Below are 52,992 nucleotides of genomic sequence, written 5' to 3' on the forward strand. Positions count from 1 at the left end.
GGCTCACCATGAGGTTCGCGCAGCGCCGCATCGCCATGCAGAGCCACGCGCTCGCCGGCAAGGTCCTGACCCTGACCGGGCGGCTGTCGCTGTATCGCGTCAACCATGTGATCCGGCCGGAGTTCTACGAGCTGGTCGAGGAGGACCATCTCGAACACTGGCTGTGGGGTCGTTTCCGCTTCCTGTCGGGGGACGACAAGACCACCTGGTATTACATGCTGCGCGTCGGCGCGAAGATGATGTACGTGCCCGACACGATCGCCTACACCGTCGAGCATATCGAAGGCTCGGGCTACGAGCGCATGGTGCAGAACCTGCGCCGCTGGTCGGGCAACATGCTCCGCAACGGCGCGCGCGCCATCGCGCTGGGTCCTCGCCGCACCGGCTTCTTCATCTGGTGGTGCATCGTCGACCAGCGCATTGCGATGTGGACCACGCTGGTGAGCCCGATCCTCGGCGTGATGGGCGCCCTGCTGGTCTCGCCGGCCTTCCTCGTCACCTACTTCATCTGGATCGCGGTCACGCGGCTCTGGCAGGCGGTGGTGCTGTTCGGCTACTCGCGCGAGGTCCACCTCGTCTATCCGCTGCTGCTCTATGTGAACCAGGTCGTGAATGCCGCGGTGAAAGTCTATTGCCTGTTCCGCCTGTCCAAGCAGCGCTGGACCAACCGCGGCGACCAGAAGGCGGGTTTCGGCGGCGGCCTGGCCGACCAGATACGCAACGGCGTTGCGTTCTACCTGACGGCCGTCGCCATGTCGGTCCTCGTGCTTGCCATCGTGAGCTATGCGGGCGTCCTGCGCCTGCCGAGCCTCTATACGCTGCACGAGTTCAAGCTGGCGGTGCTGCCATGACCCGTTACATCGTCATTGTCCTGCTGGTGCTTGCCGCCTGGCCGGTACACGCCCGGTCCCCGGCCGAGGATGCCTGCCGCCCGCCGCCGGGCCAGCTCGATCCGGCGCCGATCGTCGCCGTGGAAGGGCCCGCCCACAAGGGAACCGACCGCCGGATCGAACCCTTCTCCCTCCTGCAGATGGAGGCCGCTGCCGCGTGGCGCGGCCGTCGCGACGAGGAGGCCGCCGGCCGCGCCGTCGAGGCCCTGCTGCGCTGGGCGCGCGCCGGTGCGCTCTCCGAGATCGTCGACGCGGGGCCTGCCTCGAGCAATACCAACTCGATCTATTCCCTGCGTCGCGCGCTGATCGCCATCCTCGGCGCGTGGATGGACCTGCGCCACGCGCCCGCCGGAAGGGCTCATGCGGAGGAGGTCGAGCGCTGGCTTTCCCATCTCGTCGCCCTCCAGGACGTGACGACCGGTGGGAAGAAGAGTCGCGCCAAGGGCGAAGCCATGAGCAACCACAACAATCATGCCCTGCTGCGCGCCACCGTCGCGGCCCAGTGGGCGGGACTGACCGGCCGGCGCGAGCTGGCCGACGTCGCAGAGAGCGACGCCCGGGCGGCCATCGCCGTGATGGGCGCCGATGGCAGCCTGCCGCTGGAGATGAAGCGCGGGCCGCGGGCGCTGTGGTACCAACGCCACGCGATCGCCTCACTGGTCTATATTGGCGAGTTGCTGCGGCCCTTCGGCCGGGACGTGTGGCAGCCCCGTGCCGACGGCGCCGACCTGCATCGCGCCATCGCCTTTCTGCTCGATGCCATCGACGATCCCGGGCGGCTCGCGGCTTTCACCGGCGCTGACGATGGCCGGCAGGACATGGGATTCCTCGTGCCGCGCGGCAACGGCCGCCACTACATGGCCTGGGCCGAACTCTATCGCGCCCGCTTCCCGGATCGCGACGAGTCGACGCGCCTTCTCGCGCTGCTGCCCGCGCGCGGCGAGCGCGGCTGGCCGCTGCTCGACGACTATGTCGGGGGCAATGCCACCTGCCGTGTCCTCACCGAGGCCCCCGGCGCGTTCCCTGGAAGGGCCGGGACCGACGCGAAGGTCTCGCGGAAGTGAGGGCGGTGCAGCCTGTCATGCATAATGGTCCTTCGCGGAGTTCCTGAGCGGTCGGAGTGCTTCGAACACTTGATAGGCCACAGGGCGATCGGGTATTGCCACTCCCTCATCTGCACGCAGCCGTTCGGTAAGAAGTAGGTCCATTGCGATCACATAGAACTCCAGAGGCCGCATCTCCGAAACGGAAGCCCGAGCCTGCAGTCGAGTACGACGGCACCGAAACACTTTCCGGGATCGAGCGCGTACCGTCGAGGGACAAGACGAGCGCAACGTCTGGCGGAGCGAATTCGCGCGTGGGGAGCGCGCGCCAGAGGGCGAAGCGAGTGGCAAACCCTCTGACTGTCCGACCCTACCAGGTGACGACGATACCTGGTCGTGGCCTCGGGCTGACCGCTTGCTCCCAAATAGAACCGCGCACCAAGATCGACGACTGCTTCACCTGGGAGCTGCCGAAACGAGACATCAAGCACGTCACCGAGACAGTCCTGAACGGCAACTACTTTGACCACCCTCGCTTCTCCCAACGCGGTCTTGTCGCGATCGGTCATATCTCCCTGATCAATCACGATCCGGAGCCGAACTGTGAATGGCGGATGGTCCAGGTCCACGACCGCTGGATGATTGAGGCCTGGTCGATCCGCGGCCTCTCCAGCGGCGAGGAGCTGACCTTCGATTACGGCTACGACCCCACCGCCAGGGATTAGCTCCGGCCGGTCGGTCAGTAGGCGGCCTCCAGCAGCTGCTGCGCCGCGGCAATGCGCTCAGCATCGGATCGGACGCCGGCGTTGGCATTGAAGTTCTTCACCGTCTGCCCTGCGATGAGGGGGATCGCCGATCGCGGGATGTTCATTTCGCTGAGACGAACCGGCATTCCCACGCAGCGGTACAGTCGTTCCAGCTCATCGGCGATGACCAGCCGGGTCGGCCTGTTGCCACGACCGAGGCCGAGCGCTTCGGCGACGACCTGCGCCGCGGCCGCGTCTTCCTCTTGTGACAGCCGGATCTTGGTGGCGTGGATGGTGGAGATCGACTCGCCCTGGCCGACATGCGGGAACTGGACATGCAGGGCGGTGGAGACGGCATAGTCTCCGCCAAAGGAAGAACTGGCCCCCAGACGTGACCCATCGTCTTCGGCACGGTTCTGAAGGAAGGCTGCGATGCAGAGATCGGCACGCGAGGCTGCATCGTCGCGATTCTCGGCAAGGCCGGAATAGGCGCGAAAGGCGAGACGGAACGCCTGAAGGCGATCGCCTTCGACCAGTGGATTGGATTCAGCTGCGGTGATGGCTCCGACAACACTGGAGAAGACCGTGGTGGCGGTCGACCGGTGGGATGACGATGGCGTCGTCATCAGGACTTCGTAATCCAGCAGGATTGCCTGCGGCCGGGTCTTGGGGTCGAAGTACTCCATTCGATGATCCAGATCGGCATTCTTCAGTCCCGTTCCCGCGCGATTCATCGCGCTGGTGGGAGTCGTCGGGATGTTGACGATCGGTAGCTTCGGCGCGGCCAGGCGCGGGCTGTAGGCCGGCTTGTCGGCCGGGTACTGCGTCATGAGCTCGAAGGGATCGCGATCTTCTCCGAGGAAGATGGCGACAGCCCGCGTGGCGACCAGAACGCTTCCGCCCCCGACGGCGATGAGGAGATCGGCCTTGGCCGCGCGAGCGGCATCCCGGGCGGCGCAGACGTTCGGGTAGGGGCAATCCTTCTCGATCTGATCGAAGACGCCGGCGAAGGTCGGTCCCAGAGCCTTTTCGATACGGCGAACGGTGTCGGTTCGCGCGTTGATCGACGGCGAGCAGATGACGAAGGCGCGTTTGGCGCCGGCGCGAGCGGCGACCTCCTTGAGGGAACCCTCGAGGACGTTCGTTCCGCAATACAGACGCCAGCTATGGCCCGAGGCGCGAAAGTTCACTCGATTTCCTCCTGTTTTCGGGATCTTTGTAGACCGATAGCACATTTTGCCGTCGGCCATGGCTGCAGCCCGCTATAGTGGCGGCGTCCGTCGTGTGGGGGAGTGAGGTCCAGTGGCATCGCCGTCGTCCGTCGCCGTCATGAGCGGTCTCGCCCTCGAGGTGGCCGTCAATCGCTGGCTGAAGCCGGCCTTCGAGGCCGCGTCGCCCTATCGCCTGGAGATCGACTGGCGTCCGACCACGGCCCTCATGAAGTCGATCGCCGAAGGGCAGCGCGCCGACGTCATCATCGCCATCGACGGCGCCATGGACAAGCTCTGCGCCGACCGCATCGTGCGTCCCGAGACCCGCGTCTGCCTCGCCGATTCGATCCTGGGCGTCGGCGTCCGCGAGGGCGCGCCGAAGCCCGATGTCTCCACGGTCGAGGCGTTCAAGCGGACGCTGGTGGCTGCGCGGGCGGTGGCCTACTCGCGGGCGGGGGCGAGCGGCATCTACTTCACCGGACTGGTCGAGCGGCTGGGGATTGCCGCGGAGGTCAATGCGCGCGCCGTCACGATCCCGATGGGCTTCACCGGCGAGAAGGTCGCGAGCGGCGAGGCCGACATTGCGATCCAGCAGGTGAGCGAACTGATGTCGGTCCCCGGCGTCGCCGTCGCCGGTCCGTTTCCCCCGGAGGTCCAGACCGTCTCTACCTTCGATGCCGCCATCTTTGCCGATGCCGCGAACGCCGAGGGCGCCGCCGCGTGGATGGCGCTGCTGGCCTCGCCCGGCGCGGCCAAGGCCTACCGCGATGGTGGCCTGGTCTCGCGCCTGCCGCAGTCCTGAAACGCTCTCCTTTCGAAAGACCGGCCGCATGTCGAAGAAGCCCCGAATCGTCCTCCTGCACGGCACGCCCGTCGCCATCGAGCCCATCCAGCGCGCGTTCGCCACGCGGTGGCCCGAGGCCGAGCCCGTCGACCTGCTCGACTCCTCGCTGTCGATCGATCGCGCCAAGGACCACGACCTGACGCCGCGCATGTTCGAACGCTTCGTCGAGCTCGGCGGCTATGCGCATCGCATCGGGGCCGAGGCGATCCTCGTCACCTGCTCGGCGTTCGGGCCGGCGATCGAGCGCATGGCAAAGGAACTGCCGGTGCCCGTGCTGAAGCCCAACGAGGCGATGTTCCGGGAGGCGATCGGCCGGGGACGGCGGATCGGCATGCTCGCGACCTTCGCGCCGTCGGTGCTGACCATGACGGAGGAGTTCGAGCAGTTCGTCGGTGAGGCAGGCGCGCAGGCGACGCTCGAGACGATCGTCGTCGAGGGGGCCATGGACGCGTTGCGCAAGGGCGACGCCGACCGGCACAACGCGCTGATCGCCGCGCGGGCGCCCGAGCTCGCGCACTGCGACGCCATCATGCTCGCGCACTTCTCGACGTCGCGGGCGCTGGCGGCCGTCACCGCCGCGGTCAACACACCCGTGCTCACCGCGCCCGATGCCGCGGTCGACCGCATCCGGGCCGCGCTCGCGGGCTGACCCCGGCATCGCTCGATTAAAAAGGGAGGACATCATGGCAAAGCGAATCGTAGAGAACCCGCAGGCGATGAAGGCGCTGGTCGGTCAGGAGCTGGGGGTCAGCGACTGGCTGGTCATGACGCAGGAGCGCATCAATACGTTCGCCGAAGCCAGCGGCGACCATCAGTGGATCCATGTCGATGTCGAGCGCTGCAAGACCGACATGCCCGATGGGAAGACCATCGCGCACGGTAATCTTACCTTCGCCGTGATCTCCACCTTCGCCCGCGATGTGCTGAAGATCGACAATGTGCGGAACGGCATAAACTACGGCTCGAACAAGGTGCGCTACACCAGCCCCGTGCAGGTCGGTGCCCGCATCCGCGGCCGCCAGAAGCTGCTGGCCGCCGACGACATGCCCAACGGCGGCATTCGCATGACCTACCAGTGGACCGTCGAGATCGAGGGCCAGGAGCGTCCGGCCTGTGTCGCCGAGACCATGAGCATCGCCTACGCGAAGACTTAGGCGCAGACCGCGGGCGCAGCCGATGGTCATATGGCAATCGTGCGATGCGCCGGAGCGCCCTAAAGCTCGTCCGTCGGCGGCGACAGGTTCGGATCAGCGCCATGCAGCTGCAGATGAGCGCGCGCCTGCGGCAGGGTCTGGAGGAAGCGGTCGATACACCGCTGGATGTCATCCAGCACGTGCGGCTCCGCAACAACGATACGCTGCGCGCGCTGGAGCGATTTCAGAAGCAAAGTTGCTGCCGCGATCGGCTTGATCAGTCCCTTGTCGACCTCCACGCCCAGCTCGGTGGGCGGGCGGAGATTGGCAAATGAAGGCAGCTCGTAGGTCATCACCTCGAACTGTAAATCGCGATTGTCTGCCATCCTGTGAAAGACACGCAGCTTCTTATCAAGATCGATCAAGCGCCAGAAGATGGACTGGATCGTCAGAGGCTCCGGGACCTCATTGGCGCCCTCAGTTGCAATAGCGGAAAGGGCTTTCTCAGTGTCGTCGGGCGTGGGCATCGTGTTCACCTCGTGGCGAAAAAAGCACCGGCCCAGTGAACAGTCCACTGATGGAATCTGCGAACTTGGAAGGCGGTTTGGGGAAAACGTCCGCACCTGGGCGTTGCAGCATCCCGGCCAGCAAAGCTGAAGGCGGGTTTCGGGCGAAGGCGAAACGTCAGGCGGAGTGGAACTTCCGGGAAGGAATGACGTTTCCCACGCGGCTCGACGAGCGTCGGCCTCGCGAGGAGAGTCATGACGGGTACGAGATCGATCTCAAGTTCATTCCTTTCGCGTCTGGCCACCGCCGTTCTGTGCCTGGGCCTGGCGTCGTGTGGGTACAACACTATCCCGACGCTCGAGGAGCAGGCGAAAGCGAAGTGGGGCGACGTCCAGAACAACTACCAACGTCGCGCAGACCTGATTCCGAATCTGGTCGCGACGGTTCAAGGCTATGCCAAGCAGGAGAAGGACGTGTTGACCGCCGTGGTCGAGGCCCGTGCAAAGGCCACCCAGACCAGGATCGACGTGTCCCAGCTCACCGATCCGGAAAAGGTGAAGCAATTTCAGGATGCGCAGAATCAGCTTTCTGGCGCCCTGGGCCGGCTGATCGCCATCAGCGAGAATTATCCGGACCTCAAATCGAACCAGAATTTCCTGGCGCTGCAGTCGCAGCTCGAGGGCACGGAGAATCGCATTACCGTCGCGCGTCGCGACTACATCGAGGCGGTGCGGGCCTACAATACGGAGCTCAGGACCTTTCCTGGCATGCTGTGGGCAATGACCGCATTCCGGTCGAACAAGCCGATGGCTGAATTCACCGCCAGCGATACCGCCCAGACGCCACCGACCGTCAAGTTCTGATCGTCGACCATGCGTCCGGGTCGTTCGAGAACAGGCGCGTGGATCGCGGGCCTGGCGCTGTCCCTGTTGTTCGGGTTGGCCGCAGTCGCCGCCAATTTCCCGGCATTGACGGGCAGGGTTGTCGACGAAGCCCGCATCTTGCCGGCGTCCGCTGTCGCAGATCTGGAGTCCAGGCTCGCCGACCTCGAATCGAGGTCGGGTATCCAGCTCGTTGTCGCCACGGTGAGTTCGCTCGACGGCCAGGAAATCGAGCCGTACGCCAACGCACTATTCCGGACCTGGAAGCTCGGCGACAAGACGAGCAACAAGGGTGTGTTGCTTCTGGTGGCGCCCAACCAGAAGCGCGTCCGGATCGAGGTTGGGTACGGCCTCGAGGGAACGCTGACCGATGCGCTATCGAAGGTGATCATCGCCAATGCGATCGCCCCGCGTTTCAAGACGGGCGATTTCGCCGGAGGCATAACGCGCGGCGTCGACGACATCATCATCGTCCTGACGACCGATTCCTCGGAATGGCAGCAGCGTCCCTCGCTGCGTGTCGACAGCGAACCTGCCTCGGCTCCTGTGAACTGGCTCGTCATCGTCGTCATCATCGCGGTGATCGGGTTGATGATCGTGTCGCCGGCCTTCCGGTGGCTGGTGATCGGCATGCTGATGAGCGGGCGGGGCGGCGGGGGGCGGAGGGGGATCTTCCAGGGGCGGCGGCGGATTCTCAGGCCGCGGTGGCTCTTCCGGCGGCGGCGGAGCGTCAGGGAGCTGGTGATGGAATTGAGCGAACAGGACCGCGCGCGCATCTCCTCTGCCATCCACGCCAGCGAGGCTCGTACGACGGGTGAGATCGTCTGCGTACTGGCCAGGACCTCGTCGTCGGATGCAGTCGGCGTGCCTGTGATGCTGGCAGCGGTCATTGCGCTGGCGCTCCCGTGGATGTTGATGAGCTTTACGGCCGCGCCGCTGCAACTGATGTTATCGCTGCAGGTTCTGGCCTTCTTCGGCTTGCTTGCGGTCTTTTGCCTGCCACGTGTGCGCGTGGCGCTTCTGCCTCGAGCGGCGCGCCGCGCCCTCGCCCACCGCGCGGCCATGGAACAGTTCGTGAGTCGCGGCATCGCTCGAACGCGCGAGAGGACCGGCATCCTGATCTTCGTTTCGTTGGCCGAGCGCTACGCTCGCATCATCGCTGACGAGGGCATTGCCAGCCGCGTTCCTCGGGAGGAATGGCAGGGCGCTCTCGATATCTTGAGAGGCCACATGCGGGAGGGCCACATTGCCGATGGCTTCGTCACGGCGATCGATCGGTGCGGTGCCGTCCTGGCGGCTCATTTCCCATTGGTCGAAGGGGAACGGAGCGAGTTGCCAAATCGGATCTATCTGATCTGAAAGGCCACGCTTGGCCGGACGGGCCCGATCTGGACGCGATTTGTGCGAACCATCGTGATTCTCTCCCGCGAGGATTGGCCCGGAAATTGGGCCTTCTCTCCAGGGCTCAGGCCCCGGAGAGAAGGTTCGCAAAATGAATGGCGGACAGGGCGGGATTCGAACCCGCGGTGGCTGTTACACCACGCACGCTTTCCAAGCGTGTGCCTTAAACCGCTCGGCCACCTGTCCGGGAAGCGCGGTCGGCCGCTCTTATAGCGCGGTGGATGGTTTGGGCAACGTCCTTCCCTGCCTGCACCGGCTTGGCTAGGGTCGGGCCGGTACTTGACCGGTACTTGGGGGCGTAATGGTCGTGTTTCGGGCCCTGGGCTGGCTGTTTCTGGCCCTTGCCGTCGCAGTGGTCGTGCACGACCTGCTCACCTGGTGGTCCCAGGGCCGCTATCCTTTTTCGACCTTCGGAAGCCTGTGGGCGCATCTCGACCCGGCCTCCCTCGGCAACACCCAGACATCGGTGCGCCGCCATCTGTCCGGCGTCCTGTGGACGTGGATGATGCGGCCGCTGCTCACCGTGCCGGCGGTTCCGGCCTTCCTGGTGCTGGGCCTCGTCCAACTCTGGATCGGGCGCCGCGATCTCGGGCGCCCGGATGCCGGCGTTCTGATGGGCTCGCGTCCGCGCCGGCGCCGCGGCGGGCTCCTGTAATCATCGGATAGCGATCGCCAGGGTCATTCCGAGTACGATCGAATCACCGACACCATCCTCATCCTGAGGAGCCGTGCGAAGCACGGCGTCTCGAAGGATGGGAACCCGCACCTCGCCTGTTGCCCATCCTTCGAGACGGCCCTTCGGGCCTCCTCAGGATGAGGTGGGGAGGGGGGGTGAACTCGAAGCGAGAAGACCCTACCGGTTGTCCATCTTGAGGGCGGCGATGAAGGCCGATTGCGGGATCTCGACCTCGCCGATCTGCCGCATGCGCTTCTTGCCCTTCTTCTGCTTCTCCAGGAGCTTCTTCTTGCGGCTGATGTCGCCGCCGTAGCACTTGGCCAGCACGTCCTTGCGCATCGGGCTGATGGTCTCGCGCGCGACCACGCGGCCGCCGATCGCGGCCTGGATGGCGATCTTGAAGAGCTGGCGCGGGATCAGGTCCTTCAGCCGCTCGCACAGCGCGCGGCCGCGGCTCTCGGCGGCGTTCTTGTGAACGATCATGCTGAGGGCATCGACCGGCTCGGCGTTCACCAGGATGGCGAGCTTCACCAGGTCGCTCTCCTCGTAGCCGTCCATCTCGTAGTCGAAGCTGGCATAGCCGCGCGTCATCGACTTCAGCCGGTCGTAGAAGTCGAACACGACCTCGTTCAGCGGCAGGCGGTAGACCGCCATGGCGCGCGTGCCGGCATAGGTGAGCTCGAGCTGCTGGCCGCGGCGATCCTGGCAGAGCGTCAGCACGGACCCGAGATGCTCGTCGGGCGTGATGATCGTGGCCTTGATCCACGGCTCCTGCATCGACTCGATCTTCATCGGGTCGGGATAGTCCGCGGGATTGTGCAGCTCCATCGACGTGCCGTCGACCATCGCGACCTTGTAGACGACCGAGGGCGCCGTCGTGACGAGGTCGAGATTGAACTCGCGCTCCAGCCGCTCCTGCACGATCTCGAGATGCAGCAGGCCGAGGAAGCCGCAGCGGAAACCGAAGCCAAGCGCCGCACTGGTCTCGGCCTCGAAGTGGAACGAGGAGTCGTTGAGGCGGAGCTTGGAGAGCGATTCGCGCAGGGTCTCGAACTCGGCGGCGTCGGCGGGGAAGAGGCCGCAGAACACCACCGGCACGCTGGGCTTGAAGCCCGCCAGCATCTCGGTCGCGGGCTTGCGGTCGTCGGTGATCGTGTCGCCGACCTTGCAGTCGGCGATGGTCTTGATGCCGGCGATGATGAAGCCGATCTCGCCGGGGCCGAGCTCGGCCACGTCGGTGGCCTTGGGCGCGAACACGCCGACCTTGTCGAGGTCGTAGGCCGCCGCCGCCGCCATCATGCGGATCTTCAGGCCCCTGCGCAGGACGCCGTCCTGCACGCGCACCAGGGTGACGACGCCGAGGTACGGGTCGTACCAGCTGTCGACCAGCAGGGCCTTCAGCGGCGCGTCTCGATCGCCCTTGGGCGCCGGCAGGCGCTTGACCATGGCTTCGAGCAGGTCGTCGATGCCGAGACCGCTCTTGGCCGAGACCAGCACGGCTTCGGAGGTATCGATGCCGACCACGTCCTCGATCTCGCGGCAGACCCGCTCGGGATCGGCGGAGGGAAGATCGATCTTGTTCAGGACCGGGATGATCTCGTGATTGACCTCGATCGCGTGATACGCGTTCGCCAGCGTCTGCGCCTCGACGCCCTGGCTGGCGTCGACCACCAGCAGCGAGCCCTCGCAGGCGGCCAGCGACCGGCTGACCTCGTAGGCGAAGTCGACGTGGCCGGGCGTGTCCATCAGGTTCAGGACGTAGGTCTTGCCGTCCCGGGCCTTGTAGTTGAGGCGCACGGTCTGCGCCTTGATGGTGATGCCGCGCTCGCGCTCGATGTCCATCGAATCGAGCATCTGGTCGTGGAACTCGCGCTCGCTCACCGCGCCGCAGGCCATCATCAGCCGATCGGCCAGCGTGCTCTTGCCGTGGTCGATATGGGCGATGATCGAGAAGTTTCGGATCAACGACAGGTCGGTCATTTCACTTCCAGCCCAACTCAACTTTGATTGTCATCCCGAGCGCAGCGAGGGACCCTTGGCGGCGCCGCTTAAAGGTCCCTCGCTGCGCTCGGGATGACACCATTCTTGTCCTATCCACGCAGCACGGCACCCGTCGCCTTGGCGACGGCCGCCACGATCTTATCGGAAACCGCCTCGATCTCCGCATCGGTCAGGGTACGCTCGACCGGTTGCAGGGTGACGGCGATGGCCAGCGACTTCTTGCCCTCCGGCACGCCCTTGCCGGCGTAGAGGTCGAAGACGCGGGCGGCGGTGATCATCACCTTGTCGGCGTTGCGCGCGGCGCGCACCAGCTTTTCCGCCTCGACGCCCGCATCGACCAGGAAGGCGAAGTCGCGCTCCAGCGGCTGGAAGGCCGACAGGACGAGCTTCGACCGCGCCTTGGTGGCTTTCGCCTTGGGCAGCGGCGGCGCGTCGAGGAACACCTCGAAGGCGGCGACCGGGCCCTTGAGGTCGGCGGCCGCGACGATCTCGGGATGCAGCTCGCCGAAATAGGCCATCACGCGGTCGCCGAGCTTGAGCGCGCCCGAGCGGCCGGGATGATACCAGTTCGGCGCGCCCGCCTGGGACGACAGCGTGTCCGGCGCGCCGACCGCGGCCAGCACCGCCAGCGCATCGGCCTTGGCGTCGAAGGCGTCGACGGTGCGCGCGGGTCCCGCCCAGTTGCGCGGCACCGCCATGTTGTGGCGGATGCCGGCGGCCACGGTGCGCTGGCCCTGCGGCGTCGCATCCTTGTACTGCGGGCCGACCTCGAACAGCGCCGGATCGGACAGGCCGCGCGCCTCGTTGCGCGACGCCGCATCGATCAGGTTGGGCAGGATCGAGGGCCGCATCGTGTCGAGGGTCGCGTCGATCGAGTTGAGCAGCCGCACGTCCGCACCGCCGCCGCCGAAACGCTCGGCCTTCTTCAGCGGCAGGAAGGACCAGGTCACGGCCTCGTTCATGCCGCGCGCGGCCAGCGCCCGGCGCGCCTGCGGCGTGCGGCGCTGCAGCGGGTCGCGCACCGGCCGCGACATGGTCGACGCCGGCGGCAGCGAGGTGGTCGGGATCCTGTCGAAGCCGAACACCCGCGTCACTTCCTCGACGAGGTCGGCCTCGCCCACGATGTCGGGACGCCACGACGGCACGGAAGCAGTCCACGGGCCGCTGCCCTCGACGCCGAAGCCCAGCTTGCTGAGGATGGACACCGTGTCGGCAGAAGCGACCTCGATGCCGGTCAGCGTCTGCACGCGATCGGTGCGCAGCGTGTAGTTGCGCTGCCACGTCGGCATGACGCCGCTCGACACCAGCTCGCTGCACTCGCCGCCGCACAGGTCGAGGATCAGTCGCGTCGCGACCTCGGCTCCCCACCAGCAGGATTCCGGATCGATGCCGCGCTCGTTGCGGTAGCGCGCGTCCGACAGGATGCCGAGCTTGCGGCCCGAGGCGGCGATGCCGATCGGCTGGAAGTAGGCGGCTTCGAGGAACACTTCCGTCGTGCCTTCCTGCACGCCGGTCTCCTCGCCGCCCATGATGCCGCCGATCCCGTGCACGCCCTTGGCATCGGCGATCACCGAGACCGCCGGGTCGAGCGTGTAGGTCTTGCCGTCGAGCGCCAGGATCTGCTCGTCGTCGCGCGCCTGGCGCATGACGAGGTCGCCGGAGAGCTTGGCTGCGTCGAACACGTGCAGCGGCCGGTTGAGGTCGAAGGTCACGAGATTGGTGATGTCGACCAGGGCCGAGATCGGGCGCAGGCCGATCGCCTTCAGCCGGCGCTGCAGCCAGTCGGGCGAGGGGCCGTTCTTCACGCCGCGGAAATGACGGCCGACCACGATCGGGCAGGGACTGTCCGGCGCGGGCACATAGTCGTGCGTCCACTTGATCGGGCTGGCATAGCTGCCGGCGATCTTGTCGGCCTTGACCGGCTTCAGGGTGCCGAGGCCGGCCGCCGCGAGATCGCGGGCGATGCCGTGCACGCCCAGGCAATCGCCACGGTTGGGCGTCACCTTGATCTCGATCACCGCATCGCCGAGGCCGAGCGCCTCGGCGGCGGACTGGCCGGTCACCGCTTCGGCCGGCAGGTCGATGATGCCGCTATGATCGTCGCCGAGCTGCAGCTCGCGCGAGGAGCAGAGCATGCCGTTGCTCTCCTCGCCGCGGATCTTGCTCGCCTTCAGCGTGATGCCGGTGCCGGGGACGTAGCTGCCGGTCGGGGCGAAGATGCCCTTCATGCCGGTGCGCGCGTTGGGCGCGCCGCACACGACCTGGACGGTCGTGCCGCTGCCGGTGTCGACCTTGCAGACCCGCAGCCGGTCGGCGTTGGGATGCTGCACCGCCTCGACCACGTATCCCACGACGAAGCCCTTCAGGGACTCGGCGGGATCGGTCAGGCTCTCGACCTCGAGGCCGAGCATGGTGAGCGTGTCGCGCACCTGGACCAGCGTGGCGTCGGTCTCGAGATGCTCCTTGAGCCAGGACAGGGTGAATTTCATCGTCCGAGCCCTCCGGTGAGCGAGGGACTCTCCAGGGCCGAGAAGCCGTAGTGGCGCAGCCAGCGCAGGTCGGCGTCGAAGAAGGCCCGCAGGTCGGGAATGCCGTATTTCAGCATGGCGATGCGATCGATGCCCATGCCGAAGGCGAAGCCCTGGTAGACGGCGGGATCGAGGCCGCAATTGGCGATGACGTTGGGATGCACCATGCCCGAGCCCAGGATTTCCAGCCACGAATCGCCCGCGCCGATCTTCAGTTCGCCGTCCTTCCACGAGCAGCCGATGTCGACCTCGGCCGACGGCTCGGTGAAGGGGAAGTAGGAGGGGCGGAAGCGCAGCGGCAGGTCGTCGACCTCGAAGAAGGCGCGGCAGAAATCGACCAGGCAGCCCTTGAGATGGCCCATGTGGGTCGTGCGGTCGATCACCAGGCCCTCGACCTGGTGGAACATCGGCGTGTGGGTGGCGTCGCTGTCGATGCGGTAGGTGCGGCCCGGCACGATGATGCGCAGCGAGCCGCCGTCGGCTAGGCGCTTCTGCACGTCCTTGCTCAGCATGGTGCGCGCCTGCACCGGCGAGGTGTGCGTGCGCAGCACCATCGGCGTGCCGTCGGCCCGCGGCGGCAGGTAGAACGTGTCCTGCATCTGGCGCGCGGGGTGGTCGGGCGGGATGTTGAGGGCGGTGAAGTTGTGCCAGTCGTCCTCGATGTCGGGACCGTCGGCCCAGGTGAATCCCATCTCGCCGAAGATCGCGCCGATCTCGTCCATCACCTGGCCGATCGGGTGCAGCGTGCCCTGTCCCTCGGGCCGCGCCGGCAGGGTGACGTCGATCTTCTCGGCGACCAGCCGGGCTTCGAGGGCCGAGGCGCTGAGCGAGCCCTTGCGCGCCTCGAGCGCGGCCTCGATCTCACCCTTGAGCTGGTTCACCCGCGCGCCGAATTCCTTGCGCTGCTCGGGCGCGAGCCCGCCCAGCGTCTTCATCAGGCCGGTGACGCTGCCCTTCTTGCCGAGCGCCGCCACGCGGGCGGCTTCCAGCGCGCCGAGATCGGCGGCGGCCTGGACGGCGTCGAGCGCCTCGCTGCGAATCGTCGAAAGATCGTCCATCTTTCCCACTCTCGAAACCGAACACGAAAAAAGGGAGCCTGTGGTCCAGGCTCCCTCTTTGCGATGTCTGCCAGCCGCGCGTGACGCGCGGAAGACTACTTGAGGGCGGCCTGGGCCTGGTCGACCAAAGCCTTGAACGCTGCCGGCTCCCGGGTCGCGAGATCGGCCATGACCTTGCGGTCCATCTCGATCCCGGCCTTGAGGATGCCGTTCATGAACTGCGAATAGGTCATGCCATGCTCGCGGGTCGCAGCGTTGATGCGCTGGATCCAGAGGCCCCGGAACGCGCGCTTCTTGTTGCGGCGATCGCGATAGGCGTACTGAAGGCCCTTTTCGACCTTCTCGATGGCGACGCGGAACGCCGCATTGGAGCGGCCGCGATAGCCCTTGGCGAGCTTCAGGACCTTCTTGTGACGAGCGTGTGCAGCCACGCCCCGCTTTACGCGTGCCATGGTCTACCTCTCGTACGGGAAGAAGTTGCGCTTGAGGATGCGGGTATCCGGATCGGACACGATCGCCATACCGGTCGCCTGACGGAGGAAGCGGTTGCCCCGCTTGCTCATGCCGTGGCGCTTGCCCACGACCCCATGCTTTGCCTTGCCGGACGCGGTGAAGCGAAAACGCTTCTTGGCCGCGCTTTTGGTCTTCATCTTGGGCATTTTTGTTCCTTTTCAAAGGGTTAGCGCTTGCGCGCCGGTCCCGATCCCCTGTGTGAACAGACGACCGGAAAGTCCTTACGAAGCAGCCGAGGCAATGCCCTTATTGGCCAAGCCGCTTGAAGGAACGGGGCTTATACAGATGCGGCCCGATACGTGCAAGCATGCCGGAACGGGGCCGAAGGGCCATTTGACGGGGATTTTCGCATGAAACTGGCAGGCAAGGTGGCATTGGTGACGGGTGCCCAGCAGGGCATCGGGGCGGCGATCGCACGGGCGCTGGCGGGCGCGGGGGCCGACGTGGCCGTGAGCTGGCTCGACGACCGGCCCGGCGCCGAGGCGGTGGCGCGCGACATCGCCCAGGCCGGCCGGAAGGCCCATCTGTTGAGAACCGACGTCTCGAAGGTGGCCGAGATCGAGGCGATGGTCGCCGAAACGGTGCAGGTGCTGGGGCCTCCCGACATCCTGGTGAACAATGCCGGCGTCTATCCCCGGGTGCCCCTGCTCGAGATGCAGGAGAGCGACTGGGACTACCTCATGGACATCAACCTGAAGGCCGGCTGCTTCGCCACCATCGCCGTCGCCAGGGCGTTGATCGCCGCCGGACGGACGGGCGGCTCGATCATCAACCTGTCCTCGCAGGCGATCCGCGGCGCCGTGCGCGGCGTCCACTACTGCGCCAGCAAGGGCGGCGTGGTCTCGATGACGCGGGCGATGGCCCTCGAACTGGCGCCGCACGGCATCCGCGTCAACGCGGTCGCCCCCGGCACGACGGACACCGCCCAGCCGCGCTACGGCAACACCGACGCCGAACTCGTCGAGATGGCGCGCGCCAACATCCCGCTGGGAGGCAAGCTGCTGTCGCCCGAGCAGATCGCCCGCACCGCCGTCTTCCTCGCCTCCGACGATTCGGATGCCACGACGGGGCAGGTGCTCCACGTCAACGGTGGCTCGTATATGCCTTAGCAGGGGCCGTCTGAGGGGCCTTTGATCTCATGCCCAGACTAACAGGGCGCCTGCTTCTTCCCTGTCTCGATGAAGGCGGTGAAGCAGGCGCCGAACTTGCGGGAGAAGGTTGAGTCGGCGGCGTTGTGGCCGTTGAAGCCCTCGGGTGCGTCGATGATGTCGGCGTCCACGCCGCTCTTGGCGAAGATCGAGCGGGCGTCGTCCATGCGGCCGCCGACGTCATAGGCATCGCCCGCGAAGTTCACCACGACGAGGCGCGGCCCGCGCTTGATGCCTTCGAGCACGCGCTGCCACTCCGAGCGCGCGCGTGTCGGGTCGCGCATCTTCTCGACCGTTCCGTGATGGGCTGCGGCGATGGAAATGACGCCGTCGGCCGCGGCGCCACGCTGCAGCGCCGCCAGCGACACCCAGGCGCCCGCCGACTGACCAGCGAGGATGACGCGCCGGTAACCCATCGCCTTCGCTTTGGCGACGGCGTCGGCCAGAGCGGTGGCGTCGCTCGCCCAGTCGGTGATCCACTCGCGATCGAACCGGTAGAGATCGTAGCCCCGGCGCGTGAACTGGCCGACCCAGGCCTGCGGAGCGCTCTCGGTCGAGTTCCGGCCGGCCATGTAGCCGTGGCTCCAGACCAGCAGTCCGGCGGCGAGTTGCGGGCCGCGCATCGACCAGTAAGGCTGCGGCCGCAGCCGCCCGATATCGATTGCGCCGACGGAACGGGCCGGCACCAGCTCGCGCCACTCGTGTCCGGCCACCGTGTAGTTGTTGACGATGTGGAGTTTGCACTCCTGCTTGGTGCGCTCCAGGCAGCGCTTCAGGGCCGATGCTATGGCGGGCGCCGGGTCCGGGCCGCTGGCGCCGGCCCACCAGCTGGCCCGTCCGTCGGGCGATACGACGAAAGCGCGGTGCGGCCCGAAATTCTGGAAGTCGGACAGGAGGCGCGCGGCCTCGCTGTTCGGTGCCTGTGCGGGAGCGGGCCCCTGCGAAGGCCCGGGTGGGGGCGCCTGCGCGTGGGCAGCTGCGGTCATGCCGAACACAGCCGCAACGAGAAGAGTCCTGATGCGTTGTCTCACGGGTGAAGGCTAGCATTCTCCGCCCCCACGAGGGATCCCGGAACAATGAAGACTGCAGCGTTTGCTCTCCTGGCGGTCCTGGCGGCGGTGCCGGCTCAGGCCCAGCTGCAGGGGCCGCCCGTCTTACAGCCGCCGGCCAATGCGCAAGCCGCGGCGACGCCGATGACCGGGCTCTCCAGTTCCGAGAAGGTGCGTGACACTCCCGGCGTGCAGTATCTGCTGATGAAAACCGTGGTCGCGCAATCGATCGGCGTGCTGAAGACGCGAGCGCTGCCGGTCGAGGCCGGCGGCTACAATCTCTCGAAATACTGCTGGACCCCGGCCAACGTGCTGGGCGAGTGGGGCGAAAGCTCGGGCCTCACCGGCGAGATGGTCGTGCGGGCGCTCGAAACCCTCTCATGGTCGCGCGACCTTGCGCGGTCAGGCTATCCCGAAGCCCAGGTCGCAGAAGCGATTGGCCACTACGAGGCCGCGCTGGTTGCCGCCAACTTCGCCGATGCCGCCCGCGTCCATGCCCTGGAGGCCTTGCGCGCCGAACTCGAAGGGCTGCAGATGCGGACGCCGGGGGCTTCCGGGATCATGGTCCGCGAGCGCTGCAACCGGCAGCCGTCCTCGTTCGGCCTGAACGTCGCCACCGCGCCCGAAGGCGGCCGCGCCCGCTTCATCCCCTACGTGCTGCACCAGTTCTGCCTCGCGCAGCAGATCGAGCCCGGCGATGGGGCGCGATGCGACTACTGGCAGTCCGCGAAGGGCGAGGGGCCGATGTCGTTTGCCGGAGAAACCGTCTACAGCGTGAGCTGGCCGGACAACACGGTGGCCGCGGGGCGCTTCAACCCCGACGAACAGCGTACCGATGGAACGGTGACGCTGCGGCAGCGGCCCCTGAACAAGTAGGGGCCGCCTGTTCGGCGCCGATACGAACGCTTACTTGGCGCTTACTCAGTGCTTACTTGGGCGCCAGCACCATGATCATCTGCCGGCCTTCCATGCGCGGCATCGACTCGATCTTGGTGTGCTCGTCCATCTCGCCGCGCACGCGGTTCAACACCTCCATGCCGAGGTTGGCATGCACCATCTCGCGGCCGCGGAAACGCAGGGTGACCTTCACCTTGTCGCCTTCCTCAATGAACCGCTTCATGGCCCGCATCTTCACTTCGTAGTCATGATCGTCGATGTTCGGGCGCATCTTGATCTCTTTGACCTCGATGACCTTCTGGTGCTTGCGCGCCTCATGGGCCTTCTTCTGGGCCTCGTACTTGTACTTGCCGTAGTCGGAAATCTTGGCGACCGGCGGTACGGCATTGGGCGAGATCTCGATCAGGTCGAGGCTTGCCTCTTCGGCCATCTCGATGGCCTCGCGGGTGCTGACGACGCCGACCATCTCGCCGTTCTCGTCGATCAGTCGGACTTGCGCCGCGCGGATCTCGTTGTTGACGCGCGGACCCTCGCGGGTGGGCGCAGTCTGTTGGGCAGGTCTTGCTATGGCTTCCTTCTCCTCTGTCAAAGCCCCGATTCAGGGGCGGGCATCGAAACCGGACCGCCCTAGAAGGGCGGCCGGGCCTCATTTGAAAGTGTAGTGACGGCGGCCCCGAGTTCAAGGACCTCCTGCTTTTCCGAGCCCAGGCGGCGGATCGCCACCGTGCGGGCTTCCATGTCGCGCCGGCCGACCGCGAGGATCAACGGCACGTGGGCCAGCGAATGCTCGCGGACCTTGTAGTTGATCTTCTCGTTGCGCAGGTCGGTGTCGACCCGCATGCCCGCGGCGCGCAGGGCGGCCGCGACCTCCTCGGCATAGCCATCGGCGTCGTTCACGATCGTGACCACCACCGCTTGTGTCGGCGCCAGCCAGAGCGGGAAGCGGCCGGCATAGTTCTCGATCAGGATTCCGATGATCCGTTCGAAGCTGCCGAATATGGCGCGGTGCAGCATGACGGGGCGCCGGCGCGATCCGTCCTCGGCCACGTAGCTCGCGTCCAGGCGCTCGGGCAGGACGAAATCGACCTGCAGCGTGCCGCACTGCCAGTCGCGGCCGATCGCGTCGCGCAGCACGAACTCCAGCTTGGGCCCGTAGAACGCGCCCTCGCCGGGGTTGAGGATGAGCTCGAGCCCGGCCGCCTTGGATGCTGCCTTGAGGGCCCCCTCGGCCTGGTCCCACACCGCGTCGGACCCGGCGCGAACCGGCGGACGGTCCGAGAACTTCACGAAATACTCCGGGAAGCCCAGGTCCCTGTAGATCGAGCCCAGCAGCTCGCAGAAGCGGATCGTCTCGCTCTCGATCTGCTCCTCGCTGCAGAAGATGTGGGCGTCGTCCTGCGTGAAGTTGCGCACGCGCATGATGCCATGCAGCGCGCCGGACGGCTCGAAGCGATGGCACGAACCGAATTCGGCCATGCGCAGCGGCAGCTCGCGATAGCTGCGAAGCCCCTGGTTGAAGATCTGCACGTGGCAGGGGCAGTTCATCGGCTTCAACGCGAAGATGCGCTTGTCGTCGTCGGCCAGGAACTCGCGCAGGCCTTCTTCGTTCTCGCTGAGATACATGTTCTCGCGGAACTTCTCCCAGTGGCCCGAGGCCTCCCACAGCTTGCGATCGACCAGCTGCGGCGTCTTCACTTCCTGGTAGCCGCCCGCATCGAGCCTGCGGCGTATGTAGCTCTCGAGCGTGCGCCAGAACGTCCAGCCCTTGGGGTGCCAGAACACCATGCCCGCGGCTTCTTCCTGCTGGTGGAAGAGGCCCATCTCGCGGCCGAGGCGGCGATGGTCGCGCTTCTCGGCCTCCTCGATGCGGTGCAGGTAGGCCTTCAGGTCCTTGTCGGAGAAGAAGACCGTTCCGTAGATGCGCTGGAGCTGGGCGTTGTTCCTGTCGCCGCGCCAGTAGGCGCCCGACACCTTCGTCAGCTTGAACGCCTTGCCGAGCTTGCCCGTCGAGGGCAGGTGCGGACCCAGGCACATGTCGAGCCAGTCGCCCTGCCTGTAGACCGAGATCTCCTCGTCCTTCGGCAGCTCGTCGGCCCACTCGGCCTTGAACTTCTCACCGTGCTGGCTGAAGTAATCCTTGATCTGTGCACGATCCCACACCGAGCGCTCGATCGGCAGATCGCGGTCGACGATCTCGGCCATGCGCTGTTCGATCTTCGCGAAGTCCTCGGGCGAGAACGGCTGGTCGCGGACGAAGTCGTAGTAGAAACCATCCTCCGTCGAGGGGCCGAACGTGATCTGCGTGCCGGGGAAGAGCTCCTGCACCGCCTGCGCCAGCACATGCGCCGCGTCGTGGCGCAGCAGCTCCAGCGCATCGGGGTCGCGCGACGTCACGATGCCGATCTTCGCGTCCCGATCGACCACGTGCGCGAGGTCGACCATCTTGCCGTCGACACGCAGGGCGAGGGCCGCCTTGGCGAGGCCGGGCCCGATCGACGCGGCGATCTCGGCGCCGCTGACGGGATTGTCGAAGGACCGGACCGAGCCGTCCGGCAAGGAAACATTGATCATTGAATTCACCAGCTAACGAAATTCCGAACGCAATCCATCCGCCGACTTGAGCAGGTCGGCAGCGGCAGGCCGGGAAGCCGCACGAGTGCGCGCGCCCGGCCGATTCAAGTTCGGACGGTGGTGATAACGGCAGGAGCGGTGAAAAACCGGCATTCCATGAGCCCGGAGATAGTTGCCGGGCAACGCTGAGTCAAGGTCAGCGGTCAGTCAAACGGTGGTAGAGGGCCAGGAGCTGCTGGTTGGACTGCGCCAGGCTGTAGTTGCTGCGCACATGCTCCTGCGCCGTCCGCGCCAGTTCCGCCCGCCGCTCGACCGACAGAGACAAGGCAGCCTGCAGGGCTTCGGCCAGCGCCGCCGGATCGCCGGCCGGGGCCAGCCAGCCGGTGACGCCGTCGGGTCGGATCGTCTCGGCGGCACCGCCGCCGTCCTCGGCAACGACCGGTCGTCCCATCGCCTGGGCTTCGACGAGGGCACGGCTGAAGCCCTGGCGCGCGCCGCCGGTCGACACGACGACATCGGCCAGCATGTAGGCGGCCGGCATGTCGTCGACATAGGGGCCGATCTGGACGCGGCCGTTGAGTTGCGCGGCTTCGATCGCGCGTTCGAGCTCCTTCTCGAAAGGCGTCGCGGCCCCCGTCGAGCCGAGCAGGAGGCAGAACACGTCGTCCCGTTCCAGTCGCCGGATCGCCTCGACCAGGATCTTCTGTCCATTGTCCTCGCCGAAGCGACCGGGACACAGAACGAGATGGCTGCCGTCGGGCACGCGCAGCTCGCCGGCCAGTCGGATCAGCCGGTCGGCGCGCACGATCGCCGGATCGAAGCGATCGAAGTTGATGCCGGGGGTGATGACTTCCAGCCGGTCCTGCAGAGCTGGGAAACGTTCCAGCGCATCGCGCGCGACATGCTGCGAGACGGCGATCACCGCATCGGCGCGCGTTTGACGCGCCTCGACGAAGCGTCCGGCAACATCGGTGGCGAGGAACGGCCGGTGCAGGGTCGCGATCCACTTGACGCCGAGCCGTCGTGCGAGCGCGCGAGCGACCCAACCCGAAGCGGGCGAGCGCGCCTGGATGACGTCGACCTTGGCGTCGCGCAGACCCGAAGCGAGCTTGCCGGGCAGGGTCAACCGTCCCCACAAAGGATGAGACGCGGCCGGAATTTCGATATGGCTCGCGCGCAGCCTCAGCAGGTCGGGGACCATGCTGCCGCCGGGGGAGGCCACGATCGCCGAGCCGCCCGCCGCGATGACCGCCTGCGCCGCCTCGAGCGTGGCGCGGGCCAGGCCGCCACCGGCCAGGGTCGGAACGATCTGAAGCAGGGTGGGCGCGGACACGGGCGTGGCTTTTGGCTACAGGATTGAAGGGAGGCAGCAGGTAACACGGGAGGATCAACGTGGGTAGAGTCGAGCGACTGCAGCGCGACGACGGCAACACCATCGCCTATGCGGTCACGGAAGGGCATGGGCCGACGGTCGTCTTCCTCGGCGGCTTCCGGTCCGACATGACCGGCACCAAGGCGGTGGCGCTCGAAGCCTGGGCCGGGAAGACGGGCCGTGCCTTCCTGCGCTTCGACTATCTCGGCCACGGCCAGTCGTCGGGCCGCTTCGAGGACGGCACGATCGGACGCTGGCTGGACGATTCGCTCGCCGCGATCGACCGGCTGACCACGGGCAAGCTCGTGCTGGTCGGCTCCAGCATGGGTGGCTGGCTGTCGCTGCTGGCGGCGCGCGCACGGCGCGAACGGCTCGCCGGTCTCGTGCTGATCGCCGCCGCGCCCGACTTCACCGAGCGCATGCTGCTGAAGGGCCTTTCGCCCGAGGATCGCGCGACCCTGGAGCGCGACGGCCGGCTCGAACGTCCGTCGCAATATTCGCCCGAGCCCTCGGTCTTCACCTGGAAGCTGATCGAGGAAGGCCGCAACCACCTGCTGCTCGACAAGCCGCTGGCGCTGCCCTGTCCGGTGCGACTGCTGCATGGCCAGAGCGATCCCGACGTGCCGTGGGAATACTCGCTGCAGATCGCCAAGCATCTCGAGGCGCCGGAGGTCATCACCACCTTCATCAAGGGTGGCGACCATCGCCTCAGCACCCAAGCCGACATCGCGCGCCTCATCGCGACGGTCGAGGAGCTGGTGGATTGAAAAACCCCCGTCGTCTCGACCGGAGCGCAAGATTGAATCGAGCTGAGCATCCCCACGCCGACCTCACCCTGAGGAGCGAACGCAGTGAGCGTCTCGTCGCGCGGAGTAACCTCCGCGCTGGGGTGGGCACGCGCACCGCGTCCGTTGCCCATCCTTCGAGACGCGCCGCTGCGCGGCGCTCCTCAGGATGAGGCGAATGGGTCAAGTTGAGACGGAACGACTCTGGTTGGTCGCCGCCGCGATTGCCGTCAGGCCCTCGCGATAGGTCGGATAGCGCAGCGCGATGCCGAGCTCGCGCTTCAGCTTGTCGTTCCGGACCCGGCGGTTCTCCGAATAGAAGGAGCGGGCCATCGGCGACATCGTGGGCGCGGCTTGCTCCCAGGGAATGGCTGGCGGCACCGGTTGTCCCAGCAGCTCGCAGGCATAGGCGATGACGTCGGCATTCGAGGCCGGCAGATCGTCGGCCACGTTCCAGACCTCCGCTCCGCCCTCGCGCGCCGTGGTCTTCATCGCACTGGCGGCGATATCCTCGACATGGATTCGCGAGAAGAACTGGCCGGGTTTGTCGATGCGCTGGGCCATGCCGGCCTTCACGCGGTCGAGGGGGCTGCGGCCGGGACCGTAGATGCCCGGCAGCCGCAGGATATGGAGGGACGCGCCGGTCGCGGAGGCAAGCTCGCCCCAGCCCTGTTCGGCGGCGAGCCGCTGCCGGCTGCGCGGCTGCGTCGGAAGGGCAGGTGTCGTTTCGTCGACCCAGCCTCCCGCGTGATCGCCATAGACGCCGGTGGTCGAGAGGTAGCCCAGCCAGCGCGCCCGGCCGAGCAGCGGTCGGCAGATGCGCAGCGCCGGGTCGCCGGACTCGCCCGGCGCGATCGTGCAGAGGACGTGCGTGGGCTCACCGAAGGCTTCCGCGGAGAGAGCCGTCGAGCCATCGAACCGGTGAGTCTCGATGCCAGCTTCGCGCAGTCTGCGTGCTTTCTCTTCGCTGGTGCAGGTGCCCGCCACCGTCCAGCCTTGCGCCGTCGCAAGCCTGGCGATTTCAAGGCCGCTGAAGCCCAGGCCGAAAATGAAAAGTCGTCTTGTCATCTTGTCAGGAACGCCTCCGCGCGGTTCTTTTCAACCATGTTGTTCAAAGCAAAGTCGCTGTGGCCACTTCTCGGCCTTCTCGCCGCGTCGCCGTCGCTCGCGCAACCCATTCCCGTGATCCCGGCCCCCGTCCAGTCCCTGCCGGGACCGCCCTCGCTGGAAACGCGCCCGGATCACGTCCGCCGATATACCCAGTGCATGCAGCTTGCGCGGATGGAGCCGCTGAAGGCCCTCCCGGCGGCCGAGAAATGGATCACCGAAGGCGGGGGCATGGGCGCCCGCCACTGCGTCGCCGTCGCCATGTTCCAGTCGGGCAAGCATGCCCAGGCCGCGGCCCAGTTCGAGGCCATCGCCCGCGACTTGGGCCAGGACCGGCCGGGGCTGCGCGCCGAACTGTACGCCCAGGCCGGACAGGCCTGGATGGAGGCCGGCGCCGCCGAGAAGGCCGCCGCTGCACAGAGCCGGGCACTGGAACTGAAGACCAACGATCCCGACCTCTGGATCGATCGCGGGCTCTCCTACGCCGCCATGCAATCCTGGCCGCGCGCCATCTCGGACTTCGACCAGGCCATCCGCCTGCGCCAGGACGATTTCGAGGTGCTGGTGCTGCGCGCCGCGGCCTGGCGCAACGCCCGCGATCCCGGCCGCGCGCTGGTCGACGTCAATCGCGCTTTGTCGATCGCGCCGGACCATTCCGAGGCGCTGCTCGAGCGCGGCTTCATCCATCTCGCCCGTGGGTCGCGTGACGCCGCCAACGCCGACTTCAACCGCGTGCTGAAGCTGGTCCCACCGGGATCGCCGGCGGCCCGCCGTGCCGAGGCAGGACTTGCCGGCGGAGCCCCGGCCGCGCCCGCTCAGGCGCCGCCCGCCGGCGGGAAGCGATAGCCTCGCGACAGCCGGTCAGGTAAAATACAGACAAATGAACAAAGCCCTCTCGTCGATCACCCTCCTCGGTGCGCTGATCCTTGCCGCGCCGGCCGTCGCGCAGCCCGCCGCCGCGCCGCAGCCGCCGGCTTCCTATTATCCGGCGCCGCCTCCGGAGCGGGCGCCGGTGACCGAGCGCGGCGCGTCCCCGGCCGATCTTTCTTCCCCGCTCCCGCCGGCACCCCCCAAGGTCGAACGCACGGTCATCGATTCCGACGCCGAGGCGCAGCTGTTCGCGGACGCGCGCAAGATCACCTGGGGCCGCCATTCCAAGATCAAGGGCGCCAAGCCCGGCGAAGTGACGGTGACCCGCCAGGGCAATCTCTGGACCGTGAAGGGGCGCCTCGACAGCGTCGCGCCGGGCACCGAGGGCGACTGGGTTTCGATCGACGGCGTCGTCGAGCGGATCGCGGCGGGCGTCGTCCAGGTTCGCGGCGAGGTCGCCTTCCGGGTCGCCACGGTCGAAAAGGGCACGCCCTGCAAGGTGGCGGGCCTGCTCACCTTCCGCCGCTCGGGCAAGTCGCAGGCCTGGCGCCTGGCCGAGGGCGACAATCCCTGCGACGGCAAGCGCGAGGGCTTCGATCTGGTGATCGACAAGCCGGGCGAGAAGAAGCCCGTCCCGCCGCAACCGAAGCGTACGTGATCGTTCGGCAAGTCGTTGAAAAAGGCCGGAATCCCCGGCGGATAAACGAAACAAACGAAATTAACGAATCAAGTGATTTGGAAAGGGCCGGTTTCGAGTCACTTGCCATCGCGTCTCTGAAAATCCTGCTTTTACAAAGGGTTGGCGCCTGACGGTTCACCCCACCCCCTCATCCTGAGGAGCATCGCGAAGCGATGCGTCTCGAAGGATGGGCAGCTGGCGTGGTGCTCGTTCCCATGCTTCGAGACGCGCTCCATGGGAGCGCTCCTCAGCATGAGGTTGGTGTCGGTGATTCGATCGGGACTCGAAAACCCGCTCAGCGCTGCGTCCTGATGGTCGCGATGGCCCCCCTGGCCAGCGCATCGGCGCGTTCGTTCTCGGGATGGCCGCTATGGCCCTTCACCCAGTGCCACTCGACGTGATGGACGGCACGGGCGGCATCGAGGCGCTGCCAGAGTTCGACGTTCTTCACCGGCTTCTTGTCGGACGTCTTCCAGCCGTTCTTCTTCCAGCCGTGGATCCACTTGGTGACGCCGTCCTTCACATAGACGCTGTCGGTGAAGAGGCGGACCTGGCAGGGCCGCTTCAACGCTTCGAGCCCCTGGATCGCCGCCATCAGTTCCATGCGGTTGTTGGTGGTCGCGCGGTCGCCGCCGGACAGTTCGCGTTCCTTGTCGCCCATGCGCAGGATCGTGCCCCAGCCGCCCGGGCCGGGGTTCCCGCTGCACGCGCCATCGGTGAAGATCTCTACTTTCGGCGTCTCGCTCACAATCCCCCTCTTACAAACCATAGTCCGAGAGAGACGTGACGCCGCGGTGGAAGCGCAGCTTGGCGAGGTATTCCTGCGGGTCCTTGCGCTTCACCAGCGCGTTGGGCGGCGTGTGCACCCAGTCGTAGAGCCGGGTCAGCAGGAAGCGCAGGGCCGCGCCGCGCGCCAGCAGGGGAAGGGCCTGCTTCTCGTCGTCGCCCAGCCGGCGCACGCGCTCGTAACCCTGCAGCAACGCGCGGGCCTTGGTGGCGTTGAAGGAGTTGTCGATCTCGAAGCACCAGGCGTTGAGACAGATTGCGACGTCGTAGGCCAGCAGGTCGTTGCAGGCGAAGTAGAAGTCGATCAGCCCCGAGAGCTTGTCCTGCAGGAAGAAGACGTTGTCGTTGAACAGGTCGGCATGAATCACGCCGGCCGGCAGGGCGCGCGGCCAGTTCTCTTCGAAGAACTCGATCTCGGCGCCGAGCTCGCGGTCGAGCGGCGCATCGATCTCGCGACGGCAGCCTTCCCAGAGCGGACGCCAGCCCGCCACCGACAGGGCGTTGGGCCGCCGGAGCGCGAAGTCCTGGCCGGCGAGGTGCAGGGCGGCCAGCGCCTCGCCGACCGGCGCGCAATGCGCGACCGTGGTGCGTCGGGGCCACATGCCATGAAGGAAACTCGTGATCGCCGCCGGCTTGCCGGCCAGTGTGCGCAGCGCGTTGCCGTCGCGGCCGTGGATCGGCTGCGGGCAGGTAATGCCGCGCGCGGCGAGATGGTCCATCAGGCCGAGGAAGAAGGGCAGGTCCCTGGGATCGACGCGCTTCTCGTAGAGCGTGACGATGAACTGGCCCCTGGTCGTCGTGAGCAGGAAATTCGAGTTCTCGACGCCTTCGGCGATTCCCTTGAAGGAATCGGCCTGGCCGATATCGTATTCGGCCAGAAATGCTTCGAGCTCGGTGTCGCCGACTTCCGTATAGACCGCCACGTCAGGCCACCAGCGCGCGCGGCAGCTTGAACACGACGCTTTCCTCGGTCGTGCGCACTTCCTCGACGGTGACGTCGTAGCGGGCGCGGCAGGCCTCGATCAGCTCGTCGACCAGCAGCTCGGGCGCCGAGGCGCCGGCGGTGATCCCGAGGCGGTGGGAGTCTCCCAGCCAGTCCCAGTCCATGTCGGCGGCGCGCTGAACCAGGCGCGACCGGGCGCAGCCGTAGTTGGCGGCGACTTCGACCAGCCGCATCGAGTTCGAGGAGTTGGGCGCGCCGATCACCACCATCGCATCGCAGCGCTGGGCGATCGCCTTGACCGCGGCCTGGCGGTTGGTCGTGGCGTAGCAGATGTCTTCCATCTTCGGCCCCTGGATCGACGGGAACCGGCGGCGCAGCGCGGAAACGATGCCGTTCGTGTCGTCGACCGACAGGGTCGTCTGGGTGGCATAGGCGAGATTTTCCGGATCGGCGACGACCAGCGTCTCGGCCTGGGCCGCGTCCTCGACCAGCACCACCTTGCCGGGCGGCAGCTGTCCCATCGTGCCGATCACCTCGGGGTGGCCCGCATGGCCGATCAGGATGACGGTGCGGCCCGACTGGGCGTGGCGCTCGGCCTCGCGATGGACCTTCGAGACCAGCGGGCAGGTCGCGTCGACATAGAGCAGGTTGCGGCGGGCCGCCTCGGCCGGCACCGATTTCGGCACGCCATGCGCGGAAAAGACCACGGGCCGGTCGTCGGGTACTTCGTCGAGTTCGTCGACGAAGATCGCGCCCTGCGCCTCGAGGTTTTCGACCACGAAGCGATTGTGCACGATCTCGTGCCGGACATAGACCGGCCGGCCGTAACGCTCCAGCGCACGTTCGACGATCTGGATGGCACGGTCGACGCCGGCGCAGAAGCCGCGCGGGCTGGCGAGCAGGATCGTGAGCGGCTTCTTCGGGGCAATCATCAATTTCGTTCGACGCGATGCCGACCCGTTCGCTTGCGGGCCTGCGGACCATTGCCTAGAGTCCGTGCAGTACGGATCTGGCGCGGCACCGTAACAAAGCCGCCGCAACGGGGAAAGCAACATGACCGAACCGGTTGTCGCGGCCAAGGCGCCATCGAAGGTGGCTCTCGAGGCGGGCAAGGACTATTGGTGGTGCGCCTGCGGCCTGAGCAAGTCCCAGCCCTTCTGCGACGGCAGCCACAAGGGCACCGGCCTCGCCCCGATGAAGTACTCGGTCGAGAAGGCCGGCGACTACTGGCTCTGCGACTGCAAGCACTCCTCCAAGAAACCGCTTTGCGACGGCTCACACAAGACCCTGGCATGACCCTCAAATCGTATCTCTGCGCCGCGCCGGTCGCGCTGGCGCTTCTTCTCTCCGCCTGTGGCGGCAAGTCCGAGGACTCCGCGACGGCCTACTGTCCGGCGCCCTTCACGGTCCAGGACGCGGGGCGGTTGACGCATTTCAGGGAGGGGCCGGGCCGCGATCCGCGCGATGTCGAATATGAAGCGGCATTGGCCGGCGTCGGCGCGACCTGCACGCTGCGGCGCAATCGAATGGACGTGACCCTGATCATGCGCGTCGCTGTCAGCGCCGGCCCCTCGGTCATCCCCGGTCAGACGCGGGTGCCGTACTTCGTGCGCGTTCTCGGCAGTTCGGGTCAGGTCGTCCAGGGCCAGGATTTCACCGCCGATTTCAAACTCTCGAGCGCCAACCCGCGCGGCCAGTCGCAGGAAGAGCTCAACCTCACCCTGCCGTTCAACCAGATTTCCGAGCTCGGCAGCTATCGCATCGCCGTCGGACTCAAACCGACGATGGAAGAGCTCGACTACAACCGGCGGCAGGGCCAGCGCTGATGAGCGCCTATGCCGACAGGCTGGAAGCATTGGCCGCCGCGGCGGCCGATCGCTGTACGACCTGCGGCAAGTGTTTCGAGGCCTGTCCGACGGCCCGCGAGAGCGGCCTCGATGCGGCTGAGGCCGTGCAACGGGTCGGCGAACTCGTCGCCCTGACGCGCCAGGGCGGCGGCGCGGCGCCGCTGCTCGACAAGTGGCTCGGTGCCTGTGACGGCAGTGCGCAATGCAGTGCCGCCTGTCCCGAGGGCATCAACGTCCGCCAGTGGGTCACCATCGCCAAGATGAAATCGCTGCAGGCGGTGCGGCCGGTCCAGGAGGGGGCGGCCAATGCCGCCAGCCGCTTCCGCCACATGGCGCAGGCCGTGCGCCTGCTGGCGAGCATGCAGCTTCCCTCGGAGACGCTGAAGCAGATCCTGGCGCCGGCCGAGCGGCGCACCGCCGACGTGCTGTTTTATACGGGCTGCAACGTGCTGCGCACGCCGCACATCGTGCTGAACGTCATGGACATCCTGGACGCGCTGGAGCTCGACTTCGACGTGGTCGGCGGCACCGCCCATTGCTGCGGTGTCTACCAGTTCCAGGAAGCCGACCTTCCCACTTACGAGCGCATGGGCCATCGCACCTTCCAGCGCTTCGGCCAGTCCGGCGCCTCGAAGGTGCTGACCTGGTGCCCGACCTGCACCAAGAATTTCGACGAGCTGGAGAAGGACGTCGAGGAACCGGCGTTCGACATGGGGCACGTGAGCGAGTTCCTTGCCGCCAATCTCGCTGCGCTCAAGGCGCGCTTCACGGCGGACCAGCCGAAGCGCCGCGTCGTGATCCACGAGCATCAGGGCATCGGCGCCACGGTCGAGAGCATCCGCAACCTGCTGCGCGCCGTGCCCAACCTCGAACTGGTCGAGCTGCCACAGGATTCCGGCTTCTCCTATGCCTGCGGCGGCCAGGCCGCGAAGTTCAAGGCGCGCGAGCAGGCGATCCATCGCGACTTGGTCAGGGACGCAGTCGAGGCCGGCGCCGACACGATCGTCACCATGTACCATTCTTGCCATCGCTCGCTTTCCGGCGCCGAGGCGATCTATCCGTCGCTGAAGGTCGTGAACTTCACCGACGTGCTGGCCGAGGCGCTGGGCCGCGGCGGCCATCCCGACTACTACCAGCTCTACAAGCGCGGCGGCGCGATGGACGAGGCCGTGAAGGCCGCGCGCGGCTTCCTCGAGAACAACGGCGTGCGCATCGACGAGAATGCCGTGAAGTCGCTCACCGCCGACATCTTCAACGAGACCGGCATCGGCGGCCCGCGCGAAGCCTTCGCCGAAGCCTTCACGGCGCTGGCGAAGGAAGCCTGACGCGGCGATGGGCCTTGAGGCGGCGGGGGACTTCCAGCTCGCGGTGCCGTGGTGGCGGCCGGCGGGCGGCCAGTCGGTTCGGATCCGCGGCGGCCGGCCGCTTCGTGGCACTTACGCGCTTTGCGGCGCGAAGAATGCGGTTCTGCCGCTGATGGTCAGTGCCCTGCTGACGCCGCATCTCGTGACCTTGCGCAACGTTCCGGCCACCCTCGACGTCGCTGTGCTGGCGGCACTCCTGCGCCGGCTGGGCGCGGAGCTGCACTGGTCGACGACCGATGCCAGACTGTCGGTCACGATTTGTGCAAGCCGGATTGATCCCCGCGCCATCGATGGTGACCTCGTGGGCCGCATGCGCGCCTCGGTTCTGCTGCTCGGGGCGCTCCTCGCGCGCTGTGGCGAGGCATGCCTGCCGTTGCCGGGCGGCGACGACATCGGGTTGCGCGCCGTCGATTTCCATCTCTCCGGTCTTCGCGCGATGGGCGCCCGCATCGAAGTCGCGGCCGGTGTCATCCACGCCTCCGCGCCGGCCGGCCTCTTAGGGGCGGACATCCTGTTGCCCCAGCCGTCGGTGGGCGCCACGGAAAATCTGATGCTGGCCGCCGTGCTGGCGAATGGGACGACCACCGTCCGCAATGCCGCGCGCGAACCGGAAATCGCCAATATGGCGGCGTGCCTCGTCGGCATGGGTGCGCGGATTTCAGGCCTGGGCAGCCATACGCTCGTGATCGAAGGCGGCCTGCCGCTGGTCGGCGCCGTACATGACGTGATCCCCGACCGGATCGAACTGGGCACACTCGCCTGCGCGGCGGCGGTCACCGATGGCGAGCTCATGTTGCGCGGCGGCAGGCTCGACCTGCTGGGGGCGGCCTTGCCGGCATTGCAGTCGGCGGGGGTGGATCTGCGCGAGGTCGAGGGCGGACTGATCGCGCGCCGCGCACCCGGCGGCCTCATTGGCATCGACATCGAGACTCGGCCTCATCCGGGGTTCGCCACCGACCTGCAGGCACCTGTCATGGCGCTTCTGGCGACGGCGAAGGGCGCCAGCGCCGTCACCGAGACCATTTTCGAGCAGCGCTTCCGCCATGTCGGCGAGCTCGGTCGGATGGGCGCCGATATCGCCGTGCATGGCCGTACGGCGATGGTGCGAGGCGTGCCGCGCTTGAGCGGCGCCGAGGTCACCTGCACCGACATCCGGGCTGCCGCCGCGCTCGTGATCGCGGGTCTGGGGGCGGCCGGAGAAACCATCCTCGGCGGCGTGGCCCATCTCGACCGTGGCTACGAGCGCATGACCGAGAAGCTCGCGGACTGTGGCGCCGATGTCGTGCGTAGCGATCGCTGACGGCTGTCGTTCGCTCGTTTAGCGGAGCGGTGCGTTAAAACTTTGCCGAAGGGCCTCGATCTCGCTTCTCCAGGCTTCGATCGTCTCGGTACTGGGAACGTCCCATTCGTCTTCCGCGGGATATCGATAGGCCACGCCGTAAGGCGTGAGCTTGGTGAGGCTGTTCAGAGCCTTCTTGAGACGATGACTGTCCGGCAACAATCCCACGAGAGCGGCTATGTCGTGCGTCTTGGGGAAGGCCAGACCCGCCTGCACAAGCAAAGCTTTGACCAGCTTTTCCGCTGCTTGCTGGCAATGGTAGGCGGCGCCGCTCAGAGAGGGCATCGGGCCATGGAGATTGTTGACGACCTGTTTCAGGTCGTCATCGACGACCACGAGCCAGCCTGCGACCTCTTCAATGGCCATAGACGAGTCGGCCTTGGCGCGTTGCGCTGTAGCTTAAAGTGCCAACGCGATCACGTTTGCGTTCGAACACGCTGCGACGACAGGGAACGATATCGAGCGGAATGCCCGGATCCCGGGCGACACGAGTTGTTGCCTCCAGGGAACGCGAACTCAGGGGAGCGTCATCCGACACGATCACGAGAAGGTCGTAGTCGCTGTCGGGGCGGGCGTCGCCGCGAGCACGGCTGCCGAACAGGTAAATCGCCTCCGGATTCATCGTCTCCACGATCCGGGCGATCATGCGATCGAGAATGCCGACTTGGTTGGCGTCCATGATTCCAATTTACCAATTGGCGACAGCGTGGTCACGCCTCCCGCACTGTCAGCACCGCCCACGCCGCATCGGCAAAGAACCTCACGTGATCTGACAGGGGGCCTTCGAAGCGGCCGTAGACCTTGTAGGTCGCGGGCTGCATCACGGTGCCGATGGCGGAGGCCGCGGCGAGATCGGGGTCCCGCTGCGGGATCTCGCCGGCCGTCATGGCGCTCACGATGATCTCGCGCACCACGTCGACCGGGTTGGGCGTGCCGTCGGGGACCAGCGCCAGGAACAGGTGCTGGGTGAGCAGGTGGTAGGCGAACAGGGACCAGTCCCGGTCCGCCCATTCGCAGTAGCAGCGGACGATGGCCTCGATCTTTTCCCGCAGGCCCATGACGGGGCGATGCGCCTCCGCCAGCGCCTCGGCGAGCGCGCGGTGATGGCCGAGGAAGATGTCGAGGGCGAGCTGCTCCTTGCTCGGGAAGTAGCGGTAGATCGTGCCTTCGGCGATCGACGCCGCCATGGCGATTTCGCGGGTCGTGGTCTCCGCGACGCCGCGCGCCACGAACAGGGTAAGGGCCGCGCGCTCTACGCGGGCTTTCGTCTCTTCGGCTTTGCCCATGCCCCGCATCCTATGAGGGAGCGCTCACTCGGAAAAGAGGGACTCTCGTTTTCCGTCGACAGCCAGCGCCAGTCGATCACCCAGTCGGGTCGCGCGTCTTGGGTTGCTGAGTCGGTGTGAAGCTCGGAGAATTCGTCGAACGACCGGCGGATGAACATGCCAACCTCCATAAGTGAGTGATCGCTCACAAATTATGTGAGCGATCACTCAATTTCAAGTGGCATGTTCTGTTTTCCCGCGATTTCAGCAGGGTGGGCGGCTTTGTGCGTGGACGCCGAACAGGGCCCTGCCTATGGTCGCACACCCAGACGATCCCTGTGGGAGAGCCCATCCGCGAGGATGGCGCCGAAGGAGCAACCGGCCCCGGAAACTCTCAGGCAAACGGACCGCAGGAGGATGGGTCTCTGGAAAGCGGCGGGCGCCCCATTCGGCGCACGCCCACCGACGAAGTAAGCCGGCCCTCTTCGGAGGCCCCCGGCGAATCTTTCAGGTCTCCGGACAGAGGGGGTCGCGAACGGCGCAGTCCTTGCGTCGTGAAGGCGCGACTCCGGTCGCGTTCAACGCGACTTCGACGGAGACTCTTTTGACTGAACCCACCGCCGGCCCCCTGAAGCGCACGCCGCTTTATGATCTTCATCGCGAGCTGGGCGCGCGCCTGGTGCCGTTCGCCGGCTACGAGATGCCGGTCCAGTATCCGACCGGCATCCTGGTCGAGCACAACCACACCCGCACCGCCTGCGGCCTGTTCGACGTCTCGCACATGGGCCAGGTGCGGCTCACCGCCAAGCCTGGCCAGAACGCGGCGAAGGCGATGGAGACCCTGGTGCCGGGCGACATCGCCGGCCTGCAGCCGGGCCAGCAGCGCTACACCCAGTTCACCAACGACGCCGGCGGCATCCTCGACGATCTGATGGTGACCAACGCGGGCGATCATCTGCTGGTGGTCGTCAATGCGGCCTGCAAGGACGCCGACCTGGCGCACATGCAGAAGCACCTGTCGGAAACCTGCGAGGTCGAGCCGATGTTTTCGCGCGGGCTTCTGGCGCTGCAGGGGCCGCAGGCGTCGGCGGTGCTGTCGCGCCTGGTGCCGCAGGTCGCGACCATGAAGTTCATGACCGGCGCCTATGTCGTGATCGACGGCGCGCGCTGCTACGTCACGCGCTCGGGCTACACCGGCGGCGACGGCTATGAGATCTCGACTCCGGCCGAGCAGACCGACGCCATCGCGCGCACGCTGCTCGGCCATCCCGAGGTCAAGCCGATCGGGCTCGGCGCCCGCGACTCGCTTAGGCTCGAGGCCGGGCTCTGCCTCTACGGCCACGACATCGATACGACCACCACGCCCGTCGAAGCGGTGCTGCTGTGGAGCATCGGCAAGGAGCGGCGCGTGCAGGGCGGGTTCCCCGGCGCCGCGGTCGTCCAGAAGCAGATCGCCGAGGGCTCGACGCGCAAGCGGGTCGGCCTGCTGCCCGAAGGCAAGGCGATCGCGCGCGAGGGCGCGGAGATCGTGATCGACGGCAAGACCGTCGGCATCGTCACGTCGGGCGGCTTCTCGCCCACCCTGGGGCGCGCCATCGCCATGGGCTACGTCGAGCGCAGCCAGTCAGCCAACGGAACCAAGGTCGATCTCATGGTGCGCGGCAAGCCCGTGCCGGCCGAGATCGTGCCCATGCCCTTCGTCAAACACACTTACTATCGCGGATAGGAGATCAAGATGGCCGAGACCAAGTACACCGAAGAGCATGAGTGGATCCGCGTCGAAGGCGATGTCGGCACGATCGGCATCACGCAGTACGCCCAGGAGCAGCTCGGCGACGTCGTGTTCGTTGACGTTCCCGTCGCCGGCCGCACGGTTGCCAAGGGCGAGGCCTGTGCCGTCGTCGAATCGGTGAAGGCGGCGTCCGACATCTACGCGCCGGTCGGCGGTGAGGTCGTGGAGAGCAATGCGGCGCTGGCCGACACGCCGGGCGACGTGAATGCCGAGCCGACGGGCAAGGGCTGGTTCTTCAAGCTGAAGCTTTCCGACAAGGGCGAACTGGCCGGCCTGATGGACGAGGCCGCCTACGAAGCCTTCGTGAAGAGCCTTGGCTAGCCAAACGAACCTCATCCTGAGGAGTGCCCGCAGGGCACGTCTCGAAGGATGGGCCAGGGACAAGGTGCTCGTTCCCATCCTTCGAGACGCATCGCTGCGCGATGCTCCTCAGGATGAGGACATTACTCAAGGAGCAAGAGCCTGATGCGTTATCTCCCTCTCACCGACGCCGACCGCCGCGAGATGCTGAGCGTAATCGGCGCCAAGTCGGTCGACGACCTGTTCCGCGACGTGCCGGCGTCGGCGCGGCTGGCGGCCAAGGTCGGCGGCCTGCCCGATCACCAGGGCGAGCTCGAGGTCGAGCGCGCCTTCCAGGGCCTTGCAGCCAAGAACCTGTCGCCCGGCACGACGCCGTTCTTCATCGGCGCCGGGGCCTATCGTCATCACGTGCCGGCGACCGTCGACTACATGATCCAGCGCGGCGAGTTCCTGACCTCGTACACGCCGTATCAGCCCGAGATCACGCAGGGCACGCTGCAGTACCTGTTCGAGTTCCAGACGCAGGTGACCCTGCTCACCGGCATGGAAGTCGCCAATGCGTCGATGTACGACGGCTCGACCGGCACGACCGAGGCCGTGCTGATGGCCAACCGTGTCACGCGCCGCCACAAGGCGCTGATCTCGGGCGGGCTGCATCCGCAGTATCGCAGCATCATCGAGACCACGGCCAAGTGGGAAGGGTTCACGGCCAACTTCTCCAAGACCGACGCCGAGGGCCTTGAGGACCTGATCGCCTCGGTCGATCGCGAGACGTCCTGCGTGGTCGTGCAGAACCCGAGCTTCTTCGGCCATGTTCGCGACTTCACGAAGCTCGGCGAAGCCTGCCACGCCGCCGGGGCGCTGCTGATCGTGGTGGTGACGGAAGTCGTCTCGCTGGGGCTGCTGATGCCGCCGGGCGAGATGGGCGCCGACATCGTGGTCTGCGAGGGCCAGTCGATCGGCAACGGGCTGGGCTTCGGCGGTCCCTATGTCGGCCTGTTCGCGACCCGCGACAAGTACATGCGCCAGATGCCGGGACGCCTCGTCGGCGAGACCGTCGATGCCGACGGCAAGCGCGGCTTCGTGCTCACGCTGTCGACGCGCGAGCAGCATATCCGTCGCGAGAAGGCGACCTCCAACATCTGCACCAACGCCGGCCTCTGCGCGCTGGCCTTCACGGTGCATCTGACCCTTCTGGGCGAGGCGGGGTTCACGCGCCTGGCCGAGCTGAACCACGCCAGGGCGTCGCAGCTCGCCGACAGGATCGCCGCGCTGCCCGGCGTCGCGGTGTTGAACGACAGCTTCTTCAACGAGTTCACCGTGAAGCTGCCCAAACCCGCGGCCGAGGTCGTCGAGGCGCTGGCGGCCAAGCGCATCCTGGGCGGCCTGCCGGTGTCGCGCCTGATCCCCAACGATCCCTCGGTAGAAAACCTGCTGCTGCTGGCGGCGACCGAGACGGCGACCGACGCGGGCATGGACCCGCTGATCGCCGGCCTGAAGGAGGTGCTGTGATGGTACAGTCGCTCGACCGCAGCCAGGGACGTGCTGGCAGTGTCTCCGCCGGTTCCGTCAACACGCACGGCACCTATACCGGCAATCGCGCGCTCCAGCTCGAGGAGCCGCTGATCTTCGAGATGGGCCAGGCCGGACGCTGCGGCGTCGACCTGCCGGAGCCTCCGAAAGCGAAAGAGCGTTTGAACGGCCTGCGCCGCAAGGGTGAGATCGGCCTGCCCGGTCTTTCCGAGCCGCAGGTGGTGCAGCACTACACGCGGCTCAGCCAGAAGAACTACGCGATCGACATGGGCGTCTACCCGCTGGGCTCGTGCACCATGAAGCACAATCCCCGCATCAACGAGAAGGTCGCGCGTCTGCCCGGCATCGGCGATCTCCATCCGCTGCAGCCGGTCTCGACCGTGCAGGGCGCGCTGGAGCTGATCGACAGCCTGGCGCACTGGCTCAAGACCCTCACCGGCATGCCGGCCGTGGCGATGTCGCCGGCCGCCGGCGCGCATGGCGAGATGTGCGGCATGATGGCGATCGCCGCGGCGCTCGAGGCCAAGGGCGAGCGCGCCAAGCGCCGGACCGTGCTGGCGCCCGAATCGGCGCACGGCACCAACCCCGCGACGGCGGCGGCGCTGGGCTTCGTCGTGAAGCCGATCCCGGCCAACGACCGCGGCCGCGTCGACCTCGCCGCGCTGAAGGCGGCGCTGGGTCCCGACGTGGCGGCGATCATGCTGACCAATCCCAACACCTGCGGCCTGTTCGAGAGCGAGATCGTCGAGATCTCCAAGGCCGTGCACGAGGCGGGCGCCTATTTCTACTGCGACGGCGCCAACTTCAACGCGATCGTCGGCCGCGTACGGCCGGGCGATCTCGGCATCGACTGCATGCACATCAACCTGCACAAGACCTTCTCGACGCCGCATGGCGGCGGCGGGCCGGGGGCGGGGCCGGTGGTGCTGTCGGCGGCGCTGGCGCCCTATGCGCCCTATCCGTGGATTGTGAAGGACGGCGACACGTGGCGCGTCGCTGAGGACGGTGCCAAGGTCGACGGCCTGCCGCTCGGCCGCCTCAAGGCCTTCCATGGCCAGATGGGCATGTTCACGCGTGCGCTCGCCTACATCATGAGCCATGGCGCCGATGGTCTGAGGCAGGTCGCCGAGGACGCGGTCCTCAACGCCAACTACGTGATGGCGGCCCTCAAGGACGTGATGAGCCCGGCCTTCGAAGGCCCCTGCATGCACGAGGCGCTGTTCGACGACAGCTTCCTCAAGGACACCGGCGTCAGCACGCTCGACTTCGCCAAGGCGATGATCGACGAAGGCTATCACCCGATGACCATGTACTTCCCGCTGGTGGTGCATGGCGCGATGCTGATCGAGCCGACCGAGAGCGTGGCCAAGGAGGATCTCGACCAGTTCATCGGCGCGCTGCGCTCGCTCACCGCGAAGGCCAAGACGGGTACTGCCGCCGACGACTTCAAGGCGGCACCGCTCTACGCGCCGCGCCGCCGTCTCGACGAGACGTTGGCCGCCCGCAAGCCGATCCTGCGCTGGAAACCGTCGAACAACCCGCCGGGCACTGATCCGCTGAAGCAGGCGGCGGAGTAGTCCTTCGACCCGGGCGACGCGCGCCTCTTGACGGAAGGCGCTTCATGTAACTAACAGAGTTACATGAAGCGCGATAGCCGACTGTCAGGTGTGCTGCACGTCCTCCTGCATATGGCTGAGCGGGATGTGCCGCTCACCTCTGAAATGCTCGCCAAGGCGATGGATACCAACCCCGTCGTCATCCGTCGGATCATGGCGGGTCTGCGGGAGCAGGGCTATGTCCGGTCGGAGAAGGGCCATGGCGGGGGATGGTCGCTGGCCTGCGACCTGTCGACCGTCACGTTGAGGGACGTCTATGAGGCGCTGGGGGCGCCCGGCCTGCTGGCCATGGGCAACCGTACCGAGGCGCCAGGCTGCCTCGTCGAGCAGGCCGTCAATGCGGCCCTCGGCGAAGCCTTCGATGCGGCGGAAGCGATGCTGCTCGCGCATCTCGGCAAGGTGACGCTCGCCACGCTGAGCGCCGACTTCCGTCAGCGACTCGCTGCCATCGGCGGTCGCCAGGACCTCGAGCTGGTCCATGGCTGACCGTGAACCGGCCGTGATGGTCGCGCCGTTTTCCGATCCGCAGGCCGTTGCCCGATATACCGAGGGGCCGCCACGCTTCGTGCCGGGCTTCGCCGACCTCCATCGCATGGCGACGGTCCTCGTTGCCGAACGCGCGCCCGCGAATGGCCGGGTGCTGGTCGTCGGCGCCGGTGGCGGGCTGGAACTGCTGGCGTTCGCCGGGGCGCAACCGGGCTGGACGTTCGACGGCGTCGATCCGGCGCCCGAGATGCTGAACCTGGCGGAGCGCACGCTCGGGGTGTTCCTTCCGCGCGTGAACCTGCATCTCGGCTACATCGAAGCGGCCCCGGAAGGACCCTTCGACGCCGCGACCTGCCTGTTGACCCTGCACTTCCTTGCCGCCGACGAACGTCGGCGCACGGCGATGGAAATCCGGCGTCGGCTGAAGTCGGGCGCGCCGCTCGTGGTCGCCCATTCCAGCTTCCCGCAGGCCCGCGCCGAGCGGGCGGTATGGCTGGCACGTTATGCGGCCTTCGCCGTGGCCTCGGGCGTGGCGCCCGAGCTGGCGCACAAGGCCCGCGCCGCCGTGGACGCACACCTGCCGGTGCTCACACCCGAGCAAGACGAAGCAATCCTGCGGGACGCGGGATTCACGCACGCGAGCCTGTTCTATGCAGCCTTCACCTGGCGAGGCTGGGTGGCCTACGCCTGACAAGAAAAAGCCCCCGCCTTGCGGCGGGGGCACCAGGTTGCCCGCTCTTGTTTTTTGCGGGCGATCCCAAATTTTCTGAAGGTCAGTGCAGGCGGCGGGGCAGTTCGGCGATGGAGTCGTCGATCATCGCCTGCGTGCGGCCGGCGCCGACCTGTTCCTTGAGCAGGGTGCGCGTGGCGGCGAGCGCCACGTCGACGGCCATGTTGCGCACGTCCCGAGAGGCCTGGGCCTCCGCCTGGGCGATGCGGTCCTTGGCCTGCTGCTCGCGGCGGGCGATCAGCGTCTCGCGCTCCTCGGCGGCGTGCTGCGTGAGGCGCACGGCCTCCTGCTTGGCCTGGGCCACGATATCCTGGGCGAGCTTGGCGGAGTCGGCGAGGTTCTTCTGAGCGTCGTCACGCGCCTTCTGCGCCTCGTTGCGGAGCTTCTCGGCTTCGCCGAGCGTGCGCGCGATGAGGGCGGTGCGGTCGTCGAGGAGCTTGGTCAGCCCCCTGACGATCTGCTTGCCGGCAATCGCCAGGAAGATGACGAAGGAAACGGCAACCCAGAACGTCGGATCGGAGAACAAGCCTCCGCCGCCGGGTGCATCGGCTGCCCATGCGGTACCGATCATGGCTTGCCTGCCTTTGCTGCTTCGTCGACGGCACGGGCGACCTGCGCGGGATCGGCAGATCCCACCAGCTTGCCCAGCACCGCCGTGGCGATTTCCGTCGACATGCTGCCGAGACCCGCGAGGGTCTGCGTGCGCTGCTCGCCGATCCGCTTTTCCGCGGCGGCGATCTCGGCACCCAGCCGGTCGCTGACTTCATGCAGCTTGGCCGAGGTCTGGGCCGCGGCGGCCTCCGAGGCCTCGCGGATCAGGCCGGAAGCCTGGCCGCGCGCTTCGGTGAGCGCCTTGTCCTGCTCGACACCGGCGGCGCGGGCCGCGTCGTTGGCCTTCTGGGCGGCGTCGAGATCTGCCTGGATCTTGTGCTCGCGGCTTTCGATCGTCGCGCCGATCTTCGGCAGGACGGCCTTGGCCATGAGGAAGTACAGAACGGCAAAACACACCACCAGCCAGAAGATCTGGGTGGGGAACTTCGTAAGGTCGAACTGCGGCATGCCGGCCGCCTGCGCGGCGAACGGCAGCCCGATCAGGGCTGCCGCGGCGACCGAAATCCGAAGTGCCTGAACGGGCACGATCGAACTCAGGCGAAGAGGGCGATCAGCGCGACGATCAGCGCGAACAGCGCGATGGCCTCGGTGACGGCGAAGCCGATCCAGATGTTGGCGCCGATTTCGGCCTTCGAGGCCGGGTTGCGCGACAGGGCCGTGATGTAGCTCGCCCAGACGTTGCCCACGCCGATGCCGGCGCCGATCATGCCGATGGCGGCGAGGCCTGCACCGATGAACTTGGCGGCTGAAGCGTCCATTTCTATCTCCTGTTTCTCTCTTGGCTTTGACGTGATGGATCGATGGGTACGGGCGCGGCGATCAGTGCAGATGCAGCGCGTCGTTCAGGTAGATGCAGCAGAGGATCGTGAAGATGTAGGCCTGCAGCAGCGCGACCAGCAGCTCGAGCGCGGTGATCGCCACCAGTACGATGAGGGGGACGAAGCCGAAGAAGCCGAGCGCCACGACGAAGCCGGCCAGCACCTTCAGCAGCACGTGGCCGACCGTCATGTTGGCGAACAGTCGGACCGACAGGCTGATCGGGCGGCTGAGATAGGAGACCACCTCGATGGGGATCAGGATCGGCGCGGTGAACAGCGGCGCGCCGTGCGGGAAAAACAGGGAGAAGAAGTGCAGGCCGTGCTTGAACAGGCCGATCAGCGTCACGCCGAGGAACACCACCATTGCCATGAAGAAGGTGACGGCGATCTGGGAGGTGAAGGTGTAGCCGTAGGGCAGCATCCCGAGGATGTTGCCGAACAGCGTGAAGATGAAGAGCGTGAAGATGAACGGGAAGAATTTCTTGCCGCCGCTGCCGACATTGTCCCGGATCATGTTGGCGATGAACTCGTAGAAGAGTTCGGACATCGCCTGGATGCGGCCCGGGATCATCGCTCCCTTGCCGGCGCCCGCGAGCAGCAGGCCCGACGAGAGCACCACCGCGCTCATCATGAAGATGGCGGAGTTGGTGACGGCGATGTGATGGCCACCGATGGTGAACAGCGGGGCGGTTAGGTCCTGGATAGCAAACTGTTCGAGCGGGCTGGCCACGTTACTCTATCCCCAATTCAGCTCTTCTTCTCATCCTGGGCTGCCTTGCTGCGCCGCTCTTCAGCCTGCGCAACCCGGTAGACGTTCATGAACGCCGCACCGCACCCCAGCACGAACCCCACGATCAGCAGCCAGGGCTTGGTGCCCAACCACTGATCAGCCATCAGGCCGAGAAAGGCCCCCGCAACGACGCCCGCCACCAGTTCGACTGCGATCCGCATGCCGACGCCCAGCTTTTCGCCACCGGCGCCGCGCGCTGCGGGTCTCGACGACTGGCCCGTTCCCTTCTGGTAGGCCTGCCGGACACCTTTAAGGCGCCGATCCAGCTCGTCAGGGGTCGATTTCCGATCGTCCTCAGCCATAACCGGATGCTCCGCTCCGGGCTTCCCACCGCCACCTCACCAACACGGTGCGGTCACAATGAAAAACGCGCCGGAACCTATGGGCAGGCCCGCGGGGTGTCAAGCGTACGCGACGATGTGACAAGGCCCTTAAATGCAAGTGGTTCCGCCGTTCTACCGCTTCAGGACGGAGAACCGGGCGTCGCCGTCGCGCTCGACCTGCGGGACGAGGTCGACCTCCCAGTCCAGGTACTGGCGCATGGCCGCCTCGACGTCCTCCTTGAAGTCGTAGGGCCGGTACCAGACGTCGGTCGGCGGGTCCGCCATCCGGACGTGGCCGGTCTCGACCTCGAACCCGGCCTCACGCCACTTCTTCATTCCGCCTGTCAAAATGGAAACGGGCAGGCCGGCGGCCAGATCGGCGCTTTCGGCCGCTGCCAAGGCGCCGATCTCGGCATCCGGGGCCACGAGCACGACCCGGGTGGTGCCGGCCTGCTTGGCCAGCATTTCCGGCAGCGTGCGTGCGAGATTTGCGCGCACCGCGAACCAGGCGCCCGGAACGTGGCCGTCGCGATACTTGAGGCTGGTGTCGAGATCGACCACCAGAGCGGTCGCCCGCGACTTCTCAAGCTCGGCGGCCGTTATGGTCGGGACCTTCGGAACGGTGAAACCCGCCGGATATCGCGGCTCGGCAACGGTGGTCAGCTCAGAGGCGGCCGGCTTGTGATCGAGCACGTAGGTTTCGTTCCAGCCCATCTGCAGCAGCCAGTGCGCCGTCATGGTGGCGCGCACGCCGTCATTGTCGTGCAGCACGATCGTGGCGTTGCGGGCGCCGACATACTGGTCGGTGGCCTGCACCAGCTGGCCGCCGGCGGCATGGCGGAAGCCCGGAAGATGGCCCTGCGCATACTCGGCGGGGTCGCGCACGTCGAGGCGATAAAGCGGGCCGCCCTTCTTCCCGAGGGCGGCGAGGCCAGCCTTGTCGATCCTGCGGATGCCCATCTTGCCCGCGATGTTCGCCGCGGCGGCCTGCGCGAAGGTCGCGGCCTCGGGGCCCTGGGGGCCGAAGCTCTTCGTCTCGCCGCGCGCCACCTTCAGGCCGGCCAGGTGCCAGCCCATCGTGCCGTTCTTCAGCGCCATCACCTTGTTGGGCAGGCCGGCGTTGATCAGCGACTGGGCGCCGATGATCGAGCGCGTGCGGCCGGCGCAATTGACGACGACCAGCGTCTCGGGCCGCGTCACGAAGTCCTTCACACGATAGACCAGCTCGGCGCCGGGGCAGTCGATGCCGCCCGGAATCGACATGTTGGTGAATTCCGGCAGCGGCCGCGAATCCAGGATGACCATGTCGGCCTTGTCGTCGATCAGCTTCTGTACGTCGGCGGCATCGATGCGCGGCGTGTCGTTGCCGTGCTCGACGATCTCGCCGAACGCCTTGCTGGGGACGTTGACGCCGGTGAAGACCTCAAAACCCGCGTCGCGCCACGCTTTCAGGCCTCCCGCCATGACCGCGAGGTTGGTGTAGCCGAGCTGCGAGAGGCGGGCGGCAGCGCGGTTGGCGCGGCCGGCCTGGCCGTCTTCGCCGTCGTCCATCAGCACGATGCGCGTGTCGGGATCGGGCAGCAGGGCGAGCGCCCGAGGCTCGAGGCGGGAGAGGGGAAGCGGGGTCGCGAACAGCGGATGACCCTGGGTCGAGAACTGGCCTTCCTCGCGCACGTCGAAGAACGCGAACACCTCACCTGTCTTCAGCATCTCCTTGACCTGCTGCACCGTGAGCAGCGGTGTCAGGATCTTCGGCCTGGCCATGAAGCGCTTGGCCGTGCCGGTCTTCATGTCGACGGTCACCCGGCCGGGCAGATGCTCGAGGCTCAACCCGTAGAAATGGAGATGCAGGGCGTTGCCCGAGCCGACCGGCGTCTCGATGTGGTGGAAGTCGTCGGGCAGGAAGGCGATCACGTCGCCGCGCTTCAGCGTCTTCTCCTTGGACGGCGCCTCACGCAGCTGCACGATGCCTTCCTGCGCGCCGTTGTCGAGCCGCTCATAGACCACGTTGCGCTCGGCGCCGTGGACGCCGGCGATGATCGCCCAGGTCGTATGATTGTGCGGCGGCACCTTCTTGCCGGGACCGCCGGCCGAGGCATAGAGGGCGAAACGATGATCCGGATCTTCGCTGAGCCGGTAGATTCCGCCCTCGGCGCCCAGCGGGAATTCCTCCTGTGGGAAGAGCTCGGCACGGCTGGCCAGCGAGGCGAGAAGCCCGCCGATCTTCTCGAGGCTGGCACGGGTCACGCCTTCCTTTTCGATGGCGCGGGCCTCGTCGACCAGGCGCCGCACCGCCGCGGCACGCTCTTGATACAGGTTCATTCCGGTCCTCCGTCGGGAACAGTATAACGATTCCGGCCCTTGTCGCCCCGGCTGGAGTCAAACTACGGTGCGCTATGCGAACGACCGTTTCCGTCCTTCTGATCGGGGCGGCTGCCCTGATGGCGGCCTCCGCCTCGGCCCAGACCGCCAAGAAGCCTGTCCAGACCCAGGCCACCAAGCCTGTGACGACCAAGGCTACCGCCGCCAGACCGGCCGCGCGACCGGCGGGACGGCCCGCGCCGCGCGCCGCGGTCTTTGTGCCGCCGCCGCCCGTCCTCGAACTCGACGAACGCACGGTCGTGGCCGACCTGCCGACCGTCCTGGATAACGAGACGCGCGACCGCTACCGCCGGATCTTCCAGGCGCAGCAGGCCGGTGCCTGGCCGCAGGCGGACGACGAGATCCGCCAGCTCTCGGACAAGACGCTGATGGGATATGTCGGCGCCCAGCGCCTGCTCAGCCCCAACTATCCCGCCCGCTACGAGCAGCTCGCCGCCTGGCTGCAGGACTACAACGACAATCCCGACGCGCCTGCGATCTACCGGCTGGCGCTGGCGCGCCGTCCGGCAGGTGGCGCGGAACTGACTCCGGCCACCTTCGTCGGCTTTACGCAGGGCTCGCCCAACTTCGCGGCCGCCCGCACGGTGAACGGCGCCGATGGCGGCCGCGCGGCCGAGCTGCGCGCGCGCCTGCAGACCATGGCCGACGATGGCGGTTTCAACGCCGCCTTCGTCCTGCTCGACCGCAAGTCGTCGACCGAGATTCTCGGACCCCAGGAAGTCGAGCTGTGGCGCGGCCGCCTGCGCACCCGCCAGCTCGAAGCCGATCCGCAACGCGGCATGCAGATCCCCGTCGAGGCCAGCATGCCGCCCGACGCCAACTGGACGGCCGCGATGACGGCCTTTACACGCGGCAACATGGCCGAGGCCGCCCGGCGCTTCGAGCTGGTGGCCGATGCCTCGCCCGACCGGGCCTCGTCCTGGACCCTGGCCGCCGGTTCGTTCTGGGCCGCCCGCGCCAACCTGCTGGCTGGCAATCCGCAGAAATATGCGCCCTATCTCAAGCGCGCGGCGCTGCATGGCAGTACCTTCTACGGGCTCGTCGCCCAGAAGGCGCTGGGCATGCAGATCCAGCCCGACTTCGAGCTGCCGGCGCTCGACCGGCGCCGCACCGACCTGCTGCGCAACGACCGCGCGGCGCGGCGGGCGCTGGCCCTGCTGCAGCTCGGCGCCACGACGGCGGCAGAGCGCGAACTGTTCGCCGCGTCGATCGACAACGATCCGCGCTACGTCGAGGCGGTGATGGCGCTGGCGCAGAAGGCGCAGCTGCCCGCGCTGTCGGTCCGCGTCGGCAATGCCAACTGGGACCAGCGCCACAACATCAAGGGCTATGACAGCGGCATGTATCCGATCCCGCCGTGGCAGCCGTCGAGCGGCGCGATCGTCGACCGCGCGCTGGTCTATGCCTTCATGCGCCAGGAATCGGCCTTCAATCCCAAGGCGCGTTCCGTGGTCGGGGCCATGGGGCTGATGCAGCTCATGCCGGCGACCGCCCGCGCGGTCTCGGCGCGGTACGCGCCCGAGACGGCGGGCGCCAACCCGTGGGATCCGTCGGTCAACATGTCGCTCGGCGAGGCCTATATCTCGATGCTGCTGAACGAGACCGACGGCAATCTCGTGCGTACGACCGCCGGCTACAATGGCGGGCCGGGCAACGTCATGCGCTGGGACAATTCGCTGAACGCTTCGCAGGATCCGCTGCTCTACATCGCGCTGATCCCGCTCCACGAGACGCGCGACTTCGTGCAGCGCGTGCTGGCCAACTACTGGATCTATCAGATGCGTCTGGGGCAGCCGACGCCGTCGCTCGACCAGATCGCCTCGCACGACTGGCCCCGTTACACACCGCAGGATGGAACCCGCTGAGCATGTTGCCGCTTTCTGGTGTACGCGTCGTCGAATTCTGCCAGGTCCTGGCGGGTCCCTATTGTGGAATGCTGCTGGCCGATCTCGGCGCCGAGGTGATCAAGGTCGAGCCGCCGGAAGGCGACATGATGCGGCAGTGGCCGCCGATCAACGAGGGCTACAGCGAGAACTTCGCCTCGATCAACCGCAACAAGCGTTCGGTCGTGCTCGATCTCAAGGACCCGGCGCAGAAGCGGGCGGCGCGCCAGCTCATCCTGTCGGCCGACGTCGTGCTGGAGAACAACCGGCCGGGCGTGATGGATCGGCTGGGCCTCGGCTACGAATCCTTCCGCGCCGAGAAGCCGGGCCTCGTCTATTGCTCGATCTCGGCCTTCGGCCAGAGCGGACCGCGCTCGAGCGAGGGCGGCTTCGACGTCACCGTGCAGGCGATGAGCGGCATCATGAGCGTGACCGGCGAGCCTGACGGCGCGCCGGTGAAATGCGGCGTGCCGGTCTCCGACGTGGGCACCGGCCTCTATGCCGCGCTGACCGTCGTCTCGATCCTGCGACGGGTCGCGGGCGGCGGGCCGGGCGCGCATGTCGATGCCTCGATGCTGGGCTGCAGCCTCGGCATGGCGGCGCTGCAGACCAGCGAGTTCTTTGGTACGGGCCGCGACCCGAAGAAGCTGGGCTCGGCCCATCCGCGCAACGCGCCCTACCAGGCCTTCAAGGCGGCAGACGGACATTTCGTCATCGCCGCCGGCAACAACAAGCTGTGGGAAGCCGTCACCAAGGTGGTTGGTCGTGCGGACCTTCTTGCCGATGAGCGTTTCGCCACGACCCAGTTGCGCGCCGCCAACCAGGTCGCGCTCAAGGATCTGCTCGAAGTCGAGTTCGCCAAACAGGGCGTCGATCACTGGCTGGCGGCCTTCGAGAAGGCCGGTGTCCCGCAAGGCCGCATCAATACCTACAGCCAGATCCTCGCCGACCGGCAGGTCCAGCACATGGGCTGGGTCGAGGAGATGGAGCTGCCCTCCGGCGTGAAGACCAAGACCTTCGGCAGCCCGGTCCGGATCTCCGCCACCGACATCTCGAAGCGGCGCGATCCGCCGGCGCTCGGGGCCGACACCGAGGCAATCTTCGGAACCACCTTCCAGCGAAAGGCTGCGGAATGAGCATCGATCGCCTGCGTCGCTTCATCGGCGACATGACTTCCCTCACGGGCGGGGCCTGGCAGGACAAGGACGAGAACGCGATCGTCGAAGTGGGCGCGAAGCTCCTGGGCGAGCTGGTGAAGCACGACGACTGGCTGCCCGAGCAGGCGGCCAGGGTGCCCGTACATGGCTATGCGCAGAACCTGCTGTGGTGCGATCCCTTCGAGCGCTTCTGCGTCGTGAGCTTCGTCTGGGCGCCCAGGGCCAACACGCCGGTGCACGATCACGAAATGTGGGGCCTGGTCGGCATGCTACGCGGCTCCGAGACCTCGCTGTCCTTCACGCGCCATGCCGAGACCGGTGTGCTGGTGCCGGGCGAGCTCACCAAGCTCGAACCGGGCGACGTCGAAGTGCTGGTGCCGGCGCCGCGCAATCCCAAGGGCGACATCCATCAGGTCACGAATGCGCTCGACGACCGCGGATCGATCAGCATCCATGTCTATGGCGGCAATATCGGCGCGGTGCGTCGTCACACCTTCGACGTGAAGACGGGCCAGCCCAATCTGTTCGTGTCGGGCTACACCAACCGGGAGCAGCCCAATATCTGGGACCGCTCGGCCGAGGTCCGCGCGGCCTCCTGAGGGTTCGCGTACCGGCAATCCTCCCTTGACCAGCTGCGGGCCCGGCAAGCACTGTCAACCGCTCTGAAAATCAGGGAAGGAAGACAGATGAACCGTAGAACCGTGCTGAAGGGCGGCACCGCCCTCGCTGCCGTTTCCATCGCCGCACCGGCACTCGGCCAGTCGAGCAAGTGGCCGGCCCGCGAGATCTCGCTGATCAATCCAAATGCGCCAGGCGCCTCGACAGATCTCACGGCGCGCATCATCGCGCAGGCGCTCGAGAAGCGGCTGAATGCGACCGTTATCGTGAAGAACGTGGTCGGCGGCGCGGGCGCGCTGGGCCCGACGACGCTTGCCCAGTCGGCGCCCGACGGCCACACGATCGGCCTGGTGGCGATCTCGAGCCACGTCGCCATCCCCAACATGATGAATGTTCCCTACGATCCGTGGAAGGCATTCGACATCATCGGGCAGGTCGCGGCGCTGCGCTACGGCGTCGGGGCACGGGCCGACGGCCCCATCAAGTCGATCGAGGATCTCGTCAACCAGGGCAAGCAGAAGCAGCTCACCTACAGCTCCAACAACGTCACCAACGTGGTGGCGATGTTCCAGCTCGCCAAGCTGACCGGCGCCAAGCTGCGCTGGGTCGTGTTCCCGGGCGGCGTCGAGTCGGTGACGGCGGCGATCGGCGGCCATGTCGATGCCGTCATCCAGACCGTCGCCGAGATGCGGCCGCAGATCGAGGCCGGCAAGCTGCGCCTCCTCGCCTCGGCGGCCGAGGCGCGCTGGCCCGACTATCCCGACGTCAAGACGCTGCGCGAGCTGGGCTACGAGGCGGTCAGCAACGGGCCGTTCGGCTACGCTTTCCCCGCGGGCGTCGATCCGGCCATCAAGGAGCGCATGGACAAGGCGCTGGCCGACGTCATGAAGGACGAATCGGTGACCAGCCAGATCGCCAAGCTCGGCATCCAGCCGGTCTATCGCGATGGCAAGGACTATGGCGCGCTGCTGAAGAAGATCGAGGTGGAGCTGGTGCCCATCCTCAAGGAAACCGGCATGGCCAAGAAGCCGGCATGATCAGGCTGAGCGGCACGCGGATCGCCACGCTCGGCCTGCTGGCCGCGGCGCTGGTCGGCCTGTGGAAGGCGATGGAACTGGACAGCTGGGGCTTCGACGGCCCCGGCCCCGGGTTCTTCCCGCAGCTCATGGCCGGCATCTGCGTGGCGCTCGCCCTCGTCGTCCTGGCCGTTCCGGGCCAGGCCGGCGAGACCGAGGGCGGCGACACCGACGACGTCGAGGCGACGAAGGACTCGAACCGCACCTTCACCATCTACATCGCCACCTTCGCCGTGTTCGCGCTTGGCGCGACGTTTGCGGGCTTCGTGGTCACGGTCATGGCGGTGACGGTCATCATCATGCGCTTCGCCGAACGCCGCTCGTGGTTCGCCTCGATCGGCTACGGCATCGCCTGCGCCGCCGTCGGCCTCGTCTGCTTCGGCTGGCTGCTGCGCGTCGATCTGCCGGAAGGCCCGATCGAGCGTACCTTCTACACCTACGTTCGCTGAGGCCTGCCGCATGGAAGCGCTGCTGGGTGGCTTCGCCATCACGCTGACCCTCGACAACCTGTTCTACTGCTTCGTCGGCGCGTTCCTCGGCACCGTCGTCGGCATCCTGCCGGGATTGGGTCCGCTCACCACCATCGCCATCCTGCTGCCAATCACGTTCAAGATGGACGTGACCTCGGCCATCATCATGCTGTCGGGCATCTATTACGGCGTCGCCTATGGCGGCACCGTCACGTCGGTGCTGATGCGCATCCCGGGCGAGGCCTCCTCGGTCGTGACCTGCCTCGACGGCTACGAGATGGCGCGCAAGGGCCGCGCCGGCGCGGCCTTGGGCATCGCGGGCATCGGCTCGTTCTTCGCCGGCACGGTCGGCGTCATCGGCATCACCTTCCTGTCGCCGCCGCTCGCCGAACTGGTCATCAAGTTCGGTCCCGCCGAATACGCCATGCTGATGCTCGCGGGCCTCACCATGGTCACCTACATGTCGAGCGGTTCGCTGCCGCGGGCGCTGCTGATGGCGGCCTTCGGCCTGCTGCTCGGCACGATCGGCAGCGATCCCCTCAACATGACGCCGCGGCTCACCTTCGGAGTCATGGCGCTGGGCGACGGCATCAGTCTCGTGCCGCTGGCGATCGGCCTGTTCGGCCTGTCCGAAGTGCTGTTCATGGCCCGCCAGAAACCCGAGGACATGAAGGTCCTGCCGCCGCCCTCGCACCTGCTGGGCTTCATGCCTTCGCGCGAGGAGGCGCGACGGTCGGTCGGTCCGGTCGCGCGCGGCACGATCATGGGGTTCCTGGTCGGCCTGCTGCCCGGCGGCGGCGCGGTGCTGGCCTCGTTCCTGTCCTACGGCATGGAGCGCAAGCTTTCGAAGAATCCCGAGGAGTTCGGCAAGGGCGCCGTCGAAGGACTGGCGGGACCCGAGGCGGCCAACAATGCCGGCACCGCCGGCGCCTTCGTGCCGCTGCTCTGCATGGGCATACCGGCGAACGCGGTGACGGCGCTGCTGCTGGGTGCCTTCATCATCCACGGCGTCACGCCGGGCCCCACCATTCTGGAGCGTCAGCCCGAAATCTTCTGGGGCGTCGTGGCCAGCATGTATATCGGCAACATCATGCTGCTGATCCTGAACCTGCCGCTGATCGGCATGTTCGTGCGCATCCTCGACATCCCGCGCGCCTATCTCACGCCGATGATCCTCGCGGTCTGCCTGATCGGCGTCTATTCGTCGAGCGGCAATCCGGCCGACGTGGTGATCGCGGTGATCTTCGGATTCATCGGCTACGGGCTGCGCCGCCACGGCTTCGACCTCGGCATCGTCATCCTGGCCTACGTGCTGGGCCCCATCTTCGAGCGCTCGGTGCGCCAGTCGCTGGCGATCTCCGATGGCGACCCGATGATCTTCCTGCACAGCTACCTGTCGGCAGGCTTCGCGATCGTCGCGGTCGCGCTGCTGATCGCGGGGCTGTGGCCGAAACGGAAGAAGGCGGCCGGGTAGGGCCGCCTTTGAATTCTTATCTATTCTGCACGGAGCGGGCTCTCGCGCCTCAGAAGGCACTGCCGCCCGCCAGTGCTGGCTGCGCCAGCGTTAGTGCTTGTGCGGATGGGGGTGGGTAGGATCAACCCAATACACTTCCTCGACCTTCTCGGCCGGGGTGATGTCGATGTTGATCGCGACGGCTTCGTTGTCGGAGCGGACCAGCACGCATTCCAGCGGCTCGGTCTCCGAGGCATTGATCTCCTGGTGCGGCACGTAGGGCGGCACGTAGATGAAGTCGCCGGGACCGGCCTCGGCGACGAACTGGAGCTCGTCGCCCCAGCGCATGCGGGCGCGGCCCTTCACGACGTAGATCACGCTCTCCAGGTGCCCGTGATGATGCGCGCCGGTCTTGGCGTGGGCGTGGATGGTCACCGTGCCGGCCCACAGCTTCTGCGCGCCGACGCGGGCAAAGTTGATCGCCGCGGCCCGGTTCATGCCCGGGGTCTGGGCGGTGTTGGTGTCGAGCGATCCGGCGGGGATGACCCGCACGCCGTCATGCTTCCAGTCGGTGGGGCCGGTCATGATGTCTCCGAGCTTTGCGAATTTCAGAGCGGCAATCACTAGAATGCGGCTCTGGATAGTCAATGGAAAGTCCTGATGGCTTTCGGGCCGCGCGAGGAAAAATCCTTCGGTGGCGCTTGTCGGCTCTGCGCTGGCGAACATCGAAGGATGCCGGGTCCTGGGGTATAGTGAGCCCATGAATCGCATCGACGAAACCAAGCCCTTCAAGCCGGTGAACATCGCCGTTCTCACGGTTTCCGACACGCGCACGCTCGAGACCGACAAGTCGGGCGACACGCTGGTCGAGCGCATCGCGCGCGACGGCCATGTCCTGGTCGACCGCGCCATCGTCACCGACGACATCTCGCTGATCCGCGCGCAGGTGAAGAAGTGGATCGACGATCCAAGCATCGAGGTCGTGATCTCGACCGGCGGCACCGGCGTCACCGGTCGCGACGTCACGCCGGAGGCGCTGGAGGCCCTGTTCGAGAAGAAGATCGACGGGTTCGGCGAAACCTTCCGCTGGATCAGCTTCCAGAAAATCGGCACCTCGACCATGCAGAGCCGCGCCACCGCGGGCGTCGCCAACGCGACCTACATCTTCGCGCTGCCGGGCTCGACCGGCGCCTGCAAGGACGGCTGGGACGACATCCTGCGCCAGCAGCTCGACATCCGCTTCCGCCCCTGTAACTTCGCCGAGCTGATGCCGCGCCTCAACGAAGGCAAGCTGCCACGCAGTGGCTGAGGTCCGAATCCCCCTCATCCTGAGAGGCTGACTCGAAATGAAAGCAGCAAGAAAACAGATTATGAACGGGCCCGATAACCTCACCCTGAGGAGCATCGCGCAGCGATGCGTCTCGAAGGGTGGGAACGAGCACCGCGTCCGTTGCCCATCCTTCGAGACGCGCCGCGGGGCGGCGCTCCTCAGGATGAGG

Annotated in this window: 56 protein-coding genes, 1 tRNA gene and 2 riboswitches (1 of these 59 only partly in view); of the genes, 31 read left to right on the top strand and 26 right to left on the bottom strand. The window is 66.9% G+C overall.

The annotated features are described in order from the left end of the window. The 3 genes from Q7V45_RS23850 to Q7V45_RS23860 form a co-directional block, all read left to right on the top strand. On the top strand, positions 1 to 851 hold the 3' portion of the coding sequence (locus tag Q7V45_RS23850) for a glycosyltransferase (RefSeq protein WP_304856877.1). 763 nt of this gene lie to the left of the window's left edge; 851 of the gene's 1,614 nt are visible here — the last part of the coding sequence; the start codon falls outside the window, past its left edge; it ends in the stop codon at positions 849 to 851. Continuing rightward, complete coding sequence (locus Q7V45_RS23855) at positions 848 to 1,954, top strand: alginate lyase family protein (protein WP_304856823.1); 1,107 nt, start codon at positions 848 to 850, stop codon at positions 1,952 to 1,954. The genes Q7V45_RS23850 and Q7V45_RS23855 overlap by 4 nt, the downstream gene beginning before the upstream one ends. A gap of 323 nt (positions 1,955 to 2,277) precedes the next feature. Beyond that, a complete protein-coding gene (locus tag Q7V45_RS23860; protein WP_304856824.1) occupies positions 2,278 to 2,658 on the top strand; it encodes an SET domain-containing protein-lysine N-methyltransferase in 381 nt (126 codons plus the stop codon). Positions 2,659 to 2,672: 14 nt separating this feature from the next. Here the strand turns inward: Q7V45_RS23860 and Q7V45_RS23865 are convergent, their stop codons facing one another. Further along, on the bottom strand, positions 2,673 to 3,929 hold the full coding sequence (locus Q7V45_RS23865) for an iron-containing alcohol dehydrogenase (RefSeq protein WP_304856825.1): 1,257 nt from the start codon (positions 3,927 to 3,929) through the stop codon (positions 2,673 to 2,675). 52 nt (positions 3,930 to 3,981) lie between these two features. Here Q7V45_RS23865 and Q7V45_RS23870 point away from each other — a divergent pair, with 52 nt between their 5' ends. From Q7V45_RS23870 to Q7V45_RS23880, 3 genes are read left to right on the top strand one after another with little or no spacing between them, the layout of a single operon-like run. After that, complete coding sequence (locus tag Q7V45_RS23870) at positions 3,982 to 4,692, top strand: substrate-binding domain-containing protein (RefSeq protein WP_304856826.1); 711 nt, start codon at positions 3,982 to 3,984, stop codon at positions 4,690 to 4,692. Between the two features lie 28 nt (positions 4,693 to 4,720). Continuing rightward, entirely contained in the window at positions 4,721 to 5,383 is a 663-nt protein-coding gene (locus Q7V45_RS23875; protein ID WP_304856827.1) for an aspartate/glutamate racemase family protein, read from the top strand. A gap of 34 nt (positions 5,384 to 5,417) precedes the next feature. Next, positions 5,418 to 5,888 (top strand): MaoC family dehydratase, encoded by a 471-nt coding sequence (locus Q7V45_RS23880; RefSeq protein ID WP_304856828.1) that lies wholly within the window; start codon positions 5,418 to 5,420, stop codon positions 5,886 to 5,888. Positions 5,889 to 5,947: 59 nt separating this feature from the next. Here the strand turns inward: Q7V45_RS23880 and Q7V45_RS23885 are convergent, their stop codons facing one another. Then, positions 5,948 to 6,394 carry a hypothetical protein gene (locus tag Q7V45_RS23885; RefSeq protein ID WP_304856829.1) on the bottom strand — a complete coding sequence of 149 codons (447 nt, stop codon included), beginning with the start codon at positions 6,392 to 6,394 and terminating at the stop codon, positions 5,948 to 5,950. A gap of 234 nt (positions 6,395 to 6,628) precedes the next feature. Here Q7V45_RS23885 and Q7V45_RS23890 point away from each other — a divergent pair, with 234 nt between their 5' ends. Next, entirely contained in the window at positions 6,629 to 7,237 is a 609-nt protein-coding gene (locus tag Q7V45_RS23890; protein ID WP_304856830.1) for a LemA family protein, read from the top strand. A 9-nt stretch (positions 7,238 to 7,246) separates the two neighbouring features. Continuing rightward, positions 7,247 to 8,614, top strand: a complete 1,368-nt coding sequence (locus Q7V45_RS23895) for a TPM domain-containing protein (protein WP_304856831.1) — start codon at positions 7,247 to 7,249, stop codon at positions 8,612 to 8,614. A gap of 138 nt (positions 8,615 to 8,752) precedes the next feature. Here Q7V45_RS23895 and Q7V45_RS23900 read toward each other — a convergent pair. After that, positions 8,753 to 8,842 (bottom strand) — tRNA-Ser (locus tag Q7V45_RS23900). Positions 8,843 to 8,957: 115 nt separating this feature from the next. Here Q7V45_RS23900 and Q7V45_RS23905 point away from each other — a divergent pair. Continuing rightward, positions 8,958 to 9,311: a hypothetical protein gene (locus Q7V45_RS23905; RefSeq protein ID WP_304856832.1), complete on the top strand. Its 354-nt coding sequence runs from the start codon at positions 8,958 to 8,960 to the stop codon at positions 9,309 to 9,311. Positions 9,312 to 9,509: 198 nt separating this feature from the next. Here Q7V45_RS23905 and lepA read toward each other — a convergent pair whose 3' ends face one another. From lepA to rpmI, 5 genes are all read right to left on the bottom strand, one after another. Continuing rightward, positions 9,510 to 11,312, bottom strand: a complete 1,803-nt coding sequence (gene lepA, locus Q7V45_RS23910) for a translation elongation factor 4 (RefSeq protein WP_304856833.1) — start codon at positions 11,310 to 11,312, stop codon at positions 9,510 to 9,512. A gap of 110 nt (positions 11,313 to 11,422) precedes the next feature. Beyond that, a complete protein-coding gene (gene pheT / locus Q7V45_RS23915; RefSeq protein WP_304856834.1) occupies positions 11,423 to 13,822 on the bottom strand; it encodes a phenylalanine--tRNA ligase subunit beta in 2,400 nt (799 codons plus the stop codon). After that, complete coding sequence (gene pheS, locus Q7V45_RS23920; protein ID WP_304856835.1) at positions 13,819 to 14,919, bottom strand: phenylalanine--tRNA ligase subunit alpha; 1,101 nt, start codon at positions 14,917 to 14,919, stop codon at positions 13,819 to 13,821. The genes pheT and pheS overlap by 4 nt, the downstream gene beginning before the upstream one ends. Before the next feature lie 95 nt (positions 14,920 to 15,014). Beyond that, positions 15,015 to 15,371 carry a 50S ribosomal protein L20 gene (gene rplT, locus Q7V45_RS23925; protein WP_304856836.1) on the bottom strand — a complete coding sequence of 119 codons (357 nt, stop codon included), beginning with the start codon at positions 15,369 to 15,371 and terminating at the stop codon, positions 15,015 to 15,017. 3 nt (positions 15,372 to 15,374) lie between these two features. Continuing rightward, positions 15,375 to 15,578 (bottom strand): 50S ribosomal protein L35, encoded by a 204-nt coding sequence (gene rpmI, locus Q7V45_RS23930; protein ID WP_304856837.1) that lies wholly within the window; start codon positions 15,576 to 15,578, stop codon positions 15,375 to 15,377. A gap of 204 nt (positions 15,579 to 15,782) precedes the next feature. Between rpmI and Q7V45_RS23935 the strand changes: the two genes are divergently transcribed. Then, positions 15,783 to 16,541: an SDR family NAD(P)-dependent oxidoreductase gene (locus Q7V45_RS23935; protein ID WP_304856838.1), complete on the top strand. Its 759-nt coding sequence runs from the start codon at positions 15,783 to 15,785 to the stop codon at positions 16,539 to 16,541. 38 nt (positions 16,542 to 16,579) lie between these two features. Here the strand turns inward: Q7V45_RS23935 and Q7V45_RS23940 are convergent, their stop codons facing one another. Continuing rightward, entirely contained in the window at positions 16,580 to 17,566 is a 987-nt protein-coding gene (locus tag Q7V45_RS23940; protein WP_304856839.1) for an alpha/beta fold hydrolase, read from the bottom strand. Between the two features lie 90 nt (positions 17,567 to 17,656). On the opposite strand from Q7V45_RS23940, the gene Q7V45_RS23945 reads away from it, so the two are divergent. Then, positions 17,657 to 18,505 (top strand): hypothetical protein, encoded by an 849-nt coding sequence (locus Q7V45_RS23945; RefSeq protein WP_304856840.1) that lies wholly within the window; start codon positions 17,657 to 17,659, stop codon positions 18,503 to 18,505. Between the two features lie 52 nt (positions 18,506 to 18,557). Here Q7V45_RS23945 and infC read toward each other — a convergent pair whose 3' ends face one another. From infC to Q7V45_RS23960, 3 genes are all read right to left on the bottom strand, one after another. Next, positions 18,558 to 19,094: a translation initiation factor IF-3 gene (gene infC / locus Q7V45_RS23950; RefSeq protein ID WP_304856878.1), complete on the bottom strand. Its 537-nt coding sequence runs from the start codon at positions 19,092 to 19,094 to the stop codon at positions 18,558 to 18,560. Positions 19,095 to 19,153: 59 nt separating this feature from the next. Next, entirely contained in the window at positions 19,154 to 21,097 is a 1,944-nt protein-coding gene (thrS, locus tag Q7V45_RS23955; protein WP_304856841.1) for a threonine--tRNA ligase, read from the bottom strand. A gap of 196 nt (positions 21,098 to 21,293) precedes the next feature. Next, on the bottom strand, positions 21,294 to 22,430 hold the full coding sequence (locus Q7V45_RS23960; protein WP_304856842.1) for a glycosyltransferase: 1,137 nt from the start codon (positions 22,428 to 22,430) through the stop codon (positions 21,294 to 21,296). 59 nt (positions 22,431 to 22,489) lie between these two features. On the opposite strand from Q7V45_RS23960, the gene Q7V45_RS23965 reads away from it, so the two are divergent. After that, positions 22,490 to 23,236 carry an alpha/beta fold hydrolase gene (locus Q7V45_RS23965; protein ID WP_304856843.1) on the top strand — a complete coding sequence of 249 codons (747 nt, stop codon included), beginning with the start codon at positions 22,490 to 22,492 and terminating at the stop codon, positions 23,234 to 23,236. 201 nt (positions 23,237 to 23,437) lie between these two features. Here Q7V45_RS23965 and Q7V45_RS23970 read toward each other — a convergent pair whose 3' ends face one another. Further along, positions 23,438 to 24,322 carry an SDR family oxidoreductase gene (locus Q7V45_RS23970; RefSeq protein WP_304856844.1) on the bottom strand — a complete coding sequence of 295 codons (885 nt, stop codon included), beginning with the start codon at positions 24,320 to 24,322 and terminating at the stop codon, positions 23,438 to 23,440. Between the two features lie 36 nt (positions 24,323 to 24,358). On the opposite strand from Q7V45_RS23970, the gene Q7V45_RS23975 reads away from it, so the two are divergent. Continuing rightward, a complete protein-coding gene (locus Q7V45_RS23975) occupies positions 24,359 to 25,207 on the top strand; it encodes a tetratricopeptide repeat protein (protein ID WP_304856845.1) in 849 nt (282 codons plus the stop codon). 34 nt (positions 25,208 to 25,241) lie between these two features. Next, positions 25,242 to 25,889: a hypothetical protein gene (locus tag Q7V45_RS23980; RefSeq protein WP_304856846.1), complete on the top strand. Its 648-nt coding sequence runs from the start codon at positions 25,242 to 25,244 to the stop codon at positions 25,887 to 25,889. Between the two features lie 316 nt (positions 25,890 to 26,205). Here the strand turns inward: Q7V45_RS23980 and rnhA are convergent, their stop codons facing one another. Genes rnhA through ispH form a run of 3 tightly spaced genes read right to left on the bottom strand, consistent with a single transcriptional unit; the run spans position 26,206 to position 28,571 of the window. Beyond that, positions 26,206 to 26,658, bottom strand: a complete 453-nt coding sequence (gene rnhA / locus Q7V45_RS23985) for a ribonuclease HI (RefSeq protein ID WP_304856847.1) — start codon at positions 26,656 to 26,658, stop codon at positions 26,206 to 26,208. Positions 26,659 to 26,668: 10 nt separating this feature from the next. Continuing rightward, on the bottom strand, positions 26,669 to 27,619 hold the full coding sequence (locus Q7V45_RS23990) for a homoserine kinase (RefSeq protein ID WP_304856848.1): 951 nt from the start codon (positions 27,617 to 27,619) through the stop codon (positions 26,669 to 26,671). A 1-nt stretch (position 27,620) separates the two neighbouring features. Then, on the bottom strand, positions 27,621 to 28,571 hold the full coding sequence (ispH, locus tag Q7V45_RS23995) for a 4-hydroxy-3-methylbut-2-enyl diphosphate reductase (protein ID WP_304856849.1): 951 nt from the start codon (positions 28,569 to 28,571) through the stop codon (positions 27,621 to 27,623). A 121-nt stretch (positions 28,572 to 28,692) separates the two neighbouring features. Between ispH and Q7V45_RS24000 the strand changes: the two genes are divergently transcribed. From Q7V45_RS24000 to murA, 4 genes are read left to right on the top strand one after another with little or no spacing between them, the layout of a single operon-like run. Beyond that, complete coding sequence (locus tag Q7V45_RS24000; protein ID WP_304856850.1) at positions 28,693 to 28,935, top strand: CDGSH iron-sulfur domain-containing protein; 243 nt, start codon at positions 28,693 to 28,695, stop codon at positions 28,933 to 28,935. After that, the gene (locus Q7V45_RS24005; RefSeq protein ID WP_304856851.1) at positions 28,932 to 29,465 is read left to right on the top strand and encodes a hypothetical protein; all 534 of its coding nucleotides are present in this window, start codon (positions 28,932 to 28,934) and stop codon (positions 29,463 to 29,465) included. The genes Q7V45_RS24000 and Q7V45_RS24005 overlap by 4 nt, the downstream gene beginning before the upstream one ends. Continuing rightward, a complete protein-coding gene (locus Q7V45_RS24010; protein ID WP_304856852.1) occupies positions 29,465 to 30,811 on the top strand; it encodes a (Fe-S)-binding protein in 1,347 nt (448 codons plus the stop codon). The genes Q7V45_RS24005 and Q7V45_RS24010 overlap by 1 nt, the downstream gene beginning before the upstream one ends. Positions 30,812 to 30,818: 7 nt before the next feature. Beyond that, a complete protein-coding gene (gene murA, locus Q7V45_RS24015; protein ID WP_304856853.1) occupies positions 30,819 to 32,150 on the top strand; it encodes a UDP-N-acetylglucosamine 1-carboxyvinyltransferase in 1,332 nt (443 codons plus the stop codon). Between the two features lie 18 nt (positions 32,151 to 32,168). On the opposite strand, the gene Q7V45_RS24020 is transcribed toward murA, so the two are convergent. From Q7V45_RS24020 to Q7V45_RS24030, 3 genes are read right to left on the bottom strand one after another with little or no spacing between them, the layout of a single operon-like run. Further along, a complete protein-coding gene (locus Q7V45_RS24020; protein ID WP_304856854.1) occupies positions 32,169 to 32,555 on the bottom strand; it encodes a HEPN domain-containing protein in 387 nt (128 codons plus the stop codon). Then, complete coding sequence (locus tag Q7V45_RS24025; protein WP_304856855.1) at positions 32,545 to 32,868, bottom strand: nucleotidyltransferase domain-containing protein; 324 nt, start codon at positions 32,866 to 32,868, stop codon at positions 32,545 to 32,547. Before Q7V45_RS24025 ends, Q7V45_RS24020 begins: the two co-directional genes overlap by 11 nt. A 31-nt stretch (positions 32,869 to 32,899) precedes the next feature. After that, the gene (locus Q7V45_RS24030; protein WP_304856856.1) at positions 32,900 to 33,475 is read right to left on the bottom strand and encodes a TetR/AcrR family transcriptional regulator; all 576 of its coding nucleotides are present in this window, start codon (positions 33,473 to 33,475) and stop codon (positions 32,900 to 32,902) included. Between the two features lie 308 nt (positions 33,476 to 33,783). Beyond that, positions 33,784 to 33,874: riboswitch (glycine riboswitch) on the top strand. 3 nt (positions 33,875 to 33,877) lie between these two features. Next, a riboswitch (glycine riboswitch) is annotated at positions 33,878 to 33,979 on the top strand. 79 nt (positions 33,980 to 34,058) lie between these two features. Between Q7V45_RS24030 and gcvT the strand changes: the two genes are divergently transcribed. The 6 genes from gcvT (at position 34,059) to Q7V45_RS24060 (ending at position 39,872) form a co-directional block, all read left to right on the top strand. Beyond that, positions 34,059 to 35,180 carry a glycine cleavage system aminomethyltransferase GcvT gene (gene gcvT / locus Q7V45_RS24035; RefSeq protein WP_304856857.1) on the top strand — a complete coding sequence of 374 codons (1,122 nt, stop codon included), beginning with the start codon at positions 34,059 to 34,061 and terminating at the stop codon, positions 35,178 to 35,180. A gap of 9 nt (positions 35,181 to 35,189) precedes the next feature. Then, on the top strand, positions 35,190 to 35,567 hold the full coding sequence (gene gcvH, locus Q7V45_RS24040; RefSeq protein ID WP_304856858.1) for a glycine cleavage system protein GcvH: 378 nt from the start codon (positions 35,190 to 35,192) through the stop codon (positions 35,565 to 35,567). Between the two features lie 144 nt (positions 35,568 to 35,711). Continuing rightward, on the top strand, positions 35,712 to 37,058 hold the full coding sequence (gene gcvPA / locus Q7V45_RS24045) for an aminomethyl-transferring glycine dehydrogenase subunit GcvPA (RefSeq protein WP_304856859.1): 1,347 nt from the start codon (positions 35,712 to 35,714) through the stop codon (positions 37,056 to 37,058). Beyond that, positions 37,058 to 38,656, top strand: coding sequence for an aminomethyl-transferring glycine dehydrogenase subunit GcvPB (gene gcvPB / locus Q7V45_RS24050; RefSeq protein ID WP_304856860.1), 1,599 nt, complete (start codon positions 37,058 to 37,060; stop codon positions 38,654 to 38,656). Before gcvPA ends, gcvPB begins: the two co-directional genes overlap by 1 nt. Positions 38,657 to 38,719: 63 nt before the next feature. Beyond that, entirely contained in the window at positions 38,720 to 39,181 is a 462-nt protein-coding gene (locus Q7V45_RS24055; protein ID WP_304856861.1) for an Rrf2 family transcriptional regulator, read from the top strand. After that, positions 39,174 to 39,872, top strand: a complete 699-nt coding sequence (locus tag Q7V45_RS24060) for a class I SAM-dependent methyltransferase (RefSeq protein WP_304856862.1) — start codon at positions 39,174 to 39,176, stop codon at positions 39,870 to 39,872. Before Q7V45_RS24055 ends, Q7V45_RS24060 begins: the two co-directional genes overlap by 8 nt. A gap of 82 nt (positions 39,873 to 39,954) precedes the next feature. Here the strand turns inward: Q7V45_RS24060 and Q7V45_RS24065 are convergent, their stop codons facing one another. The 6 genes from Q7V45_RS24065 to Q7V45_RS24090 all read right to left on the bottom strand — a co-directional run bounded on the left by Q7V45_RS24065 (position 39,955) and on the right by Q7V45_RS24090 (position 44,776). Continuing rightward, a complete protein-coding gene (locus Q7V45_RS24065; protein ID WP_304856863.1) occupies positions 39,955 to 40,482 on the bottom strand; it encodes an ATP F0F1 synthase subunit B in 528 nt (175 codons plus the stop codon). Then, positions 40,479 to 41,048, bottom strand: coding sequence for a hypothetical protein (locus Q7V45_RS24070; protein WP_304856864.1), 570 nt, complete (start codon positions 41,046 to 41,048; stop codon positions 40,479 to 40,481). The genes Q7V45_RS24065 and Q7V45_RS24070 overlap by 4 nt, the downstream gene beginning before the upstream one ends. Positions 41,049 to 41,056: 8 nt before the next feature. Next, positions 41,057 to 41,281: a F0F1 ATP synthase subunit C gene (locus Q7V45_RS24075; protein ID WP_020698011.1), complete on the bottom strand. Its 225-nt coding sequence runs from the start codon at positions 41,279 to 41,281 to the stop codon at positions 41,057 to 41,059. Between the two features lie 61 nt (positions 41,282 to 41,342). Next, complete coding sequence (locus tag Q7V45_RS24080; protein ID WP_304856865.1) at positions 41,343 to 42,071, bottom strand: F0F1 ATP synthase subunit A; 729 nt, start codon at positions 42,069 to 42,071, stop codon at positions 41,343 to 41,345. A gap of 17 nt (positions 42,072 to 42,088) precedes the next feature. Continuing rightward, the gene (locus tag Q7V45_RS24085) at positions 42,089 to 42,433 is read right to left on the bottom strand and encodes an AtpZ/AtpI family protein (protein WP_304856866.1); all 345 of its coding nucleotides are present in this window, start codon (positions 42,431 to 42,433) and stop codon (positions 42,089 to 42,091) included. Positions 42,434 to 42,586: 153 nt separating this feature from the next. Continuing rightward, the gene (locus Q7V45_RS24090) at positions 42,587 to 44,776 is read right to left on the bottom strand and encodes a rhodanese-like domain-containing protein (protein WP_304856867.1); all 2,190 of its coding nucleotides are present in this window, start codon (positions 44,774 to 44,776) and stop codon (positions 42,587 to 42,589) included. A gap of 119 nt (positions 44,777 to 44,895) precedes the next feature. Here Q7V45_RS24090 and Q7V45_RS24095 point away from each other — a divergent pair, with 119 nt between their 5' ends. The 6 genes from Q7V45_RS24095 (at position 44,896) to Q7V45_RS24120 (ending at position 51,514) form a co-directional block, all read left to right on the top strand. Further along, entirely contained in the window at positions 44,896 to 46,701 is a 1,806-nt protein-coding gene (locus Q7V45_RS24095; RefSeq protein WP_304856868.1) for a transglycosylase SLT domain-containing protein, read from the top strand. 2 nt (positions 46,702 to 46,703) lie between these two features. After that, the gene (locus Q7V45_RS24100; RefSeq protein ID WP_304856869.1) at positions 46,704 to 47,855 is read left to right on the top strand and encodes a CaiB/BaiF CoA-transferase family protein; all 1,152 of its coding nucleotides are present in this window, start codon (positions 46,704 to 46,706) and stop codon (positions 47,853 to 47,855) included. Then, on the top strand, positions 47,852 to 48,475 hold the full coding sequence (locus Q7V45_RS24105) for a cysteine dioxygenase (protein ID WP_304856870.1): 624 nt from the start codon (positions 47,852 to 47,854) through the stop codon (positions 48,473 to 48,475). Before Q7V45_RS24100 ends, Q7V45_RS24105 begins: the two co-directional genes overlap by 4 nt. An 87-nt stretch (positions 48,476 to 48,562) precedes the next feature. Beyond that, positions 48,563 to 49,531: a tripartite tricarboxylate transporter substrate binding protein gene (locus Q7V45_RS24110; RefSeq protein ID WP_304856871.1), complete on the top strand. Its 969-nt coding sequence runs from the start codon at positions 48,563 to 48,565 to the stop codon at positions 49,529 to 49,531. Continuing rightward, complete coding sequence (locus tag Q7V45_RS24115) at positions 49,528 to 50,019, top strand: tripartite tricarboxylate transporter TctB family protein (protein ID WP_304856872.1); 492 nt, start codon at positions 49,528 to 49,530, stop codon at positions 50,017 to 50,019. The genes Q7V45_RS24110 and Q7V45_RS24115 overlap by 4 nt, the downstream gene beginning before the upstream one ends. Before the next feature lie 10 nt (positions 50,020 to 50,029). Next, positions 50,030 to 51,514, top strand: coding sequence for a tripartite tricarboxylate transporter permease (locus tag Q7V45_RS24120; RefSeq protein ID WP_304856873.1), 1,485 nt, complete (start codon positions 50,030 to 50,032; stop codon positions 51,512 to 51,514). 90 nt (positions 51,515 to 51,604) lie between these two features. On the opposite strand, the gene Q7V45_RS24125 is transcribed toward Q7V45_RS24120, so the two are convergent. After that, a complete protein-coding gene (locus tag Q7V45_RS24125) occupies positions 51,605 to 52,078 on the bottom strand; it encodes a cupin domain-containing protein (RefSeq protein WP_298317087.1) in 474 nt (157 codons plus the stop codon). 175 nt (positions 52,079 to 52,253) lie between these two features. Here Q7V45_RS24125 and moaB point away from each other — a divergent pair, with 175 nt between their 5' ends. Further along, a complete protein-coding gene (gene moaB, locus Q7V45_RS24130; protein WP_304856874.1) occupies positions 52,254 to 52,802 on the top strand; it encodes a molybdenum cofactor biosynthesis protein B in 549 nt (182 codons plus the stop codon). Positions 52,803 to 52,992 lie beyond the last annotated feature (190 nt).

The sequence above is a fragment of the Reyranella sp. genome (assembly GCF_030651995.1).
Taxonomy (GTDB): Bacteria; Pseudomonadota; Alphaproteobacteria; order Reyranellales; family Reyranellaceae; genus Reyranella.

Coding starts and splice junctions, on each gene's coding strand:
- Q7V45_RS24090 (WP_304856867.1), bottom strand. CDS start 44,776: ATGAACCTGTATCAAGAGCGTGCCGCGGCGGTGCGGCGCCTGGTCGAC.
- Q7V45_RS24095 (WP_304856868.1), top strand. CDS start 44,896: ATGGCGGCCTCCGCCTCGGCCCAGACCGCCAAGAAGCCTGTCCAGACC.
- gcvPB (WP_304856860.1), top strand. CDS start 37,058: ATGGTACAGTCGCTCGACCGCAGCCAGGGACGTGCTGGCAGTGTCTCC.
- Q7V45_RS24105 (WP_304856870.1), top strand. CDS start 47,852: ATGAGCATCGATCGCCTGCGTCGCTTCATCGGCGACATGACTTCCCTC.
- Q7V45_RS23865 (WP_304856825.1), bottom strand. CDS start 3,929: ATGGCCGACGGCAAAATGTGCTATCGGTCTACAAAGATCCCGAAAACA.
- pheS (WP_304856835.1), bottom strand. CDS start 14,919: ATGGACGATCTTTCGACGATTCGCAGCGAGGCGCTCGACGCCGTCCAG.
- Q7V45_RS24020 (WP_304856854.1), bottom strand. CDS start 32,555: ATGGCCATTGAAGAGGTCGCAGGCTGGCTCGTGGTCGTCGATGACGAC.
- pheT (WP_304856834.1), bottom strand. CDS start 13,822: ATGAAATTCACCCTGTCCTGGCTCAAGGAGCATCTCGAGACCGACGCC.
- Q7V45_RS23885 (WP_304856829.1), bottom strand. CDS start 6,394: ATGCCCACGCCCGACGACACTGAGAAAGCCCTTTCCGCTATTGCAACT.
- Q7V45_RS24030 (WP_304856856.1), bottom strand. CDS start 33,475: ATGGGCAAAGCCGAAGAGACGAAAGCCCGCGTAGAGCGCGCGGCCCTT.
- Q7V45_RS23905 (WP_304856832.1), top strand. CDS start 8,958: ATGGTCGTGTTTCGGGCCCTGGGCTGGCTGTTTCTGGCCCTTGCCGTC.
- Q7V45_RS24005 (WP_304856851.1), top strand. CDS start 28,932: ATGACCCTCAAATCGTATCTCTGCGCCGCGCCGGTCGCGCTGGCGCTT.
- gcvH (WP_304856858.1), top strand. CDS start 35,190: ATGGCCGAGACCAAGTACACCGAAGAGCATGAGTGGATCCGCGTCGAA.
- Q7V45_RS24125 (WP_298317087.1), bottom strand. CDS start 52,078: ATGACCGGCCCCACCGACTGGAAGCATGACGGCGTGCGGGTCATCCCC.
- Q7V45_RS23890 (WP_304856830.1), top strand. CDS start 6,629: ATGACGGGTACGAGATCGATCTCAAGTTCATTCCTTTCGCGTCTGGCC.
- ispH (WP_304856849.1), bottom strand. CDS start 28,571: ATGATTGCCCCGAAGAAGCCGCTCACGATCCTGCTCGCCAGCCCGCGC.
- Q7V45_RS24065 (WP_304856863.1), bottom strand. CDS start 40,482: ATGATCGGTACCGCATGGGCAGCCGATGCACCCGGCGGCGGAGGCTTG.
- thrS (WP_304856841.1), bottom strand. CDS start 21,097: ATGATCAATGTTTCCTTGCCGGACGGCTCGGTCCGGTCCTTCGACAAT.
- Q7V45_RS24025 (WP_304856855.1), bottom strand. CDS start 32,868: ATGGACGCCAACCAAGTCGGCATTCTCGATCGCATGATCGCCCGGATC.
- Q7V45_RS24010 (WP_304856852.1), top strand. CDS start 29,465: ATGAGCGCCTATGCCGACAGGCTGGAAGCATTGGCCGCCGCGGCGGCC.
- Q7V45_RS23875 (WP_304856827.1), top strand. CDS start 4,721: ATGTCGAAGAAGCCCCGAATCGTCCTCCTGCACGGCACGCCCGTCGCC.
- lepA (WP_304856833.1), bottom strand. CDS start 11,312: ATGACCGACCTGTCGTTGATCCGAAACTTCTCGATCATCGCCCATATC.
- Q7V45_RS23935 (WP_304856838.1), top strand. CDS start 15,783: ATGAAACTGGCAGGCAAGGTGGCATTGGTGACGGGTGCCCAGCAGGGC.
- Q7V45_RS23855 (WP_304856823.1), top strand. CDS start 848: ATGACCCGTTACATCGTCATTGTCCTGCTGGTGCTTGCCGCCTGGCCG.
- murA (WP_304856853.1), top strand. CDS start 30,819: ATGGGCCTTGAGGCGGCGGGGGACTTCCAGCTCGCGGTGCCGTGGTGG.
- Q7V45_RS24120 (WP_304856873.1), top strand. CDS start 50,030: ATGGAAGCGCTGCTGGGTGGCTTCGCCATCACGCTGACCCTCGACAAC.
- rplT (WP_304856836.1), bottom strand. CDS start 15,371: ATGGCACGCGTAAAGCGGGGCGTGGCTGCACACGCTCGTCACAAGAAG.
- Q7V45_RS24060 (WP_304856862.1), top strand. CDS start 39,174: ATGGCTGACCGTGAACCGGCCGTGATGGTCGCGCCGTTTTCCGATCCG.
- Q7V45_RS23945 (WP_304856840.1), top strand. CDS start 17,657: ATGAAGACTGCAGCGTTTGCTCTCCTGGCGGTCCTGGCGGCGGTGCCG.
- gcvPA (WP_304856859.1), top strand. CDS start 35,712: ATGCGTTATCTCCCTCTCACCGACGCCGACCGCCGCGAGATGCTGAGC.
- Q7V45_RS23895 (WP_304856831.1), top strand. CDS start 7,247: ATGCGTCCGGGTCGTTCGAGAACAGGCGCGTGGATCGCGGGCCTGGCG.
- Q7V45_RS23975 (WP_304856845.1), top strand. CDS start 24,359: ATGTTGTTCAAAGCAAAGTCGCTGTGGCCACTTCTCGGCCTTCTCGCC.
- Q7V45_RS23940 (WP_304856839.1), bottom strand. CDS start 17,566: ATGACCGCAGCTGCCCACGCGCAGGCGCCCCCACCCGGGCCTTCGCAG.
- Q7V45_RS24000 (WP_304856850.1), top strand. CDS start 28,693: ATGACCGAACCGGTTGTCGCGGCCAAGGCGCCATCGAAGGTGGCTCTC.
- Q7V45_RS24075 (WP_020698011.1), bottom strand. CDS start 41,281: ATGGACGCTTCAGCCGCCAAGTTCATCGGTGCAGGCCTCGCCGCCATC.
- Q7V45_RS24100 (WP_304856869.1), top strand. CDS start 46,704: ATGTTGCCGCTTTCTGGTGTACGCGTCGTCGAATTCTGCCAGGTCCTG.
- Q7V45_RS24055 (WP_304856861.1), top strand. CDS start 38,720: ATGAAGCGCGATAGCCGACTGTCAGGTGTGCTGCACGTCCTCCTGCAT.
- moaB (WP_304856874.1), top strand. CDS start 52,254: ATGAATCGCATCGACGAAACCAAGCCCTTCAAGCCGGTGAACATCGCC.
- rpmI (WP_304856837.1), bottom strand. CDS start 15,578: ATGCCCAAGATGAAGACCAAAAGCGCGGCCAAGAAGCGTTTTCGCTTC.
- Q7V45_RS24115 (WP_304856872.1), top strand. CDS start 49,528: ATGATCAGGCTGAGCGGCACGCGGATCGCCACGCTCGGCCTGCTGGCC.
- Q7V45_RS23970 (WP_304856844.1), bottom strand. CDS start 24,322: ATGACAAGACGACTTTTCATTTTCGGCCTGGGCTTCAGCGGCCTTGAA.
- Q7V45_RS24085 (WP_304856866.1), bottom strand. CDS start 42,433: ATGGCTGAGGACGATCGGAAATCGACCCCTGACGAGCTGGATCGGCGC.
- Q7V45_RS23980 (WP_304856846.1), top strand. CDS start 25,242: ATGAACAAAGCCCTCTCGTCGATCACCCTCCTCGGTGCGCTGATCCTT.
- Q7V45_RS24110 (WP_304856871.1), top strand. CDS start 48,563: ATGAACCGTAGAACCGTGCTGAAGGGCGGCACCGCCCTCGCTGCCGTT.
- Q7V45_RS23880 (WP_304856828.1), top strand. CDS start 5,418: ATGGCAAAGCGAATCGTAGAGAACCCGCAGGCGATGAAGGCGCTGGTC.